Origin of the sequence: Streptomyces sp. NPDC058221, from assembly GCF_042882365.1 — a bacterium.
Classification (GTDB): Bacteria; Actinomycetota; Actinomycetes; order Streptomycetales; family Streptomycetaceae; genus Streptomyces.
In genome coordinates, this window is the sequence record NZ_JBHVWF010000001.1 from 113,765 (window position 1) to 170,789 (window position 57,025).

Genomic DNA, 57,025 nt, shown 5'->3' on the forward strand with positions numbered 1-57,025 from the left:
ACCAAGGGCTGCCACACCCTCGACGGACGCGGGGCCCTCGCGTTCGTGCGCCAGCGCCATCAGGAGAAGGAGGGCGACCTCGGCCGGACCAGGAACCAGCAGAAGTTCCTTGCCGCGCTGGCCCAGAGGGCGGCGTCCTCGGATGTGCTGAGCAATCCGGGCAAGGCGATCTCGGTGGCCTCCACCGGTCTCGGCGCGCTCACCGTCGACAACGACACGCATCCGCAGGACCTGGTCTCGGTGTTCCGGGTGATGCGCGGCGGCCCGGGCCTGGTGCGGCTGAACATACCGGTGACCGGCCGAGGCCTGGCGACCTCGTCCGGATCCGCGGTGGAGGTGGACTGGAAGCCGGCCCGGAAGGTGTTCGCGCAGCTCAAGGAGGACCGGCCGGTTGCCGGGGAGGGCGGCAGGTAGAGAGGCCCCCGGGGCCGCCCGGCTGCCGGCGTGGGGGCCGTGCCGGGCCGCCGTCCGCCTCGTCCACGCGAGCGCCGTCGGCAGCGCGTTGACCCGCCGGGCCCTGGCATGTCACTGCCGCATGTCACTGCCCAATGTCACTGCCCGAGGCGGTCCGCCCACCGCGCTTCCTCAACGCGGAAGCGGTCGTCGCCGATCACTTCGCGGTGGCCCGCTCGATCCATGCGCGGTGGGCCGTCAGGTCGGTGTAGATGCCGGGGCCGGTGGCACACGCCGGATCGGCGTCGCCGTCGCGGCTGGTCGCCCCGATCAGTTCCCACCGCCCGGGACGGCCCTTGATCTGCGGCCCGCCGGAGTCGAGGATGCACGCCTGCGCGTTCTTGGTGGGGCTGTCGGTGCACAGCTCGTTCTTCGCGTTGTAGTCCTCGCTGCACCGGCCGTCGGGGACGATCTTGGTGTTCAGTTCCTGCAGACGGATCGGGAGGTCCGGGCACTCGCTGCCGTCCTCGCAGGTCATTCCCCAGCCGAGGATCCGAGTTTTGGCACCCGTCGGCGCGGATTTGGCGGCCAGCTCGATGGGCTTCGCGTCCACGGGGTGGTCAAGCTTCATGACGGCCACGTCGTCGTGGAACGGCTCGTAGGAGAAGTTCGGGTGGGTGATGACCTCGGTGACCTTCGCCTTTTCACCCTTCCTGCGATCGAGGCTGCCGACCCGTACGGAAAGCTGCTTGAGCTTGACGCCCACCGTGCAGTGCCCGGCGGTGACGATCCAGTCCGGTTTGATCAGGGAGGCTCCGCAGTAGTGGTGGCCGTCCTTCTGCACGCTCACCATGAACGGGTAGCGCGAGGTGGCGTCGTGTCCCCCGATGATCGCCGATGCCGACGGCGTCACTGCCATGGTGAGCGTGATCGCCCCCGCCGCCGCAAACAGCACTGCCTTGCCACGCTTGTTCATCTGTCCTCCTGCGTCTCGTTCAAGCTGTGTCTCGTTCAAGGATTCGGTCACCGGCGAAGCTCGGGGAGCGGCGCCGAACGGAACCGGCCCGGGGAAGCCCCGTCCGGTCAACCCCATCCGGTCCGGCCGGCCCCGACACCGTTGATCCTGTCCCGGCCGGTGCCCTCTGCGCGTCACCCCTGCCGCCCGGTTGGCCTGCCCGAAAGTCGTACGGCACGCCGGTCGTGTCGTGCCGCGGGATGATCGCGAAGCGACGGGAAGAGGCCGCCGGGCACGGCGGTACCGTGTGCAGGGGCGCTGTTACCCGTGAGCGGACGAGGAGGTGGCCTGAGTGGCCGTCAAGGTGATCCTCCTCGACGACGAGGAGTTGGTGCGCAAGGGCATCCGGATGATCCTTCACGCCGAGCCCGACATCGAGGTGGTCGCCGAAGGCGGTGACGGCTCGGTGGCACTGGACCTGGTGGCCGAGCACCGCCCGGACGTGGTGCTCACCGACATCCAGATGCCCCGCGTCGGCGGCCTGGAGGTCGCCCGGCAGCTCGCCGCGCTGACCGATCCTCCCGCCGTCGCGGTGCTCACCACCTTCGACGTCGACGCGTACGTCTACGCCGCACTCCAGCACGGTGCGGCCGGGTTCCTGCTCAAGGACACCTCGCCGCGCGAGCTGACCGACGCGGTACGGGTCCTCGCCCGCGGCGAGGCGATGCTCTCACCGCGCATCACCACCAGGCTGCTGGCCGTCTTCGCCACGGGCGCGGTCGCCCCGCAAGCGCGATCGCGGATGGCGGAACTGACCGCCCGTGAGCGCGAGGTCGCGGTGGAAGTCGCCCAGGGCCGCAGCAACACCGAGATCGCCACCGGCCTGTTCGTGAGCCAGTCCACGGTCAAGGTCCATCTCAGCCGGATCATGACCAAGCTCGGCGCCGCCAACCGCACCCAGGTCGCGCTCATCACCCATGACGCCGGACTGGCCTGACCACCTGGCTCATCGGCTATGCCGCCGAACGGGTTCCGCGGGCCGGTCTGCCGCGATCCCGGCAGAGTTCAAGCCGCGGTCGTGGGGGCTCCGGACACCACCGACGTGGGCAGCGCGGCGCCGATCCGGAAGCCGCCGTCACCGGTGGACCCGGACTCGATGGTGCCACCGGCCAGGCGCACCCGCTCCGTCAGACCGATCAGCCCGTGCCCCCCGCTGGGCAGCAGAGGCTCACCGTCGGCAGCTGTCTCGGCGGGCCTCTCGGGCGGGCCGTTGACGATCCGCACCCGAACGGTTCGCGGGTCGAATACGAGATGAATCTGCGTCGTGGCACCCGGAGCGTGCTTGTGCACGTTGGTCAGAGCCTCCTGCACGACCCGGTGTGCGGCACGCTCGACCGGCTCTGTCAGCGGCTGCGGCGCGCCCTCGACGCGCACAGTGACGGGCAGCCCGGCGGCCCGGGAGCCGTCGGCCAACTCGGCGATCCTGTCGACGGCCGAGCCGGGGGCGGGCCGCCACTCGGCCGGTGCGGCAGGATCGTGCGCCGCAGCCCCTGACTCACCCTTCGCGCCGTCGCTTCCCGCGGGTGTCGGTGACTCCCCGGCTCCGGCGACCGGGCCACCGGCCGGGCTCTTCCTGAGCACACCCAGCATTTCGCGGAGTTCGGTGAGCGCGCGCCGACCGGCCGTCTGGATGATCTGCGCGGCCTCGCTCGTCACTTCCGGGTCGTGGGCGACAGCGCTGAGCACGTTGGCGTGTACGACGATCAGGCTCACCTGGTGGGAGACCACGTCGTGCATCTCTCCGGCGATGCGCCGGCGCTCCTCTTCCCGCGCGGCCTCGGCGACGAGCCGCTGTTCCCGCTCGGCGCGCTCCGCCCGTTCGACGAGACCGGCGACGACGGCGCGCCGTTGGCCCACGTAGAGCCCCAGCAGCAGCGGCACCAGGCAGGAGAGGACGAAGTTCACCGCGAACCAGGTCACCACTGTCCCGAAGCTGGACCACGGTGCGGCATTCCAGGGCGCGAGGACCACAAGCCCGATACCGGCCGAGGCCCAGACGGTCCGGCGGCTGTGCGGGCCGCGGTAGGCGCCCTCCGCGTAGAAGGCGAGGGGCGTGACGAAGGGCGAGACCTGGAGAACCTTGACGAGCAGTCCGACGGCGAGTGCCAGTTCGGGGGCCCGGCGCCGTGCGAGCAGTGGCAGTGCGCTCACCGCGGCGATCAGCAGGTTCGCCCAGGGAGCGGCCGGTCCCATGTAGGGGTTCTGGAAGCTGTTCAGGACCGCGAGCAGCAGCACGACGACTGTCAGCACCACGTCAACGGCCCGCGCCGGCAGGCGGGGCGAGCGCGGCACGGGCCGCTTCGCGAGGCTCTGCGCGGTGCCCGCGTCGCCGGAAGGCACGAGCGCCCGGTTGAGCAGTGTGTTTCCGAGGGGGGTGCGACTGGTGGATATCACTTGGCGAGGATAGAGCCGGGGCCGGACCAAGATCAGGCGGAGGTCCGTCGCGCTGCGGGGGCCTTCGACGTATTGCCCGGTGAGAGCAATCGCGGAGGATACGAGATTCAACTGGTGAGGGGTTGCCCCCAACACGCTTTCCACCTGTTCGTGCCTGTGTTCGCCGACGGTCATGGGCATCCCGACCTGCTGCTGAATGGGCCTGGCAGAGCGCGTCGAACGGACCCGAACGAAGCTGAGTGCAACCCGAACTGCAACCCTCGTCGGCACGGGCAGAAGGGCGCGGGGTGGGCTGGCGGATCTTGTGCGAGATCACTGCTTACATCGCTGGCTTCGCACCCGGGACGTAGAGCTTCCACCCCTTGGCGAGGACCTGGGCGAGTGTGGCCGCTCGCTCTGTGATCCCCTGCTTCCGGGCGGTGCGACGGCCGCCGGGGTGCCGCTCAGTGCCCCTCGGTGAGGTCGGCACCGAGCTGAGGCAGGAAGCCGACGTTGCCGTACTGGACCCACTCCTCGGCCGACTGGCCGTTCTCGTAGGAGCGGAAGACGTTGATCAGTTGGAGTCGCATCGGCTGCCCGTTCTGCCCGTTCTGCGCGATCGTGCCGAACGGGGACGCGTTGAAAGGCGCGGTGAGACGCCCCGATATAGAGGTACGCGAACCGATGTACCCACCCGCGCTGACAATTCATCGGCTTGTCGGGCGCCGGCTTCCGTCGCGCAGGGCGGCGCGCAGCAGCGCGTGCCGAAAGTGGTAGGTGATGCCTTCCTCCCGGAGCACCCCCGCGGTTTGGGCCGTGGTCATGAAACCGCTGAAACGAAGGGGCAGTTGGTCTCGGACGACGAACCAGGCGTGCGCGACCCGGAAAGCCGGCCACGCGGTGAACAGCCCCGGGCCGACCACGGCGGCCACCACGGCGGCCACCAGTAGGAACGCACCCGGAGGTTTCTGGTTCAGGTTCAATGACCACGCGACCCAGCTCACCAGTGTCGTTCCCAGGGCGAGGCAGAGAGCCAGCACGGCTGTGCTCCTGCTGTCCCGGCGCAGCAATTCGAGGGGGCGGGTGGCATTCGCCGGGGCGACGTTCGCGTCGAGCGTGTAAACGCGGTCCAAGACGGTTCCAGCGGCGAAGCCCCCACCCAGTCCCGCAACGACCGACAGGGCCGTCCCCTGGCCGAGCAGGGCCCACAGGTCGGACCAGCTCAGCGTGGCGAAGAGCAGGCCCGTCGTGAGCTGGGTGGCCGCCCCCGCCGCCGTCAGGACCGGTAGCAGCCGGACGACCCGGAACAGGACAGTCCTTGCATTCACCTCCGAGCGGAATCCGCCGGGTGTCGCGGAGCGCTCCCGGTACTCCTCGGCCCTGGTGACCACGTAGGCGACCGTGAAGGCGGCACCGCACGCCGTGCCCCACAGCGCGCCCGCCAGTACAGCGGTCCCTGCTGTCTGGGAGAGGACGGCCAGCGCTGTCGCCGACGTACTCAGAGCCAGGACGCAGGCCAGGGCGAGTGGCCACTGCGCGCGGCGGCAGAGCGTCCACCACCGGATACCGCCGTCACCCCGGCTCTCCGCCAGGAACCGCAGCAGGCGCAGGGCGCGGCGGGACGTCCAGCGAGGCCCGTCCTGCGCACCGCCGAAAACAGCAGGGACCAGTGAGGCCAGAAGGTGTCGCTCGATGTCCTCGGAGGTGGGAAAGCGCTCCGGGTCCGCGAGTTCGAGCGGACTTGCGGTGCCACTGCCGTAGATCTGGAGGCCGAGCCACTGCATGAGAGGGGTGGCGAAGGCCTGTCTCGCCGAGGCCGCCCTCCCCGCGCGCATCGCCTCGAACAGGGGAAGCCATGCCTGGCGGTTCGGCGTGCGTGAGGCGGACAGAAAGCTGTCGAGGTGACGCGGCTTCAGTGGTCCCAAACGGACCGCCACGGATCCCCGTACGGCTCCGACCGCGGCCACGGCGTCACGGAACTGGTCTTCCCTGGAGGCCAGCGCTACTGAAAGGCCGGCGCCCAGAGCCTGGCTGAGTGCTCTCAGCAGTGCGGCCCGCGCGGGGCCGGCCATCTCGTCGAAGCCGTCGAGGAAGGGAACAACCGCACCGTCGCGGAGCAAGGCGCGGGTGAGATCCGCTGCCTCGACTCCGCTCTCCGGGCCGACGACTGCGGGGTAGCGGTCGGCGATCCGTCCCATCAGCCAGGGATACAGAGGCTGGTGTGTGTCCCAGCCGACGAGGGACAGCACGACCGGGACGGGCCCGTCAACGTTCTGCCCGCCGGTGGCGGCGGCCAGGAGCTGCTCGGCCATCAGGTGAAGGGCAACGCTCTTGCCGGAGCCCGCGGGACCGCAGACCACCACCCGGGAGGGCGTGTCTCCGGCCCAGAACTGCTGCCGAAGGCGGTCGACCCTGCCGGTTCCCGGTGTGCCGTAGTCCACCCTCACGCCGGCGTCGGCGAGTTCGGGGGCCGGCTCCCACGGGACAGGTATACAAGCCACTTCTACGCCGCGGTCACGCAGATCCGTCTGGAGACGTTCATGCTCGGCCTGCGCGAGCGCTGTCAGCCACTGTGCCCGAGGGGGCGGGGTCCGGGGCGGCTGCGGCCTGGACCGCCGCCACAACGCGTGGATCCCTGGAACCAGCAACCCGATCGTACCGGCGAAGGTGTCGAAGGGATCGGCGAAGGGCGCCGCGGTCCTCCAGGAGTGGATCACGTAACTGCTCGCCAGGAGCGCCAGAACGATCGAGGCAATCAGAATCGCGGCGGACGTCCCGTGTAATCGTGCGCCGTTGGCCATAGCCGCCAGTGTGCCGCACCGGGTCACAGACCACCTGCCGGTTGCCGGACGTCCGGGAAAGGGGGTGAGATGTGGCGCCGCGGGTGCCGGCCGAACAGGTTTCGGGCAGCAGGTTTTGGCCATCGAACGTGCCGTCATGTCACAACGGGCCTCCCGGCCCCGTACGTGCCCCGCGTGCCTGCTGTGGCGCACTCGCGGCTGGTGGCGCGTGCTGTCCGTCCTCCCTGTCGCGCTGGCGATCACGCACCACACTCTGAACAATTACGCGGTCACAGACTCCGGCGGGCAGGCCGCGGACTGGCTGGAGGCTCTGGACGACAAAGCCTGGATGATGCCGCCGGCCTGTTTGACCCTCGCCATGCTGCTGGACCTACGCCGGCTCCACCGCGCCAAACGCATCACGCCCGGAGTGCTGTTGGCCACCGAACGCACGACAGCGCTGCCGCGCTCATCCGCTATGCGGCGTGGCGCCTACCCTGGACCGCCTTGATCGCGCTCCGCTTCATCCGCCTGCGCCGCTCCTTGCTGTACGCGGGTGCCACGGTCCCGTCCGACGACACCGAACCGATGCGGCGTCTGATCGCCCAGCTCGTGGCCCGGATCGATGCCTCGGACCGTGCGGATGTCTGGCGGACGGTGGACATCCGCGCCCACCTCAGGGCGGCCCGCACCAACACCCGCCGCCGATGGCTGATCCTCATCCCCTGCCTGCTCGCGCTTCCCTCCCTGCTCTTCCTCGGCGTCGGCTCCTTCTCCTCCACGGCCCACCTCCAGGACTCCTTCACCACCGGCTCCGGCCCACGCATCCTGCGCTGGTTCGCCATCGCAGCCCTGGCCTGGCTCGCCTGCCAACTGGTGTACCTGCTGCGTACCTGGCGGCCGGTCACTGCACAGCCACTCGGTGAATTCCTTGTCCTGCACCGTTTCGGCCTCGCCACCGCTCTTGGGGCAGCCACCACCGGCGCACTGCTGCTCTACCGCAGCGACGTCGGCCCCGGCGGCGACGCCATCGGGGCTTACCACCTCTTGGATGCCGTCGACCGATTCCTTACCCATCTCGGCTTCGCCCTCGTCCTGCTCTCTCTGCTGTCCCTCCTCGCCCTCTTCCCGCCCGGCGCCGGTCTGGCCCTCGCTGGCGGGGGCGCCATGGGCGGTCTGACCGTCGTAGCCGCAGTTAACGCAGCTCTTCTGGGCTCTGCGGGCATCGTGCTCATGGGGGCCAGGGCCAATGGGGGCTTCGGCGACAGCGGGACAGGCGGGCAGGGTTCTCAATCATCGAGTGGGGGGAAGTCAACTGGAAGCCGGCCAGCACCAAGACGTTCGGGCACAGCTTCAAGATGCACGGCCGGAAGCGCACTCTCCAGCAGATGGCGGATCGAGCGCGAGGGAAGGGAACGCCCCAAGGCCAATGGCTTGACGACAACGCGGCCGCCGACCTGTTGCGCCGAGAACATCGCCCCGGCCTGACAGGAACGGAGGATTCATACATCGTTCAGATTCCCAAGGGGATGGGGAGGGTTGTATTCGAAGACGAAACCTGGAAAGAGGCAACTCACGCTATCTTCGTTCCGGGGCGAAATGGCCTTTTCGGGTCCGTCTACCCAATAATTCCATGAGGAGAAAAGTGTTTCACTTTCAATTCGAGGGGCCTTTGGGTGATGTTTCGGGGAGGGGGCCGGAAGGCGGGCTGGAGGACAATGATGACTATCAGTACCTCGTCATCGAAGGGTGCTCCTCTCTGTCGGAGACTGATTGTCGGTTCGCGATTGGTGGATTCGGGCAGGACGACTGGAAGTTCGACATTGAATACGACATGTCTTCCTTCCTTGAAGGTCTCCCCGAGCTACTCGCGGCACTTGAATCGGGTCGAGTCGTGGCGATAGACCTCTATCCACAAGGGGTCGAACGTGTGCTCACGTTCACCCCCCGGGGTGATGTAGTCAGCGTTGAGTGCACATCGCGAACGTCGTGGACCCCAGACCCTCGGATGGAACGCCATGACGTGGCCGAGCTTCTCAGAATGGCCAGGAAGCTGGCAACGGACTTCTCTGAAGCGGTGAGTGCTGCCGCGCCGGAGATCGGGAGGCTAGAGCCATTCACCTCATGGAAGGCTGGGCAGTTCCATTAGAGGTATCTCGGCGTGATGCAATGTGAGGCGGGTGCGTGGATACGCCGGTGGTGCTCGGTCCGGGAACCCGCGAGGGGCGCGGTATTCCCTGCACGGGCGACGCACCAAAGTATCTCTCCCCCGGCCCCCGCAATATGGCAAGCAGCCCACACAGACGACGTGACAGCAGCAGACGCCCTGCCCTGTGCCGGACGCCGTGTTCGCCCGGCACCCTGAGCGGGTGGCGTCCTTACAGCCGGTCCTTCCAGTTGCGGATGGCCTGGTCGAGCCTTGAGCGCAGTCGGTCGGCCGCCGTCGTGCCAGGAAGCAGCTGTGGGTACGCCTCGCTGTCCTTCTTGGCGATCAAGGCGCCGAGAGTGGTGGAACTCTGTGACGGGAAGACCAGCGAGCACTTCTTCCCACCCAGCTCCTGGGCAAGCCCCAGGAAACCGCGGCCGATCCCGAGGCCGGGTGAGGCGGCGTAGTGCTTCGCCTCGATCGCGGCGACGAGCCCCCGGCTTCGGGGGTGGACCATGGCCCGGCGGCTCCGCTCGGCTTCCTGGTGATCTAGGACGGCGACATCGCACTCGTGTGCCACCTTCGAGGTGGTGGCAGCGACGAACACGCCGAGGTGGATCTCCAGCCTCTTCTGCGTGCCGGGGAAGCTCACCAGGACGTGGGTGAAGTCACCCGACCACAGGTTTCCGGGGGCCCTGCGGAAACGCAGGACAGTAGCCGGATTACTGCCGTCCTGAGTCAGCAGCGCCGTCCCACCTGCCGCCCGTGCGGCTTCGAGGCATACGACGAGCAGGGATGCCTCGTACAGGTCGGACTCGTCGGCGTTGCCCCGATACACGGGCTGCAGAGCGCCGATCGCCTGTTCGATGGCCATCACCAGGTCGGCCTTATTCACTGGATGGCCTCCACGGAAGTGTCGGACTCCTCGGACAGGAGCTCTCGGACGATCGTCAGGGCGACCCAGGCACGTTCCGTCTCGGCTTTGAGGTCGAGGTAGGAGATCTCCTCCAGCTCCGGATCGCCGAACTCGATCGAGAGATCCATCTCACGCGTGCGGGCGATGTCCAGGGCGGCCTTGCGTGACGCGTGCATGGTCTCGGCGAGCGTCAGTATGGATGAGCGGACGAGGCCAAGGCGCTCGTCGTCGGTGTACGGGAGCACGGCGATGTCTGCTTTGCCAAGGGGCGGAAGCTCGGCCTCAGCCAGCCGGCTGGCGCGGGCTTCGTACTCCCCCTCCTGCTTGAGACGCGGCTCGGAAACCACGCGCCCCTGCCGGACCTCCTGCTTCAGTTGGTCAGCGAGATCCGGCAGCTCTTCTGCGAGCTGCGTCATGATGTGTACGAAATGGTCACTGCCGTTCACAGGCGCGATCCCCTCCCTCATCTCCGGTCAGGACTGTAACCACTGGGTCTGACACGGGCGCTTGGGGTCGACGTCTGGTGGTCCATCTGAGTTCGGTGAACCGGCCGTACTGCCGCCTGGCAGCCCACGGTCAACGGCCCTGAACACGCCCTCTGTTGATGTGTCCGTGGTCGCTCCTATCGTGGACGAATGGCCAATGGCGTGTGGCACACCGGATATGGCGTAGAGGTCAACCTGTCCCTGCCATCGACCGCGCCCCTTGGGCTCGTGTCGACGACGTGCCGTGGAGGGAGATTGCTGGTGGCAACGAGATGGTGATCCGCGGTGGATACCGCTACCTCCAAGTGTGGAAGTGCGTGCCCAGCAGCGACCGGCACTGCCTGCTGTCCGACGGCGCTGGTCATTGTGGCGGTCTTCACTCCGACTGGTTCGTGCCTGTGCTCTGCGAGCCGGAGAAGAAGGCGGCACCTCGAAGACCTCGTCGTGTCGAGCGCTATGGGGGAGAGCGTGCCGGTCTACGTCCCCAACTGCGGCAGCGGCCGGGCCGGACGGCATATGTGGGTGCCCTTTGGCTGATTGCAGGCGGTGGCGGGAGCTGATCGGCGAGAAGGACCCCCTCCCCGATGCCCAGCACAGGAGGACGACGACGAGATCACCTTCGCCGAGCAGGAGATAGACCGGCCCTGCAGGGCCGGCGAGGAAGGATGGTTCGTCAGCGACGCCCGGCCGATCCGCGATCTCGGCCAGCCCACCGACGGCTTCACCCTCCCCAGAATGCCGACACAGCGGTCCCGGAACCCGATGCTGATCACTGCCGTCGAGCGGGCCTCTGCCTCCGCCGCGCTGGGCTGCCCACCATGGGAGCTGGGGCCATGTGCCGAGTGTGGGCAGCTGATGCGTCGGTACGGGCGTGACGCGGCCCTGTACCGCGCTGTGTGCCGCGCGGTCCGACGGTTGCCCAGCAGCGGCAACTGAGACCACGGAACGCAAAGGGCCCCACCGCAAGCGGTGGGGCCCTTCAACGTATTGCCCGGTGAGAGCAATGGCGGAGGATACGAGATTCGAACTCGTGAGGGGTTGCCCCCAACACGCTTTCCAAGCGTGCGCCCTAGGCCACTAGGCGAATCCTCCGCGGCAAACAATACAAGACGTTGAGGAGTGCTCGCGAACCCGTTCCCCGTCGGGCTGCCGGCGGAGGCTCCGGTGGGGTCCTGAGGGGTGGGGAGGTGGACGGGCGGGGGCGGGGATCGGCTAAGGTGGGCGTCAGCCCCTCACGTGGCGCTATCTGACTGAACTCCCCCAGGGCCGGAAGGCAGCAAGGGTAGGTTGGCTCTGGCGGGTGCGTGGGGGGTCCTCACGTTTCCGGGGTCGTCCGGTACGTGTCCGGGGCGCCGGGTTTTCGGGGCGGCTGTGCTCTCGGGGCCGGTGGTGTGCCCGGGCCGGGGCCGGTTGTCGGTGCGCCCCTATAGCCTCGTATGTGTGTCGTCCCTTGCGCTGTACCGCCGCTACCGCCCCGAGTCGTTCGCCGAGGTCATCGGTCAGGAGCATGTCACTGACCCGTTGATGCAGGCCCTGCGGAACAACCGGGTCAATCACGCGTACCTGTTCAGTGGCCCGCGCGGCTGTGGCAAGACGACCAGCGCGCGCATCCTCGCCCGCTGTCTGAACTGTGAGCAGGGGCCCACGCCCACGCCCTGCGGGGAGTGCCAGTCCTGCCAGGACCTCGCGCGCAACGGGCCGGGTTCGATCGATGTGATCGAGATCGACGCCGCTTCGCACGGTGGTGTGGACGATGCGCGTGATCTGCGGGAGAAGGCGTTCTTCGGGCCCGCGTCGAGTCGTTACAAGATCTACATCATCGACGAGGCGCACATGGTCACGTCGGCGGGGTTCAACGCCCTGCTGAAGGTGGTCGAGGAGCCGCCGGAGCACCTCAAGTTCATCTTCGCGACCACGGAGCCCGAGAAGGTCATCGGCACCATCCGGTCGCGTACCCACCACTATCCGTTCCGCCTCGTACCGCCGGGGACGCTGCGCGACTATCTCGCCGAGGTGTGCGGCAAGGAGAACAGCTTCGTCGAGGACGGGGTGTTCCCTCTGGTGGTGCGGGCCGGCGCCGGGTCCGTACGTGACTCGATGTCGGTCATGGACCAGCTGCTGGCCGGGGCCGCCGATGACGGTGTGACATACGCCATGGCGACGTCGCTGCTCGGCTATACGGACGGCTCGCTGCTCGACTCCGTCGTGGACGCCTTCGCCTCGGGGGACGGGGCCGCGGCGTTCGAGGTCGTGGACCGGGTGGTCGAGGGCGGCAACGACCCGCGCCGCTTCGTCGCCGACCTGCTGGAGCGGCTGCGCGACCTGGTGATCCTGGCCGCCGTGCCCGATGCCGGTGAGAAGGGGCTCATCGACGCCCCGGCCGATGTCGTCGAGCGGATGCAGGCCCAGGCCTCCGTCTTCGGCGCCGCCGAGCTGAGCCGCGCCGCCGACCTGGTCAACGAAGGGCTCACGGAGATGCGCGGGGCCACCTCGCCCCGGCTTCAGGTCGAGCTGATCTGTGCCCGGGTGCTGCTGCCCACCGCCTTCGACGACGAGCGTTCGCTGCAGGCCCGGCTGGACCGGCTGGAGCGGGGCGCGTCCTTCGCCACCACCGGCCCGGGGCCCGCCATGGGGTACGTCCCCGGACCCGAGGCGCTGGCCCACGCCCCCGTCGCACCGCAGCCCTCGCAAGCACCTCAGGTGCCCGCACCCACCCCGGTGGCGCAGCCGGACGCCGGGTCAGGGCCCGCCGCCGCGCGTGCCGCCGCACGTGGGGACGTGCCGCCGCCCGCCCCTGCACCGTCGGCCCCGCCCGCAGAGCCCGTTCAGCCGCCGCCCGCGGAGGCTCCCGCAGCCGGCCAGCGGCCGGGCGCGTGGCGCGCCGCGGCAGCGCCCGAGCAGCAGGGGCGCCGGCCCGGAGGCTGGCCGACCGCCTCCACCCCGGGCCAGGCACCGGCCCCGCAGCCCGCCCCCGCACCGGCCGCGCCCTCGGCACCCGCTCCGGGGCCCGCTGCTCCGGGGCCCGCTGCTCCGGGGCCCGCCCCGGACATGACGCAGGGCGCCGGACAGGTGCGCAACATGTGGCCCGACATCCTGGAGGCGGTCAAGAACCGCCGCCGGTTCACCTGGATCCTCCTCAGCCAGAACGCCCAGGTCACCGGCTTCGACGGCGCCACCCTGCAGATCGGCTTCCTCAACTCGGGGGCCCGTGACAACTTCACGAGCAGTGGCAGCGAGGACGTACTGAAGCAGGCACTGGCCGAGCGGTTCAACGCCCAGTGGAAGATCGAGGCGATCGTCGACCCGTCGGGCGGCGCCGGACAGCCCCCGCAGACCGGTGGCGGCGGCCGGCCTCCCGCTCCGCCCGCACCGCAGCGCCCGGCGCCGCCCGCGCCGCAGCAGTACGAGCCCCAGCCGGCTCCGGAGCGGCAGCGGCAGGGTGGCGGCGAACCCGCCGGGGAGCCCGCACCCCCGCCGTACAACGCTCCCGAACCGCGCCGTTCGGTCTCGCCCGAGGACGACACCCCCGAGGCCGACGACCCGGACATGGTCGACTCCGCCCTCTCCGGGCACGACCTGATCGTCCGCGAGCTGGGCGCCACGGTGGTCGAGGAGTTCAACAACAACGAGTAGGGCGCCCCGGTGTCCACGGAGCGGCGCCCGTCAAGGCCGCCCTGCCCCGGCGGCTAGGCTGCATCCCGTGAAGGTCCTCGTCATCGGCGGCGGCGCCCGCGAACACGCCCTGTGCCGCTCTCTCTCCCTCGACCCCGATGTCACCTCTCTGTACTGCGCCCCCGGCAACGCCGGCATCGCAGAGGTGGCCGAACTGCACCCGGTCGACGCACTCGACGGCGCTGCCGTCGCGCGCCTCGCCACCGAACTGGGCGCCGAGCTGGTGGTCGTCGGCCCGGAGGCACCCCTTGTCGCCGGGGTCGCCGACGCCGTGCGCGCCGCGGGCATCCCCTGCTTCGGCCCCTCGGCCGATGCGGCCAGGCTGGAGGGCTCCAAGGCGTTCGCCAAGGACGTGATGGCCGGGGCAGGCGTCCCGACCGCCCGCAGCTACGTCTGCACCACCGCCGCCGAGATCGACACGGCCCTGGACGCGTTCGGCGCTCCGTACGTCGTCAAGGACGACGGTCTCGCCGCCGGCAAGGGCGTCGTCGTCACCGATGACGTCGATGCGGCCCGTGCCCACGCGCTGGCCTGCGACCGCGTGGTCATCGAGGAGTTCCTCGACGGTCCCGAGGTGAGCCTCTTCGCGATCACCGACGGCACCACCGTGCTGCCGCTCCAGCCCGCCCAGGACTTCAAGCGGGCCCTCGACGACGACGAGGGGCCGAACACCGGCGGCATGGGTGCGTACTCGCCGTTGCCGTGGGCCGATCCCAAGCTGGTCGACGAGGTCATGCAGTCCGTCCTCCAGCCGACCGTCGACGAGCTCCGCCGCCGCGGTACGCCCTTCTCCGGGCTGCTGTACGCGGGTCTCGCGATCACCTCGCGCGGCGTACGGGTCATCGAGTTCAACGCCCGCTTCGGCGACCCGGAGACCCAGGTGGTCCTGGCCCGATTGAAGACCCCGCTGGCCGGTGTCCTGCTGGGCTCCGCCAACGGCACGCTGGACGTACTGCCTCCGCTGAAGTGGCGCGACGACGCCGCCGTGACGGTGGTCATCGCCTCGCACAACTACCCGGACACCCCGCGAACGGGTGATCCGATCGAGGGCCTCGACGATGTCGCGGCACAGGATGCCCCGCATGCGTACGTCCTGCACGCCGGAACCCGGCGGGACGGCGACGCGGTCGTCAGCGCGGGCGGCCGGGTGCTCTCCGTGACCGCGACCGCCAAGGACCTGGCGGGCGCCCGTGAGCGTGCCTACGCGGCGGCGGCCCGGATCCGGCTCGACGGCTCCCAGCTCCGTACCGACATCGCCAAGAAGGCCGCAGAGGCCTGAGCCGGCACGGGACGGTGCGACGGGGCGAGCTCCGGAGGGCGCCTGAGCCCCACCCGTCCCGATCGCGGTCCCACCTCCCACGACGCGCCGCTGCCCCATGGACAGCGGCGCGTCAGCAGCTTTACCCAAAGCCATTCCATCGAGTGACGGCTGAGCCATCCGGATGACGCCCACCGAAGCCCCAACTAGGGTGCGGCGCAAGCATTCCGGCACTTGGCCCACCGGCATTGCGATGTCAGTGACGGGTGCCACAGTGGGGGAGTGAGCAACACCGTCGCGAGGGCAGAGGGGGTGACATCCAGCCGTGTCCGATACCGGTACAGGTGAGGAGTTGGGTGCGCAGGCTGCGCGCGCCCGGGCGCTGGCTCTGCTGCGTATCCGCAGCAGGGCGACAGCGGTGGCGCTGCTGCCCGCGGCCGTCGCCGTGGTGCTGTTCGCCGCAGGCGCGCAGGGCTTCGCCGGCGGAAGTGGCTGGGACGCCGCGCGCTGGGCCGTGACGGTCTGCGCCGTCGTGGTGCTGCTTGTCGCGGCAGCCGTCGCGCTCGCCGTCGTACGGGCGAAGCCGGCGGTCAGCCCGACCGTCCCGCTCAGCGAGAAGGCGGCCCCGGATCTCTACCGGCTGGTCCGTGATCTCGCCGAGCGTCTCGATGTGCCCGCGCCCTCGGCCATAGCGCTGACCCCCGACTGCGACAGCTGGCTGGAGGACCGCACCCATCCGGCTGCCGACCGCGCGGCCAGGGAGGCGGCCGACCGGGGTCCGGACGGCCCGGGGGCGGGTCCCGGGCGTCGCCGGGTGCAGGCTGCGCCCGTGCTGGTGATCGGTTCGCCGTTCCTCTGGTGGATGCGGGTCGCCGAGCTGCGGGCGGTGCTCGCCCCGGTCGTCGCGGGCACCGGGCCCTCCGCCCATCCCGACATAGCCGCGGCCCGGCGCTTCGTACGCGGGCTGGACGGAGCCGTCGCCGACGCGGCCGCGCCCGCCCGGGGCCCCGTGCACAAGGTTCTGCGACTGCCGCACGTCCTCATCGGCCGGATCGCCCGGCTGCTGCTGCGCAGCTGTCACAGCCATGCCGCGGAGATGGAGCGGGGCGTGGCCGCTGCCGCGTCCACCCGCGCCCAGGCGGTGGACTACGGGCTGCGGATCGTCGCCCAGGAGCAGGTCGGCCTCGCGTACGCGGGCTGGGACCGGCTGCTCACCCGGGTCGCGCTGCCCGCCTGGCGGATGGGGCGCTGGCCGTCCCGGCTCGACGCCGGTGTCGTGTCCGCCCTCACCGAGCTCTCCCGGCGCGACCGGCTGGCCGACGGGTTCACCTCCCGGCTCGGCGAGCGCCCCGCCTGCGATCTCATCGAGGAGCCGGGGGCGGCCGACGAGGCGGCGTCCCTGCTGGCCGCCCGGCTCTTCCACGGCGGTCCCGCCGAGACCGGGCCCGGCTGGGCCCCGGTGGACTGGCAGCAGTATCCGGACGAGGTCGTCGACCGGAAGTGGCGCACCGAGGCGGCCCGTCTGCACCGGGTCCTGGACGCCATGGGCGTACCCCCCGCGTCCTCGGCCGGAGCTTCCGATGTCGCCGGTGCCGCGGTGCCCACACTGGCTCGCGTCGTCGAGCATCTGGTCGCGGGCAACGGCAGCGCCGAGGAGCTCGCAGCGGGAATCAGTGCCGCGGTGGCTCGTGACGAGGCCCAGGCGCCGGCCCAGGGCGACAACCAGGATCAGGACCAGGACCGGAATCAGGGCCGGACCTCACAGCCGGTGCCCGCCGGTTCGGGCGCCCCCGGCACTCCCGGTGGTTCCGGAGGGGACGTGCTCGACTTCTGGGGGCCCGACCCCCTTCCGCTGTTCCCGCTCCAGCCGCCTCGCACCGGCACCGAGCTGCTCGCCGATCATGTCGCGGCGATGGTCTGCTGTGCCGCGGTGGACACGGCGGGCGCGGCCCCCGGGCTCGACTGGCTCGACGGGCCTGCACTGCTCGTCGACGGCGAGCGCCGGTCCGATCTCGGCACCCCGGTCCTCAGCCTCGTCGAGGACGGCGACGCCGGGCCGCTGCGCTCCTGGCTTGCCTCGGTCGGTGTGCGTACCGACAAACCCGTCCGCCTCGTCTGAAACGGTTTCGAACCGAGGCGTACCCGGAGCGTGTATGGGATCTTCTGCGGCGAATCCTGGGCGCAACTCGGATGAAAAAGGCGCATATCGCGGATCCGCGGGGTCCAATACCCGGAAGCTCACGTTCCGTTCACGTCAATTCGCGACGAACGGTGACGGAGTGCATGCGTTATGTGATGTGCTGGAGACCGGCGCTGACAGTCGGCGCACCACTGTTCTTTCGGGGGCCTGAGGGAGGGGAGCGCGTTATGGGGGCGGAGCAGATTCGCCGTTGGGAGTCAGGTGCTCTCGCGCACGCCGTCACCGACCCCTTCGGTCAGGGGCCGCTGCCCTGGCTGCGCGGCAGCGAGAACTACTTCGACGACACCGGCCAGGTGGTGCCCTGGTACGCCGATCCCACGCTGCCCCGCGGCTCCACCGGTGGCGGCACCCGGACCGCCGACGATGTGCACCGTCAGATCAAGGGCTTCAGCTCCACGGGCGCCGCGGCCCCCGGCGAGGCGATCGACTTCCACATCACCGTCGACCCGCCCCAGCAGTTCTCCGTGGACATCTACCGCATCGGCCACTACGGGGGCGACGGCGCCGCCAAGATCACCACGAGCCCGCGGCTCTCCGGCATCGTCCAGCCCCCGCCCCTCGCCGCCGACCGCACGGTCTCCTGCCATCACTGGTGGCAGTCCTGGCGGCTCCAGATTCCCAGCTACTGGTCGATCGGCGCCTACGTCGCCGTCCTCACCACGGTCGACGGATACCGCTCCCACATCCCGTTCACCGTCCGCGACGACCACCCCGCCGATCTGCTGCTGGTCCTCCCTGACATCACCTGGCAGGCGTACAACCTCTACCCCGAGGACGGCCGTACCGGCGCCAGCCTGTACCACGCGTGGGACGAACAGGGCCGGCTGCTGGGCGAGGAGGACGCGGCGGTCACCGTCTCCTTCGACCGCCCCTACGCCGGTGCGGGCCTCCCGCTGCACGTCGGCCATGCCTACGACTTCATCCGCTGGGCCGAGCGCTACGGGTACGACATCGCCTACGCCGACACCCGCGACCTGCACGCGGGCCGTATCGACCCCACCCGATACCGGGGCCTGGTCTTCCCGGGGCACGACGAGTACTGGTCGGTCCCCATGCGCCGCACCACGGAGCGCGCCCGCGACAACGGCACCTCCCTGGTCTTCCTCTCCGCCAACACCATGTACTGGCAGGTCAGCCTCTCGCCGTCGCCGTCCGGCGTCCCCGACCGGCTGCTCACCTGCCGCAAGCGGCACGGCCCGGGAAAGCCGGCGCTCTGGCGCGAGGTCGACCGGCCCGAGCAGCAGCTCCTGGGCATCCAGTACGCGGGCCGGGTCCCCGACCCCCACCCGCTGGTCGTGCGGAACGCGGAGCACTGGCTGTGGGACGCGACCGAGGCGGGCGAGGGCGACGAGATCGACGGTCTGGTCGCCGGCGAGGCCGACCGCTACTTCCCGCGCACCACGCTTCCCGAGCACGACAACCGCATCCTGCTCGCCCACTCCCCGTACCAGGACGGCGACGGCGTGACGCGCCACCAGGAGACCTCCCTGTACCGGGCCCCGTCCGGCGCGCTGGTCTTCGCCTCCGGCACCTTCGCCTGGTCCCCGGCCCTGGACCGCCCCGGCCACGTGGACCCGCGCATCCAGAAGGCCACCGCCAACCTCCTCGACCGCATCTGCAAGCGCGACTGAGGACCGGCGCCGGTCCTCCCTCGCCCTCCCGGCGCGTCACCGCAGCACTCGTCACACGCGCCCGCCTCCGCACGCGCCCGGTCCTGTCCGGCGCACCGGCGCGCCCGCACGTGCGCGCCGCACCCCTCCGCAGCCGTCCGCACCCGGATACGGGACAATCGGAACGACTCCTGGATCAACCTACGCGGAGGCAGCGTGTCCGGATTTGTAGAAAAGCCCGAGCCCGTGCAGGTTCCGGGTCTCACCCACCTGCACACGGGCAAGGTGCGTGACCTGTACCGGAACGAGGCGGGCGACCTCGTCATGGTCGCCAGCGACCGGATGTCCGCGTACGACTGGGTGCTGCCCACCGAGATCCCGGACAAGGGCCGCGTCCTGACCCGGCTCTCGCTCTGGTGGTTCGACCAGCTCGCCGATCTCGTACCGAACCACGTGCTGTCCACGGAGCTGCCGCCCGGTGCCCCCGCCGACTGGGCCGGCCGTACGACCATCTGCAGGTCGCTGCGCATGGTCCCGGTCGAGTGCGTCGCCCGCGGCTATCTGACCGGTTCCGGCCTGGTCGAGTACAAGGCCTCGCGCACGGTCTGCGGTCTCGGTCTCCCGGAGGGCCTCGTCGACGGCTCCGAGCTCCCGGGGGCGATCTTCACCCCGGCCACCAAGGCCGCCGTCGGCGACCACGACGAGAACGTGAGCTACGAGGAAGTGGCCCATCAGGTCGGCACCGAGACCGCCGCACAGCTGCGCCGGACGACGCTGGACGTATACGGCCGGGCCCGTGACATCGCGCGTGAGCGCGGGATCATCCTCGCGGACACCAAGTTCGAGTTCGGCTTCGCGTCCACCTCCGACGGCGGCGAGGAGCTGATCCTCGCGGACGAGGTACTGACGCCGGACTCCTCGCGCTTCTGGCCGGCCGCCGGCTGGGAGCCGGGCCGGGCCCAGCCGTCGTACGACAAGCAGTTCGTGCGCGACTGGCTGACCTCGTCGGCCTCGGGCTGGGACCGCAGGAGCGAGCAGCCGCCGCCGGCGCTGCCTCAGGAAATCGTGGACGCGACCCGTGCCAAGTACCTGGAGGCGTACGAACTCCTCACCGGCACGCCCTGGCAGTAGCCGCCCGCAGCGGACGACACACGAAAAAGCCCCCGGCCGAAAGGTCGGGGGCTTCTTGCTGAGCCGAGCGGACGACCAGGTTCGAACTGGCGACCTCAACCTTGGCAAGGTTGCGCTCTACCAACTGAGCTACGTCCGCAAGCGCCGAAGCGCGAGGACCACTATACCCAACCCCGCTCCCGTGCGAGACGCACCGCCGCATGACGGTTCTCGGCCCCGAGCTTGGAGGCCGCCGCGGAGAGGTAGTTCCGTACCGTTCCCTGCGACAGGGAGGCCCGCTCCGCGATCTCCGCGACCGGCGCCCCGTTCGCCGCGAGTTCCAGCACCTCGGCCTCGCGCGCGGTCAGCGGCGAGTCACCGGCGGCGATGGCGTCGGCCGCCAACTCCGGGTCCACATAGCGGTTTCCGGCATGCACCGTACGGATGATCCCGGCCAGCTCGCGGGCGCTGACGGTCTTCGGTACGAACGCCCGCACGCCTGCCGCGAGGGCCCGTTTCAGATGCCCCGGCCGGCCGTGGCTGGTCACGATCATGGTGCGGCAGCCCGGGAGTTCGGACCGCAGCGATGTGGCGACGCTCACACCGTCGGCCCCCGGCATCTCCAGATCCAGGACCGCCACATCCGGGCGGTGCGCGCGGGCCATGGCGAGCGCCTCGGGCCCGGTCGCCGCCTCCGCGATCACCACCAGGTCGTCCTCGAGCGCGAGCAGCGCGGCGAGCGCACCCCGGATCAGGTGCTCGTCGTCGGCGAGCAGCACCCGCACCGCAGTCATCGTCGCTCCTTCAGAAGGGCCGTCCGGATCTCCGCACGTGATGCGTCGCCGGAAGCCGCAGGCGGTGCGTCACCGGAAGGCGCACGCGATACGTCACCGGAGGCCGCACGCGATGCGTCCTCCGAAGGAGCAGGCGGTGCGGCCTCATGCGCTCCGGCTGCCTCATCACCCACGGCTCCCTCGCCCGTCCCCGCACCGGGCTGCCTGCGCGCTTCCGGCCGGGCCAGCGGGATTCTCGCGGTCAGCCGGAACAGCCCGCCTTCGGCCGCGCCCGCGTCCAGCGAGCCGTCCAGCGCACCGAGCCGCTCGCGCAGCCCGGCCAGCCCGGAGCCGCTGCCGCCCGAACAGGCTGCCTCGGGACCGCTCTCGCTCTCCTCGGAACCGTTCTTCCCGGAACTGTGCTCCCCGGGCATTGCCGCGGTAGTCGAGGCACCGTCGTTCTCCACGTCCAGCACCACCTCGTCCACCGAAGCGGTCAGCCGGATCGTGCAGCGTCGTGGGTCGCCGTGCCGCAGCACATTGGTGGCCGCTTCGCGGACCACCCAGCCGAGCGCGGCCTGGACGGGCGCGGCCAGTTCGGCGCCGCTGTCGCCCGCCACCGCGCACTCGATGCCGGCTGCCCGCAACACGCCTTTCGCCCCGGCCAGTTCCGTACTCAGATCGGCTTCCCGGTACCCGCGTACGACATCACGCACCTCCTGCTGCGAGGCGCGGGCTATCCGCTGGACCTCGACCATCTGGTCCACCGCCTGGGGCCTGCCGCGCTGGGCCAGCTCCACCGCCAGCTCGCTCTTGAGGGCGATCACGGCGAGGTTGCGTCCCAGCACGTCGTGCATGTCCCGACCGAACCGCAGCCGCTCCTCGGCGACCGCGAGCCGCGCCTGCATGTCCCTGGCCTCCTCGGCCTGCCACATCACGGCCATGCTCCAGGCGCTCGGCCGTACGCAGATCAGGGCGAGCACACAGCCGAAGAGCGTGGCCGGCACCACGCCGACGAGGATTCCGCCCCGCACCCCGGCCGCTGCGAGGAAGCCGGTGGTCAGCAGGGCGAGGGCGAGCGACTGGGCCAGGAATGTGCGGACCGGGACCAGCAGCACCTGCGTCATCACGAAGGCCATCGGTGCGTTCAGAGCCATCAGCAGCAGTCCCGATCCGCCGACTCCGTCGATGCCCGCCAGCGTCGCCAGCAGCGCCAGTCCCAGCAGCAACAGGGCCACCGGTGCGACCATCCGCCGCCGGGGGAAGGCGTTCGTGCGGAGGTAGTGGTCGTACGACGGCCGCACATTGCGATTGCTCAGCAGACACTGCGCCAGGCTCACCAGCAGCAGCGCCGACCCGAGCGCCAGCGGGAGCGGCGCATGGCGGATGTCCCCCGCGAAGGGGGCCAGCTGCCAGCACAGGGTGAAGATCCAGGGGATCACCGACAGGGTCGCCCGCGTGTACAGGTCGATCCGCTCGAGTTTGCTGCGTTCCTGCCAGCCGCGGCGCCAGCCACGTACGTGCATCAGCACGGCATCACACCCCCTCAGCGTCGCGGATCCCAGCGGAACCACCGCTTCACAGCAAACACCGCGAGCACCGTCCAGACCAACCCGGTCAGCGAGGCCCCGAGCAGGTCGCCGACCTCGACACCGCCGAGCCAGCCGGCCCGTACGAGCGTCATCACTCCGGTCAGCGGCAGGAGTTCACAGATCGACGCGAGCCGGTCCGGAAGGATCTCCAGGGGTACGAAGAGACCCGAACCCATCAGCGAGGCGAAGAACAGCGGGAGAGTGGTGAGCTGAGCCGTCTGCACGGTGCGGGTGAGGACCGAGGTGGCCGCGGCCAGTGCCGTCAGCATCACCACGCCCAGCAGCAGCCCCAGCACGAGCAGCTCGGGGCGCTCGGGGGCGCCGAGGCCGAAGAAGGCGGTACCGGCCACGACGATCACCGCCGTCTGCGCCAGGGCCAGTGCTGCGGACGGCAGCGCGGTTCCGGTCAGGATCTCCCCGTCGGTGACCTCACCGGTACGCAGCCGCTTCAGGACCAGCTCCTCACGTCTCGCGACGTAGGCGGCGACCAGGTTCATGTAGACGGCCTGGATCAGCACCGTTCCGATGCCCCCGGTGAGTGCCGCCCCGGCGACGGTCAGCCCGGTCCCGCCGAGATCGATCTGCTCGAACGTCGACTTCATGGCCGTGACCATGGCCGCGGGCATCAGCAGCGCGACGAAGATCGCCGTCCTGTTGCGGACGAGCAGGGTCAGCTCGGCCCGTCCCAGGGCGGCCAGCCGGCCCCGGGCCGTCGTGGTCCGGGCACGGGCCCCGGTCGTCGCAGTGTGCGCAGGGGTTGTCGCGGTCGTCATGACACAGCCACCTTTTTGGTCTCCGACGCGTCCGTCGCGTTTGCCGCACCCGTGGTACCCGTCGTACCCGTCGCACCCGAGGTGTCCGTTGCATCTGCCGCGGACCTCGCGATATCGAGGAATGCCTCTTCGAGCGAGGCCGACCGGGCATCGAGCCCGATCAGGGCCACGTCCGACTCCGTTGCCCAGCGCAGCAGTTCGGTCAGTGACTCCTGGAGCCGGTGCGTACGGATCTCGATCCGCGGGCCGTCGGCCGCGGCGCGCAGGCTCAGCGGCAGCTGCCCCGGTGCGGTCCCGGCGGGCAGCTCGAACCGGATCCGGGACGGGCGCGAGGCGGTCACCTCCGCGGTGGTGCCGGCGGCCACGATCCGTCCGCGGTGCATGATCGCCAGCCGGTCGGCGAGCGCCTCGGCCTCCTCCAGATAGTGCGTCGTGAGCAGCACGGTGATGCCGCCCTCCTGGAGCCGGCGCACCAGTGCCCAGGTGTCGCGCCGCCCCTCGGCGTCGAGACCGGTGGTCGGCTCGTCGAGGAAGAGCACCTCGGGCCGTCCGAGAAGGGCCAGCGCCAGGTCCAGCCGCCGCCGCTCCCCGCCGGAGAGCTGCTTGACCCGGACGCGGGCGCGGTGGCCGAGTCCGACCAGGTCCAGTGCCTCGCCGGTGGGGCGGGCGCCGCTGGTGCAGCCTGCCCACATCCGTATGGTCTCGGTGGTCGTCAGGTCGGAGGGGAAGCCGCCCTCCTGGAGCATTACCCCGATCCGTGGGCGTACGGAGGCGCGTTCGTCGTACGGGTCGTGGCCGAGCACCCGTACCGTGCCGCCGTCGGGACGGGCCAGCCCTTCCAGGAGTTCGACGGTGGAGGTCTTGCCGGCGCCGTTCGTGCCGAGCAGGGCGAACAGCTCGCCGCGTGCCACGGAGAAGGAGACGCCGGTCACGGCCTCGAAGCCGCCCGCATACCTGCGCCGGACACCGTCGGCCTCGATCACGCACTCATGAGGAATGTCGTCGAAGGTCATGACTCAAGGCTTCCTCCCGGAGAAGGCCGTGAGCAGTGCGAGCTGTCACCGCAGTCCATGACAAACGTCATGGGAGGGGAGGAAGGAGGGGAGGGAGAGTGGGGACGTGAGAGTGGTGACTTGAGACTGGATGCGATCGGAGACGAATACCCCGAATACGACGAAAGCCCTGGTCGATATCGACCAGGGCCTTCGATCAAGAGCGGACGACCAGGTTCGAACTGGCGACCTCAACCTTGGCAAGGTTGCGCTCTACCAACTGAGCTACGTCCGCATTGCAGCCACTCGGCTTTCACCGGTGGAGCGAGCACTACTCTACCTGATCCACTGAGTGGTTGAGGAAGAGTGATGCAGAGCGGGTGACAGGAATTGCACACTGCGCCTTCCCCCTGGAAGGGGGATGTTCTACTACTGAACTACACCCGCACGCTGCTTGAGGTCCGGCTTTTCGGCCTTGCCCTTCGGCGTGCTCCAGACTCTAGCCGACCTGCAGGGGTGTCGCGCAAGTCGACTCCCGCAGGGCGTCGTCGAGGATGCCGGTGACGGGCGGTTCGACGTCCCCGCCCGGCCCGGCCGTCCGGTGTCCGATCTCAACTGGCCTCTTGGAACGCCTGGTAGACCTTCTTGGGAATCCGGCCGCGGGCCGGCACCTCCATCCGGTGCGACCGGGCCCAGGCGCGTACGGCCGCCGGGTCGGGTGCGAGCGAGGTGTGCCGGTACGAGACGGGAACCTTGCCGTGCTTGCTGGCATTTGTCTGCTTTCGGCCTGCCGCCATGTACGGGGCCAGGGCCTTGCGCAGTTTCTTTGCATTGGACGGATTGAGGTCGATCTCGTACGACTTCCCGTCCAGCGCGAAGGTGACCGTTTCCGCTGCCGCTCCCCCGTCGATGTCGTCGGAGAGTGTGACCACTACGCGCTGAGCCACGGATATCGGTCCTTTCCTGCGGCATCGGGCGCGTCTGACATGCGCCGATGCCGGCCTTCCGGCTGTGAGCGCGGATGAGAGCCGGCCGGTGCCGACCCTTCAGGGGCAATGCCGCTTTCCCCGGTAATCATTTGTACAGCGATGGACACCGCATTGTGAAGCCCGACCAATTACCTGCGCGTGTCAGCCCGCTATGTGTGCTGCTGGTGAGGATTTTTTTCGCAGGACTTTTTGCATCCGTTGTCACGGCCGAAATCTCCGCGTGATCTGGGCCGCCCGATATCTACCCGCGTAGAATTTCTGGACAGGTACGCTGAGGGGACCCGCGGGGGTCTGGGGAACCCCCCGGAGAAACAGCCGCACCACACCACCACACCGGGAGTGCCAGTGGCACGCGTCGTAGTCGACGTCATGCTCAAGCCCGAGATCCTCGACCCGCAGGGACAGGCTGTGCAGCGTGCGCTGCCCCGTCTCGGCTTCGAGGGAATCGCGGACGTACGTCAGGGAAAGCGTTTCGAGCTGGAGGTCGAGGGGCCGGTCGACGAGGCCGCCCTCACTCGTATTCACGAGATGGCCGAGACGTTCCTCGCCAACACCGTGATCGAGGACTTCACCGTGAAGGTGGAGAAGGCCGAGGAGTCGAAGTGACTGCTCGTATCGGAGTCGTCACTTTTCCGGGCACCCTCGACGACCAGGACAGCCTGCGGGCCGTCCGGATCGCAGGCGCCGAACCCGTATCGCTGTGGCACCGCGACAAGGACCTGCACCAGGTCGACGCGGTCATCCTGGCGGGCGGTTTCTCCTACGGCGACTATCTGCGGGCCGGAGCCATCTCCCGCTTCTCGCCGGTCATGGAGACCGTGATCGAGCAGGCGAAGGCGGGCATGCCGGTCCTCGGCATCTGCAACGGCTTCCAGATCCTGACCGAGGCTCATCTGCTGCCCGGCGCGATGCTGCGCAACAACCACCTGCACTTCATCTGCCGCGACCAGAAGCTGCGCGTCGAGAACGCGGAGACCGCCTGGACCTCGGACTACTCCGCGGGCCAGGAAATCTCCGTGCCCCTCAAGAACGTGGACGGCCGCTACACCGCCGACGAGCACACGCTCGACGAGCTGGAGGCCGAGGGGCGGATCGCGTTCCGCTACATGGACGTGAACCCCAACGGCTCGCTGCGCGACATCGCCGGCATCACGAACGCCGCGGGCAATGTCGTCGGTCTGATGCCGCACCCGGAGCACGCCGTCGAGCCGCTGATCGGGACCGGTCGCACCGACGGTCTCGGTTTCTTCACCTCGATCATCAAGAAGCTGGTCAACGCATGAGCCTGGACACGGTCAAGCACGCGGCCGAAACCCCGGACACCGGACAGCCCTGGAAGGAGCTCGGCCTCAAGGAGGACGAGTACGCCCGGATCCGCGAGATCCTCGGCCGCCGTCCCACCGGCGCCGAGCTCGCCATGTACTCCGTGATGTGGTCCGAGCACTGCTCCTACAAGAGCAGCAAGGTCCACCTCAAGCAGTTCGGCGAGAAGGCCCCTTCGAGCGACGCGATGCTCGTCGGCATCGGCGAGAACGCCGGTGTGGTCGACGTCGGCCAGGGTTACGCGGTCACCTTCAAGGTCGAGTCGCACAACCACCCCTCGTACATCGAGCCCTACCAGGGCGCGGCCACCGGCGTCGGCGGCATCGTCCGCGACATCCTCGCCATGGGTGCCCGCCCGGTCGCGGTCGTCGACCCGCTGCGCTTCGGGGCGGCCGACCACCCCGACACCAAGCGCGTCCTGCCGGGCGTCGTCGCGGGCATCGGTGGCTACGGCAACTGCCTCGGCCTGCCGAACATCGGCGGGGAGGTCGTCTTCGACGCCTGCTACCAGGGCAATCCGCTCGTCAACGCCGGCTGCATCGGCGTGATGAAGCACGAGGACATCCACCTCGCCCAGGCCTCCGGCCCCGGCAACAAGGTCATCCTCTACGGTGCCCGCACCGGTGGCGACGGCATCGGCGGCGTCTCGGTGCTGGCCTCGGAGACCTTCGAGTCGACCGGTCCGGCCAAGCGCCCCGCCGTCCAGGTCGGCGACCCGTTCCAGGAGAAGCTCCTCATCGAGTGCACCCTGGAGATCTTCAAGGAGAAGCTCGTCGCGGGCATCCAGGACCTCGGCGGCGCCGGGCTCTCCTGCGCCACATCCGAGCTGGCCTCCGCGGGCTCCGGCGGCATGCGCGTCGAGCTGGACACCGTGCCGCTGCGCGACTCCTCCCTCTCGCCCGAGGAAATCCTCATGAGCGAGTCGCAGGAGCGCATGTGCGCGATCGTCGAGCCGCAGCACGTGGACCGCTTCCTGGAGATCTGCGAGAAGTGGGACGTCATCGCCACCGTCATCGGCGAGGTGACCGAGGGCTCCCAGCTGGAGATCTTCTGGCACGGCGAGCAGATCGTGGACGTGCCGCCGCGGTCCGTCGCCCATGAGGGCCCCACGTACAACCGCCCGTTCGCCCGCCCGTCCTGGCAGGACGCGCTGCAGGCCGACGACGCCGGGAAGCTGGCCCGTCCGACCGACGGCGCGGAGCTGCGTGAGCAGGTCCTGCGGCTCGTCTCCTCGCCGAACCAGGCCTCGAAGTCCTGGATCACGGACCAGTACGACCGGTTTGTGCAGGGCAACACCGTGCTCGCGATGCCCGAGGACGCCGGCATGGTCCGCATCGACGAGGAGTCCAACCTCGGCGTGGCCATGGCGACCGACGGCAACGGCCGGTACGCGAAGCTCGACCCGTACACCGGCGCGCAGCTCGCGCTGGCGGAGTCGTACCGCAACGTCGCCGCCTCCGGCGCCAAGCCGCTCGCCATCTCGGACTGCCTGAACTTCGGTTCGCCCGAGGACCCGGACGTCATGTGGCAGTTCGCGGAGGCCACCCGCGGTCTGGCGGACGGCTGCCTGGAGCTGGGCACCCCGGTCACCGGCGGCAACGTGTCGCTGTACAACCAGACCGGTGGGACGGCGATCCACCCGACGCCGGTCGTCGCGGTGCTCGGTGTGATCGACGATGTCACCCGGCGCACGCCGGTCGCCTTCGCGGAAGAGGGCCAGCTCCTCTACCTGCTGGGTGACACGCGTGCGGAGTTCGGCGGCTCGGCCTGGTCCGAGGTCGTCCACAACCACCTCGGCGGCATGCCGCCCAAGGTCGACCTGGGCCGCGAGAAGCTGCTCGGCGAGATCCTGATCTCGGCCTCGCGCGACGGCATGATCGACGCGGCGCACGACCTGTCCGACGGCGGTCTGATCCAGGCGGTGACCGAGTCCTGCCTGCGCGGCGGGAAGGGTGCCCGGCTGGTCGTGCCGGACGGCCTTGACGCGTTCACCTTCCTGTTCTCCGAGTCGGCGGGCCGCGCGATCGTCTCGATCCCGCGCAGTGAGGAGCTCCGCTTCAACGACATGTGCGGGGCGCGGGGCCTGCCCGTGGCCCGGATCGGTGTCGTGGACGGCGAGGAGATCGAGATCCAGGGCGAGTTCAGCATTCCGCTGAGCGAGCTGCGTACGGCGCACGAGGGAACGATCCCGGCGCTGCTCGCGTAGCGCCGCCGGGCGGACGCTCGGCAGACGCGCGTCGGCCGACGGCTGCTCGGCTGCCGGCCGACTGTCACGGAAGAAGTCAGGAAGCCCCCACCCGGCCCGGCCGGGTGGGGGCTTCCTGTTGTTCCGTCTCTACGTCTCCACGTCTTTGCTGTTCCGTCTCCACGTCTCCACGTCTCTGCGCTCTTCGCGTCTGTCCGTTCTTCCGTGCTGCTTTCGCGTACCCCCTTGCTACAGATTACGTAGTTACGTAATCTGGATGCATGGATCTGGAGGAACGCGTCTCGGAGCTGGAGCGTCGGCTGGGGGCGCTCGTGGGTGACCGTCCGGCTGCTCCGCGCCCGACGGGGGCCGATTTCTGGGCTCTGGAGGAGCTGAAGAGTCAGCTCTCCGAGGCCGGGACAGCTGACGGCGGAGTGCTGTACACGGGCGCTGTGCGACTGCCGACGGGCGAGCGGTACGAGTGGCAGTACGGCGCGCTCACCGAACAGCTGCTGGGGGACGAAGGTGACGACGACGGCCCGGACGACCCCGGCGGGCCGCGCGTCGACTGGTCGGAGAGCGCCGAGTCGTTCGCCGCGCTGGGACATCCGGTACGGCTGCGACTGCTCCGCGAGATCCTCGGCGGCCGCCGCACGGCGGCCGAGCTCGCGGCACTCGAAGAGACCGGTACGACGGGGCAGATCTACCACCACCTGCGGCAGCTGACCGGCGCGGGCTGGCTGCACACGACGGGGCGGGGGCGCTACGAGGTCCCCGGTACCCGGGTGGTGCCGCTGCTGGTGGTCCTCACGGCGGCCAGACCCTGAGGAGCGGGGCGCGCCAACGCACGAATCAGATCGATCAGTTGCAACAGACGATGACGATGCAGGGGGAAGTCATGTCCGTCCACAAAGCTGCCATGGTGCTGTACCGGCTCTGCTGGGTCGCCTTCTTCGTGCTGGTGGCCATCAGCCTCCTCGCCCAGCCACCGTTCCCGTACTGGGTGACCTGGGTGCCCGCAGCCGCCGCGGTCGCCCTCGGTCTGACGACGGGCCGCAGGGGCCGGGCCGTGACGGCGGACCCGAGGCCCGCGGTGGAGGTCGAGCCACCGGTCACGGGGCGCTGGACCGCTCTGAACAGCCCGGCGGACAAGGTGCCCAGTCATGGAGTGCACGCCTATGGGCAGACGTACGCGATCGACATCGTGGCCGATCCCGTTGCCGAGGACGGTGCGCCTGCGGGAGGCGGGGCCGGCCCGACGCGTCCGAAGTTCCGTTGGCTATGGCCCGTCGCCCGGCGCAACCAGCACTTCCCGGCTTTCGGGTCCCCGGTCCTCGCGGTGGCCGACGGCACGGTCGTGCACGCCTCGCACGGCCGCCGCGACCACCTGAGCCGGAACTCGCTCCCCGCGCTCGTCTATCTGATGCTGATCGAGGCGTCCGTACGGGACGTGCTCGGTGCCGGCGCCATCGCGGGGAATCACGTCGTGCTGGACCTGGGCGACGGTACGTATGCCATGTACGCCCATCTGCGGCATGGCTCGCTCCGGGTGCGGGAGGGAGAGACGGTCCGGGCCGGACAGCCTCTCGCCGAGTGCGGGAACTCCGGAAATTCAACCGAACCGCATGTGCATTTCCAGCTGATGGACAATCAGGATCTGGATGTGGCGGTCGGAATTCCGTTCACCTGGCGGGAGATAGGCGTTCCGGCGAACGGCGAGGCATTCGTGGCCGGGGGGACCGCTCCGGGAGGTCACGCCGTGCAGGCGGGAGGGGCTGGAGGGGCTGGAGGGATACAAGCCTCCTGATTCCGGATCCCGTCCGGACGACATCAGGACGACATCAGGACGGGATCCGGGCGGCATCCGGATGGCGTCAGGGCCATGGAGCGCCCGGGCCGTCGGGCGCCCCGGGCGGGGCGGCCAGGATCCCTGTCCCGGCCGTCCGGCCAGGATCACTGCGAGGGCCATCACGCCGACGGCCGGGCGACTTTGGCGGCCACGGCGTCGAGGATCCAGTCCAGGCCGGTCGCGAAGGACTCCTCGGCGTCCACGTCCGTGCCCTCGTGCACCACCCTGGCCAGCGCCGGGAAGCGGCCCGTTGCCAGCATTCTCGTCAGATGCGGGCCGGAGGCGCGCTGCCAGTCGTGCTTGGACAGGCCGGTGGTGCGCTCGGCCCGCAGGTACGCGATCTCGCGCCTGATCGCGCCGGTGAAGTAGGCGCTGACAGTCCCCACGGCGCACATGACGGTATCGGGGTCGGCGACACCGTCGAGCGAGGCCAGCGTGGCCTCGGACAAGGCGAGGCCGTTCGGGCCCAGGGCCGGGCGGCCGCCGAGCAGGTCGGCCAGCCATTCGTGACGGAGAGCGGTCCGCCTGGTGCGGTGGGCGAGGCTGCCCAGTGCCTCCCGCCAGTCACCGGGCTGCTCCTCGGGGAGAATCTCGGCCTGGACCTCATCCACCATGAGGTCGAACAGCTCCTCCTTGGTGGAGATGTATCCGTACAGCCGCATCGGGCCGGCGTTCAGCCGGGCCGCGACCTTGCGCAACGACACCGCCTCCAGCCCGCCCTCGTCGGCCAGCGCGATGGCGGCGGCGACGATCCGCTCCCGGTCGAGCGGCACGGGGCGAGTCGGCGGCTCGGGGCGGTCCCACACAGTCATGGGCACACCATACTGTTCACGGTTACGCCGTACTGTTGCGATGCATCGTAGGGCACCAATACAGTGTATCGACATGAGACATCGCATCGCCGTAGTCGGGAGCGGTCCGGCCGGTCTTACCTTCGCCCGCGTCCTGCGCCGCCATGGCCATCCCGTCACCGTCCTCGAGCGTGATCCCTCCCCTGACACCCGCCCGCCGGGCGGCGTCCTGGACCTGCACGAAGGGCTGGGTCAGCTCGCGCTGGACAAGGCGGGGCTGCTGGCGGAGTTCCAGGCCGTGTCCCGCCCGGAGGGGCAGGCCATGCGCATCCTGGACACGGACGGAGCCGTCCTGCGTGACTGGCGACCCCGTCCGGATGACCGGGCCAATCCCGAGATCGACCGCGGGCAACTCCGTGACCTGCTGCTCGGCCCTCTCGACGTCCAGTGGGGCCGGGGCGTGACGCAGGCGGTGCCGGGGGCCGGGGATGACGTACTGGTCCACTTCGCGGACGGGCGGCAGGAGACCTTCGACCTCGTGGTCGGCGCGGACGGCGCCTGGTCCCGGATCCGCCCGGCGGTCTCGTCGGCGACACCGCACTACACCGGCGTCACCTGCGTCGAGACCTCCCTCGACGACGTCGACACCCGCCACCCCGACCTCGCCCGGTTGATCGGCGACGGTTCCATGGCCGTGTACGGCGTGAACCGGGCTCTCGTCGCCCAGCGCAACAGCGGCGGCCACGCCAAGGTGTACGCCCAGTTCCGCGCGCCGCTGGACTGGCACGGGAGTCTGGACCTGGCCGACGCCGAGGCCGTGCGGTCGAATCTGCTGGCTCTGTTCGACGGCTGGGCCGCTCCCGTCCTCGACCTCCTGCGCCACGGCACCGCTTTCGTCCACCGCCCCCTCTATGTCCTGCCCGTGTCCCACACCTGGGCCCATGTCTCCGGGGTGACGCTGCTGGGCGACGCCGCCCATCTGATGCCCCCATTGGGGGCGGGCGCGAACCTCGCGATGCTGGAAGGCGCCGAGCTCGCTGAGTCCATCGCCACCGGCCGTGTGGATCCGGACGAGGCTGTCCGCGCCTTCGAGGAACGGATGTGGGCGCGGGCCGGCAAGTGGGCGAAGATCACGGCGGCCGGGCTGGAGCGCCTCGTGAGCCCGGACCCCGCCGAAGCCCTCGCCCTCTTCGACCAGGTCCAGCCGTCCTGACCGCCGAGCACGAAAGCGCCGGCACCGGCAGTTCGATGCGGTGTCGTAAATTATACTGAGTCGAAATTTCATCTGAGATAAAACTTCATCCTGGTACAGTGATGTCATGACCGAGGGGCTGAGTCTGCGCGAGCGCAAGAAGATCCAGACGCGAAGCCGTCTGCTGACGGAGGCCACGAGACTCTTCACCGAGCGGGGCTTCGACCAGGTCTCGGTCGCGGAGATCGCCGAAGCGGCCGACGTGTCGAAGATGACGGTCTTCAACTACTTCGACAGCAAAGAAGACCTGATCTTCGCGCCGATGGAGGAGTACATCGGTGACGTCGCCGGAGTGGTGCGGGACCGGGCGCCCGGTGAGTCGGCTGTGGCCGGTGTGCGCCGGCATTTCCTGGAGTGCATCGAGAGCCGGGATCCCTCGGTGGGTATGAGCGATTCGCCGGTGGTGCTCGGGGTCCTTCAGCTGATCCAGCAGACGCCCACACTGCTCACCCGGGCCCATGCCTTCTTCGTCCGCTCTTCCGACCAGTTGACCGACGTCCTGGTCGAGGAGGGGGAGGAGCCGACCACCGCGCGCATCGCGGCCGCCCAGCTCATCGGTACCCGCAACGCTCTGATCACGGAGAACCACCGGCGGATGCTGGCCGGGGGGGAGCCGGTCGAGGAGATCGCCACGGCGGCCGTGGCCATCGCCGACCGCGGTTTCGACCTGCTCGAAAAGGGCCTGGGCGACTACGCGACGCGCACCTGACCCGGAGGCCCCCGCCGCCCCCGGATCCCCGTGTCCTGGCCCAGGGGCGCGCCCCGGCGCCCACCTGGGCGGACGTCGTAGGCTCCTCGTCATGCCGCCGTCCCAGAAGCGCGCCCGCCGCTACGACCCGGTCAGGACCCGCGCAGCGGTCCTGACGCAGTTCGCCCATGTCCGCAAAGCCCTGGGCTCCCTGACACCCCAGCAGCTCGAAGGGCCGAGTGGTCTCGGCGACTGGACGGTGCGGGAGCTCGCCGTCCACCTGACCATGGCGCTCTCGCACGTCAGCAGGAACCTGGAGCTCCCCGAGCCGGCTCTCACCAAGCCCGACGTCACGCTGCTGGAGTGGCCGTTCTCGACGGCGGCCCGGGCCGGACGGATCGCGGACGACACCGCGGCACTGGCCGCGGACCACCAGGACGTGGACGCGCTGTACGGGGCGGTCGCCGCCCGCTTCGATTCGCTGGTGACCGGAGCCTCCGAGGACCGGCTGCTGCCCACCCGGGTCGGCGCGATGCGGCTCGGCGACTTCCTGGTCACCCGGACCGTGGAGCTCGTCGTCCACACGTACGACCTCAACGAGGCGACAGGGCTCGGCATCCCGTACGACCGTCAGGCGCTTGCCGCCTGCACCCGGTTGCTCGCCGACGCACTGGCGGAGAAGGCGCCGGGCGGTTCGGTCGAGGTGCGGGTCCCGCCGTTCGCGGTCGTCCAGTGCGTCCAGGGCCCGAAGCACACCCGCGGCACCCCGCCCAATGTCGTCGAGACCGATCCGGTCACGTGGTTCCGGCTGGCCACCGGGCGCACGGAGTGGGCGCAGGCGCTCGACGCGGCGAAGGTCAGCGCCAGCGGTGAGCGTGCCGATCTCGCCGCCCTGCTGCCCCTGATGGGGTGACGGGAACCGGATCGGCCGTACCGGCCGTCCAAGGGCCATGCACCGACAACGTGTGGCTGTCAGCGTCCTGACCCTCCTCACCCTCGCCGCCTGCGGCACGGAGTCGGGTTCCGGCTCCGGCGACGGCACCGTACGGAACGCCCCACCCGTCACCGGCGTCCGCTGGAGCGTCGAATCGGTGATCGTCGGCGGGAAGCGGTCCGACGCCCCGGCTGACGCCCCGGCTGACGCCCATGTCGAGATCGACTCCAGGGGCCGGGCGAGCGGGAGCTACGGCTGCAACCGGTTCACCGCCGACGTCCGCATCGACGGCGACGCACTCACCTTCGGTCCGGGTACGACCACCGAAATGGGCTGCGAGAAGGACATCCAGCGCTTCGAGGCCCTGATGTCCCGCGCCTTCAACGGCCGGCTCACCGCCGCCGTGGCGGCCAAGAAGCTCACCCTGACCACGGCGAAGGGCGACACCGTCGCCCTCACCTCCCGGCCCGCGGCCCCGCTGGCGGGCACCGACTGGAGGGTCACCACGCTGGTCTCCGGTTCGTCCGCCTCCTCCGTCCCCGCCGGCACGCAGGGCAGCGCCCGCATCGCGTTCGGCAGGAACGGCACCGTGCACGGCACCCTCGGCTGCAACAGCTTCCGCGGCCAGGCGCATGTCTCGGGCTCCACCGCCGCCTTCGGCCCGCTCGTCACCACCCGCAAGATGTGCCCGGACCCCGGGATGCGGCTGGAGAGCGCCCTGCTGGAGGTGATCGACGGGAAGCGGACGACGTACGCGGTCGACGACCGGACCCTGTCCCTCACCGCGCAGGGTGGCGGCGGCAAGGGGCTTGCCGCCGTGGCGGCCGCGAAGAAGCCGGACTGACGGAACGCTCCGAGCGACTCCGAGCCCTCCGATCCCTTCGAGCCCGTTCAAGGCCATGCGCTGCGGTTCGAGGCTGTTCGAGACCGACCGACCGGTCTGTGTGACGGCACGGCCGGTCTGTGTGACGGCACGTCCGGGGGAGTGCCCGCGCATGCCGTCCCCCGGCGTAACCGGGCCCGGGCCCCCTCGTGATCCAGGTGCCCCGGGCAGGCATACCGGCCGCCCCGGTGTGAGGCTCACCACGAAACGAGCGTTCGGCCACCCCGCCCCGCACCCCCGCGAACCGGCTCACTGAGTGCCACGAACCGGCCCGCCCGGGGCGTCGGGCCCCCGGCCGGAAGCAGTCGGTAACCCGCCGGTGATCCGGGCGACGACTGCCCTGCGGCCCCGGCTGTGCCGCATCCGACCGGGAGCCGGCCCGGCGGAATGATCACTCCGTGTGACCGTTCGTGCCCGGTCCCGAGGAGGCCGGCGGGGCGCTTCCCCCGTGCTCCGGCCGGGTGTCCCCATTCGGACCAGTGGTCGATCTCGCCTACACTCGGTGGCGTGCCTCGTGGTGATGGACGACTCAACCACGACCTGCTCCCCGGAGAGAAAGGCCCCCAGGACGCTTGTGGCGTCTTCGGTGTCTGGGCTCCGGGCGAAGAGGTCGCCAAGCTCACCTATTTCGGACTGTATGCCCTGCAGCACCGTGGACAGGAGTCCGCGGGCATCGCAGTGAGCAACGGGTCTCAGATCCTGGTCTTCAAGGACATGGGACTGGTCTCGCAGGTCTTCGACGAAACTTCCCTGGGATCGCTCCAGGGCCATATCGCGGTCGGTCATGCCCGCTACTCCACCACCGGTGCCTCGGTGTGGGAGAACGCGCAGCCGACGTTCCGTGCCACCGCGCACGGCTCGATCGCCCTGGGCCACAACGGCAACCTGGTCAACACGGCCCAACTGGCCGAGATGGTCGCCGACCTTCCGCGCAAGGACGGCCGGGCCACTCAGGTCGCCGCTACCAACGACACCGATCTGGTGACGGCGCTGCTCGCCGGCCAGACCGATGACGAGGGCAAGCCGCTCACCGTCGAGGAAGCCGCCCCCCAGGTGCTTCCCGAGGTGAAGGGCGCCTTCTCCCTCGTCTTCATGGATGAGCACACCCTGTACGCCGCCCGCGACCCGCAGGGCATCCGCCCGCTGGTCCTCGGCCGGCTGGAGCGTGGCTGGGTGGTGGCCTCCGAGTCCGCCGCCCTGGACATCTGCGGTGCCAGCTTCGTCCGCGAGATCGAGCCGGGCGAGCTCGTCGCCATCGACGAGAACGGCCTGCGCAGCTCCCGGTTCGCGGAAGCGAAGCCCAAGGGCTGTGTCTTCGAGTACGTCTATCTGGCCCGCCCCGACACCGATATCGCCGGGCGCAACGTCTACCTCTCCCGGGTGGAGATGGGCCGCAGGCTGGCCGCCGAGGCGCCCGCCGAGGCCGATCTGGTCATAGCGACGCCGGAATCCGGCACCCCCGCCGCAGTCGGTTACGCGGAGGCCAGCGGAATCCCGTTCGGTGTCGGGCTGGTCAAGAACGCCTACGTCGGGCGGACCTTCATCCAGCCGTCGCAGACCATCCGCCAGCTCGGTATCCGTCTCAAGCTGAACCCGCTCAAGGAAGTCATCAAGGGCAAGCGCCTGGTGGTCGTCGACGACTCGATCGTCCGCGGCAACACCCAGCGCGCGCTGGTCCGGATGCTCCGTGAGGCCGGCGCCGCCGAGATCCACATCCGGATCTCGTCCCCGCCGGTGAAGTGGCCGTGCTTCTTCGGCATCGACTTCGCCACCCGCGCCGAGCTGATCGCGAACGGCATGTCGGTCGACGAGATCGCCAAGTCGATGGGGGCCGACTCGCTCTCGTACATCTCGATCGACTCGATGATCGAGGCGACGACGATCGACAAGCCGAATCTGTGCCGCGCCTGCTTCGACGGTGAGTACCCGATGGCGCTTCCGGACCCGGAGCTGCTCGGCAAGCAGCTGCTGGAGACCGAGCTGGCGGCAGGCCCTGCGGCGACCGCTGCGGCCGACGCGCTGCGCCGTCCGTGACCCGGACCGTCCGGCAGCCTTCCCATCAGCCCCGTATCTCCACACGAAAGATCCCAGGCAATGTCTGAGACAACAGGTGCTTCCTACGCGGCAGCGGGCGTCGACATCGAGGCCGGCGACCGTGCCGTCGAGCTGATGAAGGAGTGGGTGAAGAAGACCCGGCGCCCCGAGGTCGCCGGCCTCGGCGGCCTGGGCGGCTTCGCCGGACTCTTCGACGCCTCGGCCCTCAAGCGCTACGAGCGCCCGCTGCTCGCCTCCGCCACCGACGGTGTCGGCACCAAGGTCGACCTCGCCCGCCAGATGGGCGTGTACGACACGATCGGCCACGACCTGGTCGGCATGGTCGTGGACGACCTGGTGGTCTGCGGCGCGGAGCCCCTCTTCATGACCGACTACATCTGCGTCGGCAAGGTGCACCCCGAGCGTGTCGCGGCCATCGTGAAGGGCATCGCCGAAGGCTGCGTGCTGGCGGGCTGCGCCCTGGTCGGCGGCGAGACGGCCGAGCACCCCGGTCTGCTCGGACCGGACGACTTCGATGTCGCCGGCGCCGGTACGGGCGTGGTGGAGGCCGACCGGCTGCTGGGCCCCGACCGCATCCGCAAGGGCGACGCGGTCATCGCGATGGCGTCCTCCGGCCTGCACTCCAACGGGTACTCGCTCGTCCGCCACGTCGTCTTCGACCGGGCCGGCTGGACGCTGGACCGCGAGGTCGAGGAGTTCGGCCGGACGCTCGGCGAGGAGCTCCTGGAGCCGACCAGGATCTACTCGCTGGACTGCCTGGCCCTCACCCGCACCGCCGAGGTACACGGCTTCAGCCACGTCACCGGCGGCGGCCTGGCCAACAACCTGGCCCGGGTCATCCCCGACGGACTGCACGCCACGGTGGACCGCTCCACCTGGACGCCCGGCGCGGTCTTCGACCTCGTCGGCAAGGCAGGTCAGGTCGAGCAGCTGGAGCTGGAGAAGACGCTCAACATGGGCGTCGGCATGATCGCGATCGTCCCGGCGGAGTCCGCTGACGCGGCGCTGACGACACTGGCCGACCGCGGCGTCGACTCCTGGGTCGCCGGCGAGATCACGGACCGCGGCGCGCACCTGACGGGCGCGGAGCTCGTGGGCGGGTACGCGCGCTGAGACGCGAACACGGCGGTTGCTCCCGGACGCCGGACGGGCCGACACGGCCTGCCCGGCGTCCGGGGACGGCACACGCTCCGGATCGGGACAGCACAGAACCCGGTCCGGGACAGGCCCGGACCGGGTTGATGTGTCAGCGCGAGGTCAAGCGCCGCGGCGCTGTGACGACGGACCGGACTGATCGTCCTCGTCCTCGTCATCGTCGTCGTTGTACTGATCCGCGTACTGTGCGTACGGGTCATCTTCCTCGTCGTCGTCCTCGAACGGTTCTGCGTTCGGTGGTTGACTCGAAGGTGATGCGCCCAGCTCATTGGCCAGACGCGACAGGTCAGTCCCGCCGCTGCTGTACTTCAGCTGACGGGCGACCTTTGTCTGCTTGGCCTTTGCCCGGCCGCGCCCCATGGCTCGACCCCCTCGGTGACGGGGCTCGACGGCCCCAGAGTCTTGACACGCGTTCATGTTTCAGGACGGACTCTCGGCAGAGAGACCGTGCCTGTAGAGCTTTAACGGTACCTGCTTCCGCGGCCATACGGTACGCCGCCCGCATCACGCACCCCGGAAGAGGACCCGCGAGGAGCCCTTTCCTCGCTGGTCAACTGCGATTTTAACCTCTTCTGGGCATGCGACCCGCCGACCGGGGTGAGTCATGTCTCGCCGGCCGGCGGGTACAGCAGGCCCTGGGCAGGGAATGACGCCCCGTAGGGCCCCCGGCGCGCTCAGCGAGCGCGGGCGTCGGCCATCCGCTGTTCGGCGATCCGGTCGGCCGCGGCGGCCGGCGGAATGCCGTCACTCTTCGCACGTGCGAATATGGCCAGCGTCGTGTCGAAGATCCGGGCCGCCTTGGCCCTGCACCGCTCGAAGTCGAAGCCGTCCAGTTCGTCGGCGACCTGGATGACGCCACCGGCGTTCACCACGTAGTCGGGGGCGTAGAGGATCGAGCGGTCCGCCAAGTCCTTCTCGACGCCGGGGTGCGCGAGCTGGTTGTTGGCCGCGCCGCACACCACGGAGGCGGTGAGCACCGGAACGGTGTCGTCGTTCAGCGCGCCGCCGAGCGCGCACGGCGCGTAGATGTCCAGCCCCTCGGTACGGATCAGCGCCTCGGTGTCCGCCACCACGGCGACCTCGGGGTGCTGCTCGGTGATCCGGCGCACGGACTCCTCCCGCACATCGGTGATCACCACCCGGGCGCCGTCCGCCAGCAGATGCCCGACCAGGTGGTGGCCGACCTTGCCGACTCCGGCGACCCCCACTTTCCGGCCACGCAGTGTCGGGTCCCCCCAGAGGTGCTGGGCCGAGGCCCGCATGCCCTGGAAGACGCCGAACGAGGTGAGCACCGAGGAGTCCCCGGCACCGCCGTTCTCGGGGGAGCGGCCGGTGGTCCAGCGGCACTCTCGGGCCACGACGTCCATGTCGGCGACGTACGTGCCGACATCGCAGGCCGTCACGTAGCGGCCGCCGAGCGAGGCGACCGACCGGCCGTAGGACAGCAGCAGTTCGGTCCTGCGGTCGCCCTCGAACGCCTCGGGGTCGCCGATGATGACGGCCTTGCCGCCACCGTGGTCGAGGCCGGCGAGGGCGTTCTTGTACGACATTCCGCGCGCCAGGTTCAGCGCGTCCGCGACGGCCTCCTCCTCGGAGGCGTACGGATGGAAGCGGGTGCCGCCGAGGGCCGGGCCCAGGGCGGTGGAGTGGATGGCGATGACGGCCTTGAGGCCGCTGGCACGGTCCTGGCAGAGCACGACTTGTTCGTGGCCCCCCTGATCCGAGTGGAACAGGGTGTGCAGGACGCCGTCGGTCACATCGGTCACTGTGGTGACTCCCAATTACGAAGCGGCGGAGACTCTTCTGAAGGTGGGGAGAGCCCCGGACCGACCGGCACGGACGGTCCGTGGGCATGAGCTTAGGGCCGTCCGCCGCGCACCGACGGAGATCCGTTGTGACGGGGCGGATCAGCCACGACCGGAGTACGGGCGTGACACGATCGCTGCATGTCGGTGGTGTCTTCGGTGCTCGTCCCATACGCGTCCTATCTCCGGGTCTACGAGCCACTGGCGGCTTTCCCGGAGGCCGAACGCGCCCACTGGGCCCGCTACGCGGGCCGCGATGAGATTCCCACGGCCCAGGACGAACTCCGCCGCTCGCTGGCGGACTTGGCGGCGACCCCGCCGGTCGGTGTGCCGGCGCACGAGAGCGCCGACGCGTTCGTCGCCGAGGTGGACGGGGTGGTGTGCGTCTGCCCGTGGCGGACCCGGCTGCGCGGCTGGCTGGGGCTGGACGCTCTGGCGGACATGTTTCCCGGGCCGGTGCTCGACGCGGTGCTGCCGCCGGTGGTCCGGGGGCAGGCGCTCGCCGATCACGAGCGGTGGTCGGAGCGCAATCCGGACGCCAGGCCCTGGATCCGGACGGCGGTGTGGCAGGTCCCGGTGCGCTGGTTCGTCCTCGTCTCGGACGAGGAGCGCGAGTACCGGGAGGCGGGCGAGGACGGTGAGCCGGCCGTGCTGAGGTACCGGACGCCGATGGTCCAGGCCCGCCGCCGGCTGGCACGGGCGCTGAAGACGCTGCGCGAGACGGTGGACGAGGGGCCGCTCACCGAGAGCCTGGTGGATGTCGGCCGCTGGCTGGAGGACTTCCATCCGCGCGCGCTGGTGGAGCTGGACTACGGCGGCCTGGTGCACGCGCTGCCGGCGAAGCACCTCGCCGAGGACCGGAGCGCCGCTGATGTGGCCGAGGGCATCTCGGCGCTGCGGGCCGGTGACACCGAGGGAGCGAGTGAGGCTTATGCCCGTCTCGCGGAGCGCTGGAGGACCGTAAGGGATCGTCAGTTCGCGAACTGACGATCGATGAACCTGCGTCCTGTGTGACACGTGAGGGTGAAGAGGCGGAACCCTACGCTTGTGGCGTCAGGACCTACGTCCCGAACCGGGCCTTTGCCTCAAGCGTGATGGATAGCACTTACGGGGCCCTTGCGCCCTTACCTACTCCTCGTGCCAAAATAGGACAAGGAGTCCGGGGAGGACTCCATTCGTCCAAGTATGGGCGGAATGCTTCGCATTGCACTCTATGGGGGGTCTGACGACTCCTGATCGCCCTGTGACTGATCGTCACGGTGGTGTGACTGTCCGCTATGGCATGGTCCATCGGCTTCCGTCGCTGATGAACACCTGGGAGGGCAATTCCATCGGTTTGGCCGACGTGGCTGGACGGATGGTGTAGTTGTAGTGCCGAGGACAAGCCGTTCGTCCTATAACCGACTCGGCCCGCGTCCGCCATATCGGGCAACGTGGGTCAAGGTGCAGAATTTAGAGGAAAGAACCGAGATGGTTCGGTTCTCCCGAGGAGGCCGCTCATGACCGCTCGCACCCCTGATGCCGAGCCGCTGCTGACCCCGGCTGAGGTTGCCACGATGTTCCGCGTGGACCCGAAGACGGTTACCCGTTGGGCCAAGGCAGGCAAGCTCACGTCCATCCGCACGCTCGGTGGACATCGCCGGTACCGCGAGGCAGAGGTCCGCGCACTGCTTGCGGGTATTCCGCAGCAGCGCAGCGAGGCCTGACAAACCCCTGTCGCCGCAGCACAACTGGGCTTTTGGGTCCCCCAACCCATACAGGCCCACCCATAGCTCCATATGACGGGCGCCCGCCCCAACGGGCGCCATACCTGTGTCATACAGGTCACGTCATCAGATCGCGCTGGACTCCGCCGGGTCCAGCGCGATCTTTTTTGTGCTCTCGCGGCCGGCCGTGGCCCGTGGTCCGGCCTGCCGTTCCCGGCCTGTTCCGGCCGCTGGAAACCGGACGCCCGGTTGGCTCCCGGGAGGTCTCGTGCGAGCTTGCTCGGGTCTGTGCGGGACTGTGTGTCCTCGTCCCGGGAAGGCCGGGCCGGGGTGGTTCGGGAGCTCCTGGGCGGGTCCCGTCCAGGAGGTGCAATTGCACATATTAAATTCGCCAGTTGTAGGAAGGGTGTAAAGTCACCCCTTCTCAAAACTGATTCGGTGACTCCCGTCACATGGCAGGACCCTTGCCAACTACGAGCTTCCCACTGCATAGGGGTCCGCCACCGCGCCATTGGTCACGTGGCGAGGGGACTTTCGCCCTCCGCCCGCCGGGCACCGGTCAGGAGCTGCGGGCCGCTTCGGGGCCCGCACCGCCGGGCGGCGCCACAGGCGCCCGTACGACGGCCTGCCGGGGCCCTGGGGGCGCTCCCGCCGGACCGGGCGGAGCGGATGACTCCTCGGCCGGTTCCGCGCCCGGGGAGGCCGTCACGGGCTCCATGGCGAGCCGCAGCAGCCGGGCGCAGACCGCGCAGTGCCGAGTGAGGTGGCGGTAGCCGGTGGCGGCCGCCAGATGGGCGCGCAGCAGGGCCCGGATCTCGTGCCGGGGCGTCCTGCGCCGTGCCGGTTCGCGAGCGCCTGCCCCGACCGGCCGGAACTCCTCGTCCGTCGATGCCGCCATCCGCGCCGCCTCCCGGTGGACGTGCGCTGTCCCGCGCCGGAAAACAGGGACAGCCCATGTTTTCTGAGTACTCGTCGGCGGACACCGGAGTCAATACGCGCGAAAGCCCGGATCCAGGGGATCCGGGCTTTCGTTACTGCGGTCCTGACGGGATTTGAACCCGCGGCCTCCACCTTGACAGGGTGGCGAGCACTCCAAACTGCTCCACAGGACCAGGTTTTCGCGGCTGCCTTGCGGCTGGCTGCGAAGACAGACTGTACAGGAGGTCAGAGGGTGCGGTCGACCTCACTTGCGGTGGCCGGGCGGTTACCCGGCCACCGGTGGGCGGTTACGGGGCCGCGGCGTCGATCGCCTTCACGATCCGCTTGTCGGAGACGGGGAACGCGGTGCCCAGCGCATGCGCGAAATAGCTGACGCGCAGCTCCTCGATCATCCAGCGGATGTCCAGGACCTCCTGCGGAACGGGCCTGCCCTGCGGAAGCTGTTCGAGCAGCCAGGCGTACTCGTCCTGCATCTCGTGGACCTTCTCCATGCGCGAGGTGTCGCGCTGGACGTTCGTCGGCATCTGCTGGAGCCGGCGGTCCTCGGCGACCAGATAGCGCATCAGGTCGGGCAGCCTGCGCAGCCCCGTCGCGGTGACGAACCCGGGCGGGACCAGGCGGGCCAGGTGTTCCCGTACGTCGGTGACGTTGTTGATCAGGACCAGGCTGCTGGTGGACTTCAGCCGGCGCTCGCATGCCTGCCAGGCCGCCAGGACCTGCTGCACCTGGCCGATCGTGCGCACGGTCAGGTCCACCAGGTCGGCCCGCACCTTGTCGTACAGCTTCCGGAACGACGCCTCGTCCCAGGCGGGCCCGCCGTGCGCGGCGATCAGCCGGTCGGCCGCGGCCGTCGCGCAGTCGTCGAACAGGGCCTGGATGGAGCCGTGCGGGTTGCGGGACAGGGCCAGCTTCTGCTGGTTCGTCAGCTTGTCGGACGCGAACTTCGCCGGGTTGACCGGGATGTTCAGCAGGATCAGCTTCCGGGTGCCGCGCCACATCGCCTGCTGCTGCTCGGCCTCGGTGTCGAAGAGCCGTACGGCCACCGTCGCGCCCTGGTCGACGAGGGCCGGGTACGCCTTGACCGGCTGGCCCGCCCTGCGGGTCTCGAAGATCCGGTCCAGGGTGCCGATCGTCCAGTCGGTGAGGCCCGAGCGCTCGACGGACTCGCCGGTGGGGCCCGCGGTCGCCGCGGCGGCCTTGGACAGGGCCTGCCGGGCCTTGGGGCGCAGCTGGATCTTCAGCGCCTCCAGGTCCTTGTCCTCGGCGACCTTGCGCCGCCGCTCGTCGACGATCCGGAACGTGATCTTCAGGTGGTCCGGGACCCGGCCCAGGTCGAAGTCGTCCGCGGTGACCGGGACGCCGACCATCCGCTGGAGCTCACGGGCGAGGGTGACCGGCAGCGGCTCCTGCAGCGGAACGGCCCGGTCCAGGAACTTGTCCGCGTAGTCCGGAGCGGGCACGTAGTGCCGGCGGATGGGCTTGGGCAGGGAGCGGATCAGCTCGGTGACCACTTCCTCGCGCAGTCCCGGGATCTGCCAGTCGAAGCCCTCGGATGTGACCTGGTTGAGCACCTGGAGCGGGATGTGGACGGTCACGCCGTCGGCGTCCGCACCGGGCTCGAACTGGTACGTCACCCGGAACTTGAGCTTCCCCTGCCGCCAGGAGTCCGGGTAGTCGTCCTTGGTGACGTCCCCGGCCTTCTCGTTGATGAGCATCGAGCGCTCGAAGTCCAGCGCGTCCGGCTCGTCCTTGCGCTTGTGCTTCCACCAGGAGTCGAAGTGCGCGCCCGAGACGACGTGCTCCGGGATCCGCTGGTCGTAGAAGTCGAAGAGCGTCTCGTCGTCCACGAGGATGTCGCGGCGCCGGGCCCGGTGCTCCAGCTCCTCGACCTCGCCCAGGAGCTTGCGGTTGTCGTGGAAGAACTGGTGGTGCGTGCGCCAGTCGCCCTCGACCAGGGCGTTGCGGATGAAGAGGTCCCGCGAGGTCTCCTGGTCGATACGGCCGAAATTGATCTTGCGCTGGGCCACGATCGGTACGCCGTACAGCGTGACCCGCTCGTACGCCATGACCGCCGCCTGGTCCTTCTCCCAGTGCGGCTCGCTGTAGGTGCGCTTGAGCAGATGCTGGGCCAGCGGCTCGATCCACTCGGGCTCGACCCGGGCGTTCACCCGCGCCCACAGCCGGGACGTCTCCACCAGCTCGGCCGACATCAGGAACCGCGGCTGCTTCTTGAAGAGCGCCGACCCCGGGAAGATCGCGAACTTGGCGCTGCGCGCGCCCAGGTACTCGTTCTTCTCGGTGTCCTTCAGCCCGATGTGCGACAGCAGACCGGCCAGCAGCGAGGTGTGCACCGACTGCTCGGGAGCATCGTCCTCATTCAGCTCGATCCCCAGCTGCTTGGCGACCGTACGCAGCTGCGCGTAGATGTCCTGCCATTCGCGGATGCGCAGGAAGTTCAGATACTCCTGCTTGCACATCCGGCGGAAGCTGGAGGAGCCGCGCTCCTTCTGCTGCTCGCGGATGTAGCGCCACAGGTTCAGGAACGCCAGGAAGTCCGACGTCTCGTCCTTGAACCGGGCGTGCTGCTGATCGGCCTGCGTCTGCTTCTCGGACGGGCGCTCGCGGGGGTCCTGGATGGAGAGCGCGGAGGCGATGACCATGACCTCGCGGACACAGCCGTTGCGGTCGGCCTCGATGACCATCCGCGCGAGGCGCGGGTCCACCGGCAGCTGCGAGAGCTTGCGGCCCAGCGGGGTGAGCCGCTTCTTCGGATCCTTCTCCTCCGGATCGAGCGCGCCGAGCTCCTGGAGGAGCTGCACGCCGTCACGGATGTTGCGGTGGTCCGGCGGGTCGATGAAGGGGAACTTCTCGATGTCGCCGAGGCCGGCCGCGGTCATCTGGAGGATCACGGAGGCCAGGTTCGTCCGCAGGATCTCCGGGTCGGTGAACTCCGGGCGGGTCAGGAAGTCGTCCTCGGAGTACAGCCGGATGCAGATGCCGTCCGACGTACGGCCGCAGCGGCCCTTGCGCTGGTTGGCGCTGGCCTGCGAGATCCGCTCGATCGGCAGCCGCTGGACCTTGGTGCGGTGGCTGTAGCGGGAGATACGGGCGTTGCCCGGGTCGATCACGTACTTGATGCCGGGGACGGTCAGCGAGGTCTCGGCGACGTTGGTCGCCAGCACCACCCTGCGTCCGGTGTGGCGCTGGAACACGCGGTGCTGCTCGGCGTGCGACAGGCGCGCGTAGAGGGGGAGCACCTCGGTATGTCTGAGGTTGCGCTTGCCGAGTGCGTCCGCGGTGTCGCGGATCTCCCTCTCCCCGGAGAGAAAGACCAGGACGTCGCCGGGACCCTCGGACTGGAGCTCGTCGACGGCGTCGCAGATCGCGGTGATCTGGTCGCGGTCGGAGTCTTCGCTGTCCTCTTCGAGGAGGGGCCGGTACCGCACCTCGACCGGATACGTACGCCCGCTGACCTCGACGATCGGCGCCTCGCCGAAGTGGCGCGCGAAGCGCTCCGGGTCGATGGTCGCCGAGGTGATGACGACCTTCAGATCCGGGCGCTTGGGCAGCAGCCGGGCCAGATAGCCGAGCAGGAAGTCGATGTTCAGCGACCGCTCGTGGGCCTCGTCGATGATGATCGTGTCGTACGCGAGCAGCTCGCGGTCCGTCTGGATCTCGGCGAGCAGGATGCCGTCCGTCATCAGCTTGACGAAGGTCGCGTCCTGGTTCACCTGGTCGGTGAAACGGACCTTCCAGCCGACCGCCTCGCCCAGCGGCGTCTTCAGTTCCTCGGCGATCCGCTCGGCCACGGTGCGCGCCGCGATCCGGCGCGGCTGGGTGTGCCCGATCATGCCGCGGACGCCGCGCCCGAGTTCCATGCAGATCTTGGGGATCTGGGTGGTCTTGCCGGAGCCGGTCTCACCGGCGACGATCACGACCTGGTGGTCACGTATCGCCTCCAGGATCTCGTCCTTCTTCTGGCTGACCGGCAGTTGCTCGGGGTACGAGAGGGCAGGCAGCCGCCCGGCCCGCAGCGCGAGCCGCCCGGCTGCCTTCGTGGCCTGGGCGGCGATCTCGTCCAGCACGCCTTGCTGGGCCTCGGGCTCACGGATGCGGCGCGCCCCTTCGAGGCGGCGGCCGAGCCGGTGGGCGTCGCGCAGCGAGAGCTGCCCGAGCTGGGACTGGAGATCGGCAAAGGAAGTAGACATACGGGTTCCAGGATCTCACCCGGGCCCGAGGAACGGCGAACCTATTTCGCGCGGGCTCGGTCACGGAGTCGGCACGGTGGGCGGCGGCACGGTCACAGCACGTACTATTCCGGACAGTTGATCTCCCCTGCCCGGAAGGCCCGTCCCCGTGTCCCGTTCGCAGTGGTGCTGCCTGGCGGCGGCGCTGGCGGTGCTGCTCGGGCTGTTCTGCGGACCGTCCACGGCGGTCGCCGCGGCGGCCCCGGTGCCGGTGTCCGCCTCGGTGCCGGTCGCGGCCGTCACCGCGGACGGCGGGCACGGGGTTCCGGGCTGCGGCAGGAGCGGTGAGCGCGACGGCACCGAGCCCGCCGTTCCCGGCCGGGCCGGCCCGGCCCACGACCAGGCGCCGGGCCTCGCCGAGTGGGGCCTGCCCGCCGCCATCGGACCCGAGCCGGTCCTGGCACCTGCGCCGATGACACCGCGTGGGCCCGACGCGGCGGCACCGGGGCCGGTGGAACTCTCCGTACTGAGGGTGTAGACGGACCGCCCGCCCCGCGCCGGCCGTCCCTCTTCCTCTTCCCGCACCACCAGCCCGGAGTTCCGCATGCCCGTTTCCACGCCCAAGCCGTCCCCGAAACCGTCCCGCAAGCCGGCTGCGAAGTCCCGTAAGCCGCTGGTCTACGGCGCCGGGATCGTCCTGGCAGCCGCCCTGCTCGGCTACGTCTCCTACCGGGCCACCGCTCCGGGCTCCCCGGACACCAGCGCCTCCGCCGTCGCCGACGTCACCGCGGACCCCGAGGCCGGTGTCCACCCCGAGCTGGCGAAGCTGGCCCGCCGCGACGCCGGCGACAAGCTGGCGCAGGGCCGGGCGGACGCGCCCGTCGTCCTCATCGAGTACGCCGACTTCAAGTGCGGCTACTGCGCGAAGTTCGCCCGCGACACCGAACCCGCGCTGGTGAAGAAGTACGTCGACAACGGCACCCTGCGCATCGAGTGGCGCAACTTCCCCATCTTCGGTGCCGAGTCCGAGGCCGCCGCCCGCGCCTCCTGGGCAGCCGGACAGCAGGGCCGTTTCTGGCAGTTCCACCGTGCGGCGTACGCCGAAGGGGTCAAGGAGAAGGGATTCGGCAAGGACCGGCTGAAGGCGCTCGCCCAACAGGCGGGAGTCGCCGACCTGGACCGCTTCGAGGCCGACGCGGACGGTGCGGCGTCCGCTGCCGCGGTCAGCAAGGACCAGGAGCAGGGATACGGCATCGGCGCGACCTCCACTCCGTCGTTCCTGATCAACGGCCGCCCGATCGCCGGGGCCCAGTCGACCCAGACCTTCGCCCAGGCCATCGAACAGGCGGCGGAGAGCTCCAGGGGCTCCGCGGGCCCGACGGGTCAGGCCGGCTCCGCAGGCGCTCACGGGCCCGCGGCCTCCCAGGGCTCCGCGAAGTGACGGCGGGCATCGGCTACTTCGCCGCACTCCTCGGCGGGCTGCTTGCCCTGCTCAGCCCGTGCAGCGCCCTGCTGCTGCCCGCCTTCTTCGCGTACTCCGTCGACTCCGCCTCACGGCTGCTCGCCCGCACCGGGATCTTCTACGCGGGCCTGGCCACCACCCTCGTCCCGCTCGGCGCGGCGGGTTCGTACGCCGGACGGATCTTCTACGGCCACCGCGACGCACTCGTCCTCGGCGCGGGCTGGCTGATCATCGGGCTCGGCGCCGCCCAGATCGTCGGCCTCGGCTTCGCCTCGCGCCGGATCGCCGCCCTGAGCGGCCGGATCCGCCCCACGACCGCCGTGTCCGTCTACGCGCTGGGCGCCGTCTACGGACTGGCCGGCTTCTGCGCCGGACCGATCCTCGGAAGCGTTCTCACTGTGGCGGCCGTCAGCGGCAGCCCGGCGTACGGCGGACTGCTGCTCGCCGTCTACGCCCTGGGCATGGCGGTGCCGCTGTTCCTGCTCGCGCTGCTCTGGGAACGCTTCGAGCTGGGCCGCCGGGCGTGGCTGCGCGGGCGCGCCCTGCGGATCGGCCGCTTCGAGCTGCACACGACGTCGCTGCTGTCGGGGCTCTTCTTCATCGGGCTCGGCGCGGTGTTCCTGGCGTACGACGGGACGACCGCGTTGCCCGGACTGCTGGATGTGGACCAGTCGTTCGCCGTCGAGCAGTGGGCCCAGCGCGTCGGCGAGCAGGTGCCGGACGGGGTGCTGCTGGGCGCGGTGGTGGCCGTGGTGCTGCTGGTGGTCGCGGCACGGGCCGCCCGTCGCCGCCGCACGGATGCCGGAGATGAGCTGAACACCGCCGACGGGGAGGGCGTCTGACACGGCGAAGGCCCCGTCCACCGGACGGGGCCTTCGGGTGGTGGCTGGGGCCGGGATCGAACCGGCGACCTATCGCTTTTCAGGCGATCGCTCGTACCAACTGAGCTACCCAGCCACGCAGCTCATACGGGCTGCAGCGGTCCTGACGGGATTTGAACCCGCGGCCTCCACCTTGACAGGGTGGCGAGCACTCCAAACTGCTCCACAGGACCAAGCTTTGTGCGACTAAGTGTCGCACAGGTTGTGCGTGCCCCCAACGGGATTCGAACCCGTGCTACCGCCTTGAAAGGGCGGCGTCCTGGGCCACTAGACGATGAGGGCAGAACTGCTAGTACAGCCGCTTCTTCATCTGTCGCCCGAGGGAACGTGAGAAGCATGTGACTCCGCTTCCCCTCAAGAGGTTCCGCTTCTTCTGTGACCTTCGAGGTTCCAGAACGGTCAAGCCCTGACCGGCGCCCTTGGGCACGTCGGAGACTGTACACGTGCGTTTCGGTGTCAGCCAAACCGAAAAGGCGAGGGCGTCGCCCCGGCCGGCTTCTCCTCCGGGAGATGGCGGCTGACCTCGGCCGTCGTCAGACCGAGCCCGCCCAGGGTGATCTCGTCCCAGGCCTGCAGCCGGCGGGTGGAGCGGTCCAGATAGAGCACCGAGGCGAGCACCTGTTCAGGCTTCTCGTTCTGTACGGCGCGCAGCCCGCCGCCGCCCGTGGAGCCCTCCACTTTCAGCCGGGTGCCGTGCTCCATCACCTCGTTCTGCCGGTGGTGCACATGGCCGGCCAGTACGAGCGGGACCGCGCCGTCCGTCTCGCGGGCCGCCGCGGGCTCATGGGTGACGGCGATGTCGACCGGGGTGCCGGCCCGCTGCTGGGCGCGCAGGGCTGCCGCCAGCCGCAGACCTGCGGTCCGTTCGATGTCCTCGGGCTGTTCGGGCCCGGTGCGGTCCGGGGTGAAGTCCGGGTCCCCGATGCCGGCCACCCGCAGCCCGCCGACGTTCACCGCCCGGCCCTTGTCGAGCACGTGCACGTTCTTGAACCGCTTGGCGTTCGCCAGATACTTCTGGGTGACCGCGGAGTCGTGGTTCCCGCGGACCCAGACGTAGGGCGCGCCCAGATCCGCGACCGGGTCCAGGAAGTTGTTCTCGACCGCGGCCCCGTGGTCCATCGTGTCGCCCGAATCGATGATCACGTCGATGTCGTACTGCTCGACCAGCGAGCCGATGATGTGCCAGGCCGCCGGGTTCAGATGGATGTCGGAGACGTGCAGCACGCGGAGGGTGGCGGGGTCCGGGGCGTAGACGGGGAGCGTCGAGGTGGCGTCGTACAGCTTGGTGACGTTGGTGACCAGCCGGGCCAGCTCCCGCTGGTAGACGTCGAAGTCGGTGACGATCGAGCGGGCGTCGCCGACGACGGACGGCGCGCTGGAGAGCAGTCCGGAGAACCGGGGCTCCAGGACCGACTTCGGATTCCAGGTGGCGTACGCGCTGATGCCCGACGCGGCCAGCAGGGAGAGCGCGAGCCCTCCGGCGACGAGTGCGCGGCGGGGCCTGCGGTAGACCGCGAGGCCCAGCGCGGTGGCCCCGGAGACGACCGCGACGCAGGAGCGCAGTGCGAGCTCGCGGGTGCCGGCGGTGACATCGCCGGTGACCTCGTCCTCCAGTCCGGACAGCCGTTCGGGGTGCTGGACCAGGGCCTCGGAGCGGACCGGGTCCAGGCGGTCGACATCGACGTCGAGCCGGACCGGGGCGCGGTGGGAGTCCAGTTCGAGGGCGCCGAGCGGGGACACGTTGATCTTGGTGCCGCCGGTGAGGGAGGGGCGCAGCGTCATCGTCGTGTCCATCGGGCCGACGGTCGTACGGACGCTGCCGACGGCCAGCAGCCCGAGCCAGGCGCCGAACAGCACCACGACGACCAGGCCGAGCGCGCGGAGGAACGGCCGGGGAGCGGCGGCGAGCGTGGGGCCGGAGGGGCGGGCCCGGCGGCCGGTGCGGGGCCGGGGCCGGACGTGGAAGCGGTGCCGGAGGCGGGCTGCTGCGGCACGGAACGGGTCGCGGGCCATTGGGCGACTGTGCCCCGGCCCGGGGGGAGCTATGCGCTCCGGGCGCGTCAAGGCGCATCCGGCGGCGGTACGTGACAATGACGGGGTGCTGGAGATGACGCGGGAAGAGTTCGAGGAACTGGTCGGCGAGGCTCTGGACCGGATCCCGCCGGAGCTGACCCGGCTGATGGACAACGTCGCGGTGTTCGTCGAGGACGAGCCGGAGGCCGGTGATCCGGATCTGCTCGGGCTCTACGAGGGCACGCCGCTGACCGAGCGCGGTGAGTGGTACGCGGGCGTGCTGCCGGACCGGATCACCATCTACCGCGGGCCGACGCTGCGGATGTGCGAGTCGCGCGAGGACATCGTCGCCGAGACGGAGATCACGGTGGTCCATGAGATCGCCCACCACTTCGGCATCGACGACGAGAGGCTGCACGCGCTCGGTTACGGGTGAGGGGCGGGGGCTGCGGTCAGGGGTGTGCGCGGGCCTTCGTCCGGTGGGCGTGGGGCCGCACTGCGGGCGCCGAGGTGTGAATGAGCTGTGCGGGCCTGTCCCGGGGCGTGTCCCCGGCGGGGCGGCGGGAGTTGGGCACAGCGCTCCCGGCTCGTTTCCGTACCCGTCCCGTCCTTCTTCGCGCCCCCGGAGGTGCCCCCGTGCGCCAGTTGTCCGTGCCTGTCCGCTGGGCGGCCGTCACCGCTGTGACGATCGCCGCGTCCGCAGGCTGTATGAGTGTCGGCGACGACGACGGGAAACCGGCGCCCTCGCGGTCGGCCCTGCCGAAGGGTTCGGCGGTCGAGCCGGACGGTGCCACGGTGGCCGGTACCGGCCGGGCCCGTACCGGCGGCGCCGAGGCGCACTCCGAGCGGGAGGCCGCCCGGTCCGGTGGCCCGAGTGCCTCCGCCGGTCCGTCGGACAGCCCCGGCCAGGAGCCCGTCGAGCCGGGGCGGCCCCGGGCCGGCCGGCCCGGGGCCCTGACACCCGCACCGTCGGAGCCCGGAGTACCGGACCAGCCGGACCAGCCGGACCAGCCGGATCCGCCGGCTCCGTCCGATCCGGGGACCCCCGAGCCGCCGGCTTCGCCGGAGCCCGATCCGGAGCCTTCTGACCCGCCCGCGGTGCCTTCGGCGTCGCCCGCCGCGCAGTTCCACAACGATGCGATGGCTGCGCCGGGCGAGGCGGACCCGATGCGGACGCCGGAGGCATCGCCGCAGGTGGGACCGGCCTGACGGGCCGGTCGGCCGGGGCTGGCTTGCGCAATGCGGGTGATAGTGCGTATGGTAGTAGATCGTTTGATCCATTGCCCGGCGCCGACACAGAAGAGCGCCGTGTGGCGCGTACTCTCCCTTGCCGTGGCTGGACCGCATTGAGGCGGTCGAAATTGCGAATCACGGAGTTACGGGCGCGTGCCGAGACTCCGGAAGGTTTCGCATTTCGCATGTCAATTTCCAGTTCTGACCACACCGTGCTGCCCGAGAACATCGAGAACGACGAGCTCGTCGTGGCCGCAGAGGCCGTAGTCGCCGAGTCCGCCGTCTCCATCGAGGCCGACGCCCCCAAGGCCGACACCGACGCTCCCCGGGCCGAGCAGGCCGACACCGACTCCGCCCCCGAGGCGGACGCCGAGCCGACCATCACCTTCGCCGAGCTGGGCCTGCCGGACGGCATCGTCCGCAAGCTCGCGCAGAACGGTGTGACCGCGCCCTTCCCGATCCAGGCAGCGACCATCCCGGACGCCCTGGCCGGAAAGGACATCCTCGGCCGCGGCCGTACCGGCTCCGGCAAGACCCTCTCCTTCGGTCTGCCGACCCTGGCCTCGCTGGCCGGTGGGCACACCGAGAAGAAGAAGCCCCGCGCGATCATCCTCACGCCGACCCGTGAGCTCGCGATGCAGGTCGCGGACGCACTGCAGCCCTACGGCGACGTGCTCGGCCTGAAGATGAAGGTCGTCTGCGGCGGTACGTCGATGGGCAACCAGATCTACGCGCTGGAGCGCGGTGTCGACGTCCTCGTCGCCACCCCGGGCCGGCTGCGCGACATCATCAACCGGGGTGCCTGCTCCCTGGAGAACGTCCAGGTCGCCGTCCTCGACGAGGCCGACCAGATGTCCGACCTGGGCTTCCTGCCCGAGGTCACCGAGCTGCTCGACCAGATCCCCGGCGGCGGCCAGCGCATGCTCTTCTCCGCCACCATGGAGAACGAGATCGGCACCCTGGTCAAGCGCTACCTGAGCAACCCGGTCACCCACGAGGTCGACTCCGCCCAGGGCAACGTCTCGACCATGTCGCACCACGTCCTCGTCGTGAAGCCGAAGGACAAGGCGCCGGTCACCTCCGCCATCGCCGCCCGCAAGGGGCGCACGATCATCTTCGTCCGCACCCAGCTGGGCGCCGACCGCATCGCCGAGCAGCTCGTCGAGGCGGGCGTCAAGGCGGACGCGCTGCACGGCGGCATGACCCAGGGCGCCCGTACCCGCGTTCTCGAGGACTTCAAGAAGGGTTACGTCAACGCGCTGGTCGCGACCGACGTCGCCGCCCGCGGTATCCACGTCGACGGCATCGACCTGGTCCTGAACGTGGACCCGGCCGGTGACCACAAGGACTACCTGCACCGCTCGGGCCGGACCGCCCGTGCCGGCAAGTCCGGTGTCGTCGTCTCCCTGGCTCTGCCGCACCAGCGCCGCCAGATCTTCCGCCTGATGGAGGACGCGGGCGTCGACGCCTCGCGCCACATCGTGCAGGGCGCGGGCGTCTTCGAGCCGGAGGTCGCCGAGATCACCGGCGCCCGCTCGCTCACCGAGGTCCAGGCCGACTCCGCGAACAACGCGGCCAAGCAGGCCGAGCGCGAGGCCGCCGACCTGACGAAGCAGCTGGAGCGCATCCAGCGCCGTGCCGTGGAGCTGCGCGAGGAGTCCGACCGTCTGGTCGCCCGCGCCGCTCGCGAGCGGGGCGACGACCCCGAGGCCGCAGTGGCCGAGGTCGCCGCCGAGGCGCAGGCCGCACTTCTGGCCGCCGCTTCCGTGCCGGAGCAGCAGGCCGCGCGCGAGGAGCGCCGCGACGACCGCGGCAACTACGAGCGCCGGGACAACCGCGGCGGCGACCGCGGTGGATACCGCGGTGGCAACGACCGTACCGGCGAGCGCAGTGGCCGTCCCGCCGGCAGCAACGGCTACCGCGGCAGCAGCGACCGTCCGTCGTTCCGCGGCAGCAACGACCGTCGTGAGGACCGCCCGGTCGGTGGTGGTTTCCGCTCCGGCGGCAATGACCGTCGTGACGACCGCGGTGGTGACCGTGGCGGTTTCCAGCGTCGTGACGACCGCCCGTCCGGTGGTTTCCGCTCCGGCGGCAACGACCGTCGTGACGACCGCGGCGGCGACCGTGGCGGCCGTTCCTTCGAGCGTCGCGACAACGACCGTCCCGCGTTCAACCGTGACCGTCGTGACGAGCGCCCGTCCGGTGGCTTCCGCTCCGGCGGCAGCGACCGTCCGTTCAACCGCGACCGTCGTGACGACCGTCCGTCGGGCGGCTTCCGCTCCGGCGGTGCCAGCGACCGTCCGACCGGCCGCCGCGACGACCACCGTTCCACGGGAACCGGCACGAGCACCGGCTCCTTCGGCCGCCGCGACGACAAGCCGCGCTGGAAGCGCAACGGCTGACCGTCCGGTCGCCTGACTGCTGAACAGGGCCCCCCCCCCCCCTCGGTGGTGTGCGGGCCCTGTTCTGTGAGGCGCTGAGGCACCCCCGGCCGTACGGGGCCGGGGACCGGTGCATGTCGTGCCCCCGGCGAGGGAATCGCTGGGGGCATGACAACCAACCCCCGTGAGGCCTCATCCGAACCATTCGAACCATTCGAACCATCCGAGCCACCTGGACCGTCCGAGCCACCCGACGCCTCCGAACCGAAAGCCTCCGTTTCCGGTTCCGCTTCCGCTTCCGGTTCCGACGAGGAGCGGCTGGCCGAACTCGGCTACACCCAGGTGCTCGCCCGCCGGATGTCGGCCTTCTCCAACTACGCGGTCTCGTTCACGATCATCTCGGTGCTCTCCGGCTGTCTGACGCTCTACCTGTTCGGCATGAACACCGGCGGTCCCGTCCTGATCACCTGGGGCTGGGTCGGCGTCGGCCTGATGACCCTGTTCGTCGGGCTCGCGATGGCCGAGATCTGTTCGGCGTACCCGACGTCCGCGGGACTGTACTTCTGGGCCCACCGGCTGGCCCCGCCGCGGTCGGCGGCGGCGTGGGCGTGGTTCACCGGCTGGTTCAACGTGCTGGGCCAGGTCGCGGTGACCGCCGGGATCGACTTCGGGGCGGCGTCGTTCCTGGGTGCCTATCTGAACCTCCAGTTCGACTTCCGGGTCACGCCAGGACGCACGATCCTCCTCTTCGCCGCGATCCTGTTCCTGCACGGTCTGCTGAACACCTTCGGGGTGCGGATCGTCGCGATCCTCAACAGCGTCAGTGTGTGGTGGCACGTGCTCGGCGTCGCGGTCATCGTCGGCGCGCTCACCTTCGTACCGGACCACCATCAGTCGGCGTCGTTCGTCTTCACGGAGTTCGTGAACAACACCGGCTGGGGCAACGGGTTCTACGTGGTCATGATCGGGCTGCTGATGGCCCAGTACACGTTCACCGGATATGACGCCTCGGCCCATATGACCGAGGAGACGCACGACGCGGCGACCGCGGGCCCGCGCGGCATCGTCCAGTCGATCTGGACCTCCTGGATCGCTGGTTTCGTCCTCCTCCTCGGCTTCACCTTCGCCATCCAGTCGTACGACGGCGCCCTGGCCTCCCCGACCGGCGCCCCGCCCGCCCAGATCCTCCTGGACGCCCTGGGGGCCACCACGGGCAAGCTGCTGCTCCTGGTGGTGATCGGCGCCCAGCTCTTCTGCGGTATGGCGTCCGTGACCGCCAACAGCCGGATGATCTACGCGTTCTCCCGGGACGGCGCCCTCCCGTTCTCCCGGGTCTGGCACACGGTCAGCCCCCGCACCCGTACCCCCGTGGCGGCGGTCTGGCTGGCCGCCATCGGTGCGCTGGTCCTGGGCCTCCCGTACCTGATCAACGACACCGCGTACGCGGCCGTCACCTCCATCGCGGTGATCGGGCTGTACATCGCCTACGTCATTCCCACCCTGCTGCGGCTGCTGCGTGGCGACGACTTCCGCCCCGGCCCCTGGCACCTGGGCCGCTGGTCCCGTCCCATCGGCATCGTCGCGGTGGTCTGGGTGGTGGTCATCACGGTGCTCTTCATGCTGCCCCAGGTCTCACCCGTCACCTGGGAGACCTTCAACTACGCCCCGATCGCCGTCCTGGTGGTCCTCGGCTTCGCCGCCACCTGGTGGCTGGCCTCGGCCCGCCACTGGTTCCTCAATCCGGATCACAAGCACACGATCGCGCGCAATACACCTCGCTGAGCGAGGCCGCCACAACCGTGACGGGGCCCGGCAACCGATACCCGATCGGCGGCCGGGTCGCGGCGGGCTATGCTCGGGGGTGATTCGCCGGGGGCCGTTAGCTCAATTGGTCAGAGCAGCGGACTTTTAATCCGTTGGTTGTGGGTTCGAGTCCCACACGGCCTACGTCTAAGCCCCAGGTCAGAGCTCATTTCTGGTCTGGGGCTGCCTCGTGTTCGGGGTGATTTCGCGCGCATGCTCCAGCGATGCTGCATCGAACCGTAAACGATCACGAAACGACGGAGCCCCGGCGCAGGACCGGCCGAGGCTCTTGAGGTATGTCGCCACTACCCGTGGGCGCGAATGATCAGCGTGCCGATCTTCCGGCGGCCGGGTGGCGCGGGCAGAATGCGCGCGGTCGGCACAGTGAAGCCGTGCTCGGTGAGGATTTTCACCCACCGCTCA

General features: G+C 70.0%; 48 protein-coding genes, 9 tRNA genes and 1 other RNA gene (2 of these 58 cut by a window edge). 32 read left to right on the plus strand and 26 right to left on the minus strand.

The window, feature by feature from the left end; genetic code table 11:
- Positions 1–414: the end of an LCP family protein gene (locus ACFVW8_RS00540; protein ID WP_389685373.1), read on the plus strand. It extends 999 nt beyond the left edge of the window; the window shows 414 of its 1,413 coding nt (coding positions 1,000–1,413); its start codon lies off the left edge, out of view; it ends in the stop codon at positions 412–414.
- 196 nt (positions 415–610) lie between these two features.
- Here the strand turns inward: ACFVW8_RS00540 and ACFVW8_RS00545 are convergent, their stop codons facing one another.
- A complete protein-coding gene (locus tag ACFVW8_RS00545) occupies positions 611–1,369 on the minus strand; it encodes a S1 family peptidase (protein ID WP_389685374.1) in 759 nt (252 codons plus the stop codon).
- A gap of 331 nt (positions 1,370–1,700) precedes the next feature.
- Between ACFVW8_RS00545 and ACFVW8_RS00550 the strand changes: the two genes are divergently transcribed.
- Complete coding sequence (locus ACFVW8_RS00550; protein ID WP_389685375.1) at positions 1,701–2,345, plus strand: response regulator; 645 nt, start codon at positions 1,701–1,703, stop codon at positions 2,343–2,345.
- A gap of 68 nt (positions 2,346–2,413) precedes the next feature.
- On the opposite strand, the gene ACFVW8_RS00555 is transcribed toward ACFVW8_RS00550, so the two are convergent.
- From ACFVW8_RS00555 to ACFVW8_RS00565, 3 genes are all read right to left on the minus strand, one after another.
- Entirely contained in the window at positions 2,414–3,802 is a 1,389-nt protein-coding gene (locus ACFVW8_RS00555) for a sensor histidine kinase (protein WP_389685376.1), read from the minus strand.
- A 443-nt stretch (positions 3,803–4,245) separates the two neighbouring features.
- Positions 4,246–4,371 (minus strand): hypothetical protein, encoded by a 126-nt coding sequence (locus tag ACFVW8_RS00560; RefSeq protein WP_389685377.1) that lies wholly within the window; start codon positions 4,369–4,371, stop codon positions 4,246–4,248.
- 117 nt (positions 4,372–4,488) lie between these two features.
- The gene (locus ACFVW8_RS00565; protein WP_389685378.1) at positions 4,489–6,582 is read right to left on the minus strand and encodes a hypothetical protein; all 2,094 of its coding nucleotides are present in this window, start codon (positions 6,580–6,582) and stop codon (positions 4,489–4,491) included.
- Positions 6,583–6,718: 136 nt separating this feature from the next.
- Between ACFVW8_RS00565 and ACFVW8_RS00570 the strand changes: the two genes are divergently transcribed.
- From ACFVW8_RS00570 to ACFVW8_RS00580, 3 genes are all read left to right on the plus strand, one after another.
- Complete coding sequence (locus tag ACFVW8_RS00570; protein ID WP_389685379.1) at positions 6,719–7,072, plus strand: hypothetical protein; 354 nt, start codon at positions 6,719–6,721, stop codon at positions 7,070–7,072.
- Entirely contained in the window at positions 7,069–8,049 is a 981-nt protein-coding gene (locus ACFVW8_RS00575) for a hypothetical protein (protein WP_389685380.1), read from the plus strand. Before ACFVW8_RS00570 ends, ACFVW8_RS00575 begins: the two co-directional genes overlap by 4 nt.
- A gap of 145 nt (positions 8,050–8,194) precedes the next feature.
- Positions 8,195–8,710, plus strand: coding sequence for a hypothetical protein (locus ACFVW8_RS00580; RefSeq protein WP_389685381.1), 516 nt, complete (start codon positions 8,195–8,197; stop codon positions 8,708–8,710).
- Between the two features lie 229 nt (positions 8,711–8,939).
- On the opposite strand, the gene ACFVW8_RS00585 is transcribed toward ACFVW8_RS00580, so the two are convergent.
- The 3 genes from ACFVW8_RS00585 to ACFVW8_RS00595 all read right to left on the minus strand — a co-directional run bounded on the left by ACFVW8_RS00585 (position 8,940) and on the right by ACFVW8_RS00595 (position 11,200).
- Entirely contained in the window at positions 8,940–9,602 is a 663-nt protein-coding gene (locus ACFVW8_RS00585) for a hypothetical protein (protein ID WP_389685382.1), read from the minus strand.
- Positions 9,599–10,039 carry a hypothetical protein gene (locus ACFVW8_RS00590; RefSeq protein WP_389685383.1) on the minus strand — a complete coding sequence of 147 codons (441 nt, stop codon included), beginning with the start codon at positions 10,037–10,039 and terminating at the stop codon, positions 9,599–9,601. Before ACFVW8_RS00590 ends, ACFVW8_RS00585 begins: the two co-directional genes overlap by 4 nt.
- A gap of 1,073 nt (positions 10,040–11,112) precedes the next feature.
- Positions 11,113–11,200: transfer RNA gene (locus ACFVW8_RS00595), tRNA-Ser, on the minus strand.
- A 131-nt stretch (positions 11,201–11,331) separates the two neighbouring features.
- On the opposite strand from ACFVW8_RS00595, the gene ffs reads away from it, so the two are divergent.
- The 6 genes from ffs (at position 11,332) to ACFVW8_RS00625 (ending at position 19,979) form a co-directional block, all read left to right on the plus strand.
- Positions 11,332–11,428: signal recognition particle sRNA small type (gene ffs, locus ACFVW8_RS00600), an RNA gene on the plus strand.
- Between the two features lie 120 nt (positions 11,429–11,548).
- Positions 11,549–13,741 carry a DNA polymerase III subunit gamma and tau gene (locus ACFVW8_RS00605; protein WP_389685384.1) on the plus strand — a complete coding sequence of 731 codons (2,193 nt, stop codon included), beginning with the start codon at positions 11,549–11,551 and terminating at the stop codon, positions 13,739–13,741.
- 67 nt (positions 13,742–13,808) lie between these two features.
- Positions 13,809–15,059 (plus strand): phosphoribosylamine--glycine ligase, encoded by a 1,251-nt coding sequence (purD, locus tag ACFVW8_RS00610; protein ID WP_389685385.1) that lies wholly within the window; start codon positions 13,809–13,811, stop codon positions 15,057–15,059.
- 304 nt (positions 15,060–15,363) lie between these two features.
- Positions 15,364–17,157, plus strand: a complete 1,794-nt coding sequence (locus ACFVW8_RS00615) for a hypothetical protein (RefSeq protein WP_389685386.1) — start codon at positions 15,364–15,366, stop codon at positions 17,155–17,157.
- 248 nt (positions 17,158–17,405) lie between these two features.
- Positions 17,406–18,869 carry a N,N-dimethylformamidase beta subunit family domain-containing protein gene (locus ACFVW8_RS00620; RefSeq protein ID WP_389685387.1) on the plus strand — a complete coding sequence of 488 codons (1,464 nt, stop codon included), beginning with the start codon at positions 17,406–17,408 and terminating at the stop codon, positions 18,867–18,869.
- Between the two features lie 195 nt (positions 18,870–19,064).
- Entirely contained in the window at positions 19,065–19,979 is a 915-nt protein-coding gene (locus ACFVW8_RS00625; protein ID WP_389685388.1) for a phosphoribosylaminoimidazolesuccinocarboxamide synthase, read from the plus strand.
- Between the two features lie 66 nt (positions 19,980–20,045).
- Here the strand turns inward: ACFVW8_RS00625 and ACFVW8_RS00630 are convergent.
- The 8 genes from ACFVW8_RS00630 to ACFVW8_RS00665 form a co-directional block, all read right to left on the minus strand.
- Positions 20,046–20,118, minus strand: a tRNA-Gly gene (locus ACFVW8_RS00630).
- Between the two features lie 22 nt (positions 20,119–20,140).
- On the minus strand, positions 20,141–20,752 hold the full coding sequence (locus tag ACFVW8_RS00635) for a response regulator (RefSeq protein WP_389685389.1): 612 nt from the start codon (positions 20,750–20,752) through the stop codon (positions 20,141–20,143).
- Positions 20,749–22,257, minus strand: a complete 1,509-nt coding sequence (locus tag ACFVW8_RS00640) for a sensor histidine kinase (protein WP_389685420.1) — start codon at positions 22,255–22,257, stop codon at positions 20,749–20,751. The genes ACFVW8_RS00635 and ACFVW8_RS00640 overlap by 4 nt, the downstream gene beginning before the upstream one ends.
- Before the next feature lie 20 nt (positions 22,258–22,277).
- Positions 22,278–23,096 (minus strand): ABC transporter permease, encoded by an 819-nt coding sequence (locus ACFVW8_RS00645; protein ID WP_389685390.1) that lies wholly within the window; start codon positions 23,094–23,096, stop codon positions 22,278–22,280.
- Positions 23,093–24,109: an ABC transporter ATP-binding protein gene (locus tag ACFVW8_RS00650; protein WP_389685391.1), complete on the minus strand. Its 1,017-nt coding sequence runs from the start codon at positions 24,107–24,109 to the stop codon at positions 23,093–23,095. Before ACFVW8_RS00650 ends, ACFVW8_RS00645 begins: the two co-directional genes overlap by 4 nt.
- Positions 24,110–24,310: 201 nt before the next feature.
- A tRNA-Gly gene (locus ACFVW8_RS00655) sits at positions 24,311–24,383 on the minus strand.
- Positions 24,384–24,463: 80 nt separating this feature from the next.
- Positions 24,464–24,535, minus strand: a tRNA-Gly gene (locus ACFVW8_RS00660).
- 164 nt (positions 24,536–24,699) lie between these two features.
- Positions 24,700–25,035, minus strand: a complete 336-nt coding sequence (locus ACFVW8_RS00665; protein ID WP_389685392.1) for an Lsr2 family protein — start codon at positions 25,033–25,035, stop codon at positions 24,700–24,702.
- Between the two features lie 381 nt (positions 25,036–25,416).
- Between ACFVW8_RS00665 and purS the strand changes: the two genes are divergently transcribed.
- The 5 genes from purS to ACFVW8_RS00690 all read left to right on the plus strand — a co-directional run bounded on the left by purS (position 25,417) and on the right by ACFVW8_RS00690 (position 30,392).
- Entirely contained in the window at positions 25,417–25,683 is a 267-nt protein-coding gene (gene purS, locus ACFVW8_RS00670) for a phosphoribosylformylglycinamidine synthase subunit PurS (RefSeq protein ID WP_078617732.1), read from the plus strand.
- Positions 25,680–26,360 carry a phosphoribosylformylglycinamidine synthase subunit PurQ gene (gene purQ / locus ACFVW8_RS00675; RefSeq protein WP_389685393.1) on the plus strand — a complete coding sequence of 227 codons (681 nt, stop codon included), beginning with the start codon at positions 25,680–25,682 and terminating at the stop codon, positions 26,358–26,360. The genes purS and purQ overlap by 4 nt, the downstream gene beginning before the upstream one ends.
- Complete coding sequence (gene purL / locus ACFVW8_RS00680; protein WP_389685394.1) at positions 26,357–28,606, plus strand: phosphoribosylformylglycinamidine synthase subunit PurL; 2,250 nt, start codon at positions 26,357–26,359, stop codon at positions 28,604–28,606. Before purQ ends, purL begins: the two co-directional genes overlap by 4 nt.
- A 260-nt stretch (positions 28,607–28,866) precedes the next feature.
- Entirely contained in the window at positions 28,867–29,412 is a 546-nt protein-coding gene (locus ACFVW8_RS00685; RefSeq protein WP_389685395.1) for an ArsR/SmtB family transcription factor, read from the plus strand.
- Between the two features lie 71 nt (positions 29,413–29,483).
- Positions 29,484–30,392: a M23 family metallopeptidase gene (locus ACFVW8_RS00690; protein WP_389685396.1), complete on the plus strand. Its 909-nt coding sequence runs from the start codon at positions 29,484–29,486 to the stop codon at positions 30,390–30,392.
- Between the two features lie 161 nt (positions 30,393–30,553).
- Here ACFVW8_RS00690 and ACFVW8_RS00695 read toward each other — a convergent pair whose 3' ends face one another.
- Positions 30,554–31,246 carry a TetR/AcrR family transcriptional regulator gene (locus ACFVW8_RS00695; protein ID WP_389685397.1) on the minus strand — a complete coding sequence of 231 codons (693 nt, stop codon included), beginning with the start codon at positions 31,244–31,246 and terminating at the stop codon, positions 30,554–30,556.
- A gap of 73 nt (positions 31,247–31,319) precedes the next feature.
- Here ACFVW8_RS00695 and ACFVW8_RS00700 point away from each other — a divergent pair, with 73 nt between their 5' ends.
- The 6 genes from ACFVW8_RS00700 to purM all read left to right on the plus strand — a co-directional run bounded on the left by ACFVW8_RS00700 (position 31,320) and on the right by purM (position 38,150).
- Entirely contained in the window at positions 31,320–32,438 is a 1,119-nt protein-coding gene (locus ACFVW8_RS00700) for an FAD-dependent oxidoreductase (protein ID WP_389685398.1), read from the plus strand.
- A 106-nt stretch (positions 32,439–32,544) separates the two neighbouring features.
- Entirely contained in the window at positions 32,545–33,186 is a 642-nt protein-coding gene (locus ACFVW8_RS00705) for a TetR/AcrR family transcriptional regulator (protein WP_389685399.1), read from the plus strand.
- 91 nt (positions 33,187–33,277) lie between these two features.
- Positions 33,278–34,078, plus strand: a complete 801-nt coding sequence (locus ACFVW8_RS00710) for a sterol carrier family protein (protein WP_389685400.1) — start codon at positions 33,278–33,280, stop codon at positions 34,076–34,078.
- A 52-nt stretch (positions 34,079–34,130) separates the two neighbouring features.
- Positions 34,131–34,943 (plus strand): META domain-containing protein, encoded by an 813-nt coding sequence (locus tag ACFVW8_RS00715; protein ID WP_389685401.1) that lies wholly within the window; start codon positions 34,131–34,133, stop codon positions 34,941–34,943.
- A 546-nt stretch (positions 34,944–35,489) separates the two neighbouring features.
- Complete coding sequence (gene purF, locus ACFVW8_RS00720) at positions 35,490–37,016, plus strand: amidophosphoribosyltransferase (RefSeq protein ID WP_389685402.1); 1,527 nt, start codon at positions 35,490–35,492, stop codon at positions 37,014–37,016.
- Positions 37,017–37,076: 60 nt separating this feature from the next.
- On the plus strand, positions 37,077–38,150 hold the full coding sequence (gene purM, locus ACFVW8_RS00725; protein WP_389685403.1) for a phosphoribosylformylglycinamidine cyclo-ligase: 1,074 nt from the start codon (positions 37,077–37,079) through the stop codon (positions 38,148–38,150).
- A 144-nt stretch (positions 38,151–38,294) separates the two neighbouring features.
- Here purM and ACFVW8_RS00730 read toward each other — a convergent pair whose 3' ends face one another.
- Together ACFVW8_RS00730 and ACFVW8_RS00735 are read right to left on the minus strand one after the other, a co-directional pair.
- Positions 38,295–38,552: a DUF3073 domain-containing protein gene (locus ACFVW8_RS00730; protein WP_123460581.1), complete on the minus strand. Its 258-nt coding sequence runs from the start codon at positions 38,550–38,552 to the stop codon at positions 38,295–38,297.
- 314 nt (positions 38,553–38,866) lie between these two features.
- The gene (locus tag ACFVW8_RS00735) at positions 38,867–39,958 is read right to left on the minus strand and encodes a Leu/Phe/Val dehydrogenase (RefSeq protein ID WP_389685404.1); all 1,092 of its coding nucleotides are present in this window, start codon (positions 39,956–39,958) and stop codon (positions 38,867–38,869) included.
- 180 nt (positions 39,959–40,138) lie between these two features.
- Between ACFVW8_RS00735 and ACFVW8_RS00740 the strand changes: the two genes are divergently transcribed.
- Positions 40,139–40,984 (plus strand): hypothetical protein, encoded by an 846-nt coding sequence (locus ACFVW8_RS00740; RefSeq protein ID WP_389685405.1) that lies wholly within the window; start codon positions 40,139–40,141, stop codon positions 40,982–40,984.
- Between the two features lie 512 nt (positions 40,985–41,496).
- Positions 41,497–41,703, plus strand: a complete 207-nt coding sequence (bldC, locus tag ACFVW8_RS00745) for a developmental transcriptional regulator BldC (protein WP_003949541.1) — start codon at positions 41,497–41,499, stop codon at positions 41,701–41,703.
- Positions 41,704–42,262: 559 nt separating this feature from the next.
- Here the strand turns inward: bldC and ACFVW8_RS00750 are convergent.
- From ACFVW8_RS00750 to hrpA, 3 genes are all read right to left on the minus strand, one after another.
- Positions 42,263–42,601, minus strand: coding sequence for a DUF6274 family protein (locus ACFVW8_RS00750; protein ID WP_389685406.1), 339 nt, complete (start codon positions 42,599–42,601; stop codon positions 42,263–42,265).
- Positions 42,602–42,740: 139 nt separating this feature from the next.
- Positions 42,741–42,815 (minus strand) — tRNA-Asp (locus tag ACFVW8_RS00755).
- 114 nt (positions 42,816–42,929) lie between these two features.
- Positions 42,930–46,850, minus strand: a complete 3,921-nt coding sequence (gene hrpA, locus ACFVW8_RS00760) for an ATP-dependent RNA helicase HrpA (RefSeq protein ID WP_389685407.1) — start codon at positions 46,848–46,850, stop codon at positions 42,930–42,932.
- Between the two features lie 148 nt (positions 46,851–46,998).
- Between hrpA and ACFVW8_RS00765 the strand changes: the two genes are divergently transcribed.
- From ACFVW8_RS00765 to ACFVW8_RS00775, 3 genes are all read left to right on the plus strand, one after another.
- Positions 46,999–47,367, plus strand: a complete 369-nt coding sequence (locus ACFVW8_RS00765; protein WP_389685408.1) for a hypothetical protein — start codon at positions 46,999–47,001, stop codon at positions 47,365–47,367.
- Positions 47,368–47,433: 66 nt separating this feature from the next.
- Positions 47,434–48,270, plus strand: a complete 837-nt coding sequence (locus ACFVW8_RS00770; RefSeq protein ID WP_389685409.1) for a DsbA family protein — start codon at positions 47,434–47,436, stop codon at positions 48,268–48,270.
- On the plus strand, positions 48,267–49,133 hold the full coding sequence (locus ACFVW8_RS00775; protein ID WP_389685410.1) for a cytochrome c biogenesis CcdA family protein: 867 nt from the start codon (positions 48,267–48,269) through the stop codon (positions 49,131–49,133). The genes ACFVW8_RS00770 and ACFVW8_RS00775 overlap by 4 nt, the downstream gene beginning before the upstream one ends.
- Positions 49,134–49,171: 38 nt before the next feature.
- Here the strand turns inward: ACFVW8_RS00775 and ACFVW8_RS00780 are convergent.
- From ACFVW8_RS00780 to ACFVW8_RS00795, 4 genes are all read right to left on the minus strand, one after another.
- Positions 49,172–49,248 (minus strand) — tRNA-Phe (locus tag ACFVW8_RS00780).
- Positions 49,249–49,270: 22 nt separating this feature from the next.
- Positions 49,271–49,345: transfer RNA gene (locus tag ACFVW8_RS00785), tRNA-Asp, on the minus strand.
- A 36-nt stretch (positions 49,346–49,381) separates the two neighbouring features.
- Positions 49,382–49,454 (minus strand) — tRNA-Glu (locus tag ACFVW8_RS00790).
- 174 nt (positions 49,455–49,628) lie between these two features.
- The gene (locus ACFVW8_RS00795) at positions 49,629–51,185 is read right to left on the minus strand and encodes a metallophosphoesterase (RefSeq protein ID WP_389685411.1); all 1,557 of its coding nucleotides are present in this window, start codon (positions 51,183–51,185) and stop codon (positions 49,629–49,631) included.
- An 85-nt stretch (positions 51,186–51,270) separates the two neighbouring features.
- Between ACFVW8_RS00795 and ACFVW8_RS00800 the strand changes: the two genes are divergently transcribed.
- From ACFVW8_RS00800 to ACFVW8_RS00820, 5 genes are all read left to right on the plus strand, one after another.
- On the plus strand, positions 51,271–51,621 hold the full coding sequence (locus ACFVW8_RS00800; RefSeq protein WP_389685421.1) for a metallopeptidase family protein: 351 nt from the start codon (positions 51,271–51,273) through the stop codon (positions 51,619–51,621).
- 200 nt (positions 51,622–51,821) lie between these two features.
- Positions 51,822–52,394 carry a hypothetical protein gene (locus ACFVW8_RS00805; protein ID WP_389685412.1) on the plus strand — a complete coding sequence of 191 codons (573 nt, stop codon included), beginning with the start codon at positions 51,822–51,824 and terminating at the stop codon, positions 52,392–52,394.
- 209 nt (positions 52,395–52,603) lie between these two features.
- Positions 52,604–54,820, plus strand: a complete 2,217-nt coding sequence (locus ACFVW8_RS00810; protein WP_389685413.1) for a DEAD/DEAH box helicase — start codon at positions 52,604–52,606, stop codon at positions 54,818–54,820.
- Between the two features lie 147 nt (positions 54,821–54,967).
- Positions 54,968–56,581, plus strand: coding sequence for an amino acid permease (locus tag ACFVW8_RS00815; protein WP_389685414.1), 1,614 nt, complete (start codon positions 54,968–54,970; stop codon positions 56,579–56,581).
- Between the two features lie 91 nt (positions 56,582–56,672).
- Positions 56,673–56,746, plus strand: a tRNA-Lys gene (locus ACFVW8_RS00820).
- Between the two features lie 161 nt (positions 56,747–56,907).
- On the opposite strand, the gene ACFVW8_RS00825 is transcribed toward ACFVW8_RS00820, so the two are convergent.
- Positions 56,908–57,025: the 3' portion of a class I SAM-dependent methyltransferase gene (locus ACFVW8_RS00825; protein WP_389685415.1), read on the minus strand. The gene runs 545 nt beyond the window's last position; 118 of the gene's 663 nt are visible here — the last part of the coding sequence; its start codon lies beyond the right edge, outside the window; it ends in the stop codon at positions 56,908–56,910.

What these genes read in the sequence shown, in the direction of transcription:
- ACFVW8_RS00650 (WP_389685391.1), bottom strand. Translation starts at nt 24,109, where the DNA reads ATGACCTTCGACGACATTCCTCATGAGTGCGTGATCGAGGCCGACGGT.
- bldC (WP_003949541.1), top strand. Translation starts at nt 41,497, where the DNA reads ATGACCGCTCGCACCCCTGATGCCGAGCCGCTGCTGACCCCGGCTGAG.
- ACFVW8_RS00705 (WP_389685399.1), top strand. Translation starts at nt 32,545, where the DNA reads ATGACCGAGGGGCTGAGTCTGCGCGAGCGCAAGAAGATCCAGACGCGA.
- ACFVW8_RS00815 (WP_389685414.1), top strand. Translation starts at nt 54,968, where the DNA reads ATGACAACCAACCCCCGTGAGGCCTCATCCGAACCATTCGAACCATTC.
- ACFVW8_RS00710 (WP_389685400.1), top strand. Translation starts at nt 33,278, where the DNA reads ATGCCGCCGTCCCAGAAGCGCGCCCGCCGCTACGACCCGGTCAGGACC.
- ACFVW8_RS00580 (WP_389685381.1), top strand. Translation starts at nt 8,195, where the DNA reads ATGAGGAGAAAAGTGTTTCACTTTCAATTCGAGGGGCCTTTGGGTGAT.
- ACFVW8_RS00620 (WP_389685387.1), top strand. Translation starts at nt 17,406, where the DNA reads ATGGGGGCGGAGCAGATTCGCCGTTGGGAGTCAGGTGCTCTCGCGCAC.
- ACFVW8_RS00640 (WP_389685420.1), bottom strand. Translation starts at nt 22,257, where the DNA reads ATGCACGTACGTGGCTGGCGCCGCGGCTGGCAGGAACGCAGCAAACTC.
- ACFVW8_RS00565 (WP_389685378.1), bottom strand. Translation starts at nt 6,582, where the DNA reads ATGGCCAACGGCGCACGATTACACGGGACGTCCGCCGCGATTCTGATT.
- ACFVW8_RS00570 (WP_389685379.1), top strand. Translation starts at nt 6,719, where the DNA reads ATGTCACAACGGGCCTCCCGGCCCCGTACGTGCCCCGCGTGCCTGCTG.
- ACFVW8_RS00695 (WP_389685397.1), bottom strand. Translation starts at nt 31,246, where the DNA reads ATGACTGTGTGGGACCGCCCCGAGCCGCCGACTCGCCCCGTGCCGCTC.
- ACFVW8_RS00770 (WP_389685409.1), top strand. Translation starts at nt 47,434, where the DNA reads ATGCCCGTTTCCACGCCCAAGCCGTCCCCGAAACCGTCCCGCAAGCCG.
- ACFVW8_RS00560 (WP_389685377.1), bottom strand. Translation starts at nt 4,371, where the DNA reads ATGCGACTCCAACTGATCAACGTCTTCCGCTCCTACGAGAACGGCCAG.
- ACFVW8_RS00810 (WP_389685413.1), top strand. Translation starts at nt 52,604, where the DNA reads ATGTCAATTTCCAGTTCTGACCACACCGTGCTGCCCGAGAACATCGAG.
- ACFVW8_RS00590 (WP_389685383.1), bottom strand. Translation starts at nt 10,039, where the DNA reads ATGACGCAGCTCGCAGAAGAGCTGCCGGATCTCGCTGACCAACTGAAG.
- purL (WP_389685394.1), top strand. Translation starts at nt 26,357, where the DNA reads ATGAGCCTGGACACGGTCAAGCACGCGGCCGAAACCCCGGACACCGGA.
- ACFVW8_RS00795 (WP_389685411.1), bottom strand. Translation starts at nt 51,185, where the DNA reads ATGGCCCGCGACCCGTTCCGTGCCGCAGCAGCCCGCCTCCGGCACCGC.
- ACFVW8_RS00690 (WP_389685396.1), top strand. Translation starts at nt 29,484, where the DNA reads ATGTCCGTCCACAAAGCTGCCATGGTGCTGTACCGGCTCTGCTGGGTC.
- ACFVW8_RS00645 (WP_389685390.1), bottom strand. Translation starts at nt 23,096, where the DNA reads ATGACGACCGCGACAACCCCTGCGCACACTGCGACGACCGGGGCCCGT.
- ACFVW8_RS00545 (WP_389685374.1), bottom strand. Translation starts at nt 1,369, where the DNA reads ATGAACAAGCGTGGCAAGGCAGTGCTGTTTGCGGCGGCGGGGGCGATC.
- ACFVW8_RS00750 (WP_389685406.1), bottom strand. Translation starts at nt 42,601, where the DNA reads ATGGCGGCATCGACGGACGAGGAGTTCCGGCCGGTCGGGGCAGGCGCT.
- hrpA (WP_389685407.1), bottom strand. Translation starts at nt 46,850, where the DNA reads ATGTCTACTTCCTTTGCCGATCTCCAGTCCCAGCTCGGGCAGCTCTCG.
- ACFVW8_RS00635 (WP_389685389.1), bottom strand. Translation starts at nt 20,752, where the DNA reads ATGACTGCGGTGCGGGTGCTGCTCGCCGACGACGAGCACCTGATCCGG.
- ACFVW8_RS00685 (WP_389685395.1), top strand. Translation starts at nt 28,867, where the DNA reads ATGGATCTGGAGGAACGCGTCTCGGAGCTGGAGCGTCGGCTGGGGGCG.
- purM (WP_389685403.1), top strand. Translation starts at nt 37,077, where the DNA reads ATGTCTGAGACAACAGGTGCTTCCTACGCGGCAGCGGGCGTCGACATC.
- ACFVW8_RS00730 (WP_123460581.1), bottom strand. Translation starts at nt 38,552, where the DNA reads ATGGGGCGCGGCCGGGCAAAGGCCAAGCAGACAAAGGTCGCCCGTCAG.
- ACFVW8_RS00700 (WP_389685398.1), top strand. Translation starts at nt 31,320, where the DNA reads ATGAGACATCGCATCGCCGTAGTCGGGAGCGGTCCGGCCGGTCTTACC.
- ACFVW8_RS00740 (WP_389685405.1), top strand. Translation starts at nt 40,139, where the DNA reads ATGTCGGTGGTGTCTTCGGTGCTCGTCCCATACGCGTCCTATCTCCGG.